At 60.0% G+C, this 57,117-nt stretch carries 53 protein-coding genes and 2 tRNA genes (1 of these 55 cut by a window edge); 17 read left to right on the top strand and 38 right to left on the bottom strand.

Going from position 1 to position 57,117, the window contains the following annotated elements; all coding sequences use genetic code 11:
- The 3 genes in view from ABF757_RS00395 to ABF757_RS00385 are tightly spaced (at most 17 nt apart) and all read right to left on the bottom strand, a layout consistent with a single transcriptional unit that may run on beyond the window.
- Positions 1-1,146, bottom strand: partial view of a D-alanyl-D-alanine carboxypeptidase family protein gene (locus ABF757_RS00395; protein ID WP_415480446.1) — the 5' portion only. It extends 72 nt beyond the left edge of the window; the window shows 1,146 of its 1,218 coding nt (coding positions 1-1,146); it begins with the start codon at positions 1,144-1,146; its stop codon lies off the left edge, out of view.
- A gap of 6 nt (positions 1,147-1,152) precedes the next feature.
- Positions 1,153-1,986, bottom strand: a complete 834-nt coding sequence (locus tag ABF757_RS00390; protein ID WP_415480445.1) for a septal ring lytic transglycosylase RlpA family protein — start codon at positions 1,984-1,986, stop codon at positions 1,153-1,155.
- A gap of 17 nt (positions 1,987-2,003) precedes the next feature.
- Positions 2,004-2,990 carry a lytic murein transglycosylase gene (locus ABF757_RS00385; RefSeq protein WP_415480444.1) on the bottom strand — a complete coding sequence of 329 codons (987 nt, stop codon included), beginning with the start codon at positions 2,988-2,990 and terminating at the stop codon, positions 2,004-2,006.
- 221 nt (positions 2,991-3,211) lie between these two features.
- Here ABF757_RS00385 and ABF757_RS00380 point away from each other — a divergent pair, with 221 nt between their 5' ends.
- Together ABF757_RS00380 and ABF757_RS00375 are read left to right on the top strand one after the other, a co-directional pair.
- Positions 3,212-3,781, top strand: coding sequence for a DedA family protein (locus ABF757_RS00380; RefSeq protein ID WP_415480443.1), 570 nt, complete (start codon positions 3,212-3,214; stop codon positions 3,779-3,781).
- On the top strand, positions 3,778-4,848 hold the full coding sequence (locus tag ABF757_RS00375; RefSeq protein ID WP_415480442.1) for a D-alanine--D-alanine ligase: 1,071 nt from the start codon (positions 3,778-3,780) through the stop codon (positions 4,846-4,848). Before ABF757_RS00380 ends, ABF757_RS00375 begins: the two co-directional genes overlap by 4 nt.
- Positions 4,849-4,861: 13 nt before the next feature.
- Here ABF757_RS00375 and ABF757_RS00370 read toward each other — a convergent pair whose 3' ends face one another.
- Positions 4,862-6,382, bottom strand: a complete 1,521-nt coding sequence (locus ABF757_RS00370) for an amino acid permease (RefSeq protein ID WP_415480441.1) — start codon at positions 6,380-6,382, stop codon at positions 4,862-4,864.
- Positions 6,383-6,393: 11 nt separating this feature from the next.
- Complete coding sequence (locus tag ABF757_RS00365) at positions 6,394-7,242, bottom strand: undecaprenyl-diphosphate phosphatase (protein ID WP_025859627.1); 849 nt, start codon at positions 7,240-7,242, stop codon at positions 6,394-6,396.
- On the opposite strand from ABF757_RS00365, the gene ABF757_RS00360 reads away from it, so the two are divergent.
- Together ABF757_RS00360 and ABF757_RS00355 are read left to right on the top strand one after the other, a co-directional pair.
- A complete protein-coding gene (locus ABF757_RS00360) occupies positions 7,243-7,827 on the top strand; it encodes an MlaD family protein (protein WP_081773416.1) in 585 nt (194 codons plus the stop codon).
- Positions 7,828-7,927: 100 nt separating this feature from the next.
- Positions 7,928-8,002, top strand: a tRNA-Met gene (locus tag ABF757_RS00355).
- A 152-nt stretch (positions 8,003-8,154) separates the two neighbouring features.
- Here the strand turns inward: ABF757_RS00355 and ABF757_RS00350 are convergent.
- Both ABF757_RS00350 and prmC read right to left on the bottom strand, forming a co-directional pair.
- Positions 8,155-8,601 carry a DUF4167 domain-containing protein gene (locus ABF757_RS00350; protein ID WP_415480440.1) on the bottom strand — a complete coding sequence of 149 codons (447 nt, stop codon included), beginning with the start codon at positions 8,599-8,601 and terminating at the stop codon, positions 8,155-8,157.
- Positions 8,602-8,855: 254 nt separating this feature from the next.
- The gene (gene prmC / locus ABF757_RS00345; protein WP_415480439.1) at positions 8,856-9,737 is read right to left on the bottom strand and encodes a peptide chain release factor N(5)-glutamine methyltransferase; all 882 of its coding nucleotides are present in this window, start codon (positions 9,735-9,737) and stop codon (positions 8,856-8,858) included.
- A 38-nt stretch (positions 9,738-9,775) separates the two neighbouring features.
- On the opposite strand from prmC, the gene ABF757_RS00340 reads away from it, so the two are divergent.
- Entirely contained in the window at positions 9,776-10,228 is a 453-nt protein-coding gene (locus ABF757_RS00340) for a hypothetical protein (protein ID WP_415480438.1), read from the top strand.
- 40 nt (positions 10,229-10,268) lie between these two features.
- Here the strand turns inward: ABF757_RS00340 and prfA are convergent, their stop codons facing one another.
- The 6 genes from prfA to ABF757_RS00310 all read right to left on the bottom strand — a co-directional run bounded on the left by prfA (position 10,269) and on the right by ABF757_RS00310 (position 17,572).
- Positions 10,269-11,330, bottom strand: a complete 1,062-nt coding sequence (gene prfA, locus ABF757_RS00335; RefSeq protein WP_035370246.1) for a peptide chain release factor 1 — start codon at positions 11,328-11,330, stop codon at positions 10,269-10,271.
- Positions 11,327-12,574 (bottom strand): histidine--tRNA ligase, encoded by a 1,248-nt coding sequence (gene hisS, locus ABF757_RS00330; protein ID WP_415480437.1) that lies wholly within the window; start codon positions 12,572-12,574, stop codon positions 11,327-11,329. Before hisS ends, prfA begins: the two co-directional genes overlap by 4 nt.
- A 175-nt stretch (positions 12,575-12,749) precedes the next feature.
- A complete protein-coding gene (gene ispG / locus ABF757_RS00325) occupies positions 12,750-13,910 on the bottom strand; it encodes a flavodoxin-dependent (E)-4-hydroxy-3-methylbut-2-enyl-diphosphate synthase (RefSeq protein WP_415480436.1) in 1,161 nt (386 codons plus the stop codon).
- Positions 13,911-14,057: 147 nt separating this feature from the next.
- Positions 14,058-15,248, bottom strand: coding sequence for a helix-turn-helix domain-containing protein (locus ABF757_RS00320; protein ID WP_415480435.1), 1,191 nt, complete (start codon positions 15,246-15,248; stop codon positions 14,058-14,060).
- On the bottom strand, positions 15,241-16,326 hold the full coding sequence (locus ABF757_RS00315; RefSeq protein ID WP_415480434.1) for an NAD(P)H-dependent flavin oxidoreductase: 1,086 nt from the start codon (positions 16,324-16,326) through the stop codon (positions 15,241-15,243). Before ABF757_RS00315 ends, ABF757_RS00320 begins: the two co-directional genes overlap by 8 nt.
- Positions 16,319-17,572, bottom strand: coding sequence for an aspartate kinase (locus ABF757_RS00310; RefSeq protein ID WP_025859620.1), 1,254 nt, complete (start codon positions 17,570-17,572; stop codon positions 16,319-16,321). Before ABF757_RS00310 ends, ABF757_RS00315 begins: the two co-directional genes overlap by 8 nt.
- Positions 17,573-17,785: 213 nt before the next feature.
- Between ABF757_RS00310 and ubiG the strand changes: the two genes are divergently transcribed.
- Positions 17,786-18,559 (top strand): bifunctional 2-polyprenyl-6-hydroxyphenol methylase/3-demethylubiquinol 3-O-methyltransferase UbiG, encoded by a 774-nt coding sequence (ubiG, locus tag ABF757_RS00305; RefSeq protein WP_415480519.1) that lies wholly within the window; start codon positions 17,786-17,788, stop codon positions 18,557-18,559.
- 55 nt (positions 18,560-18,614) lie between these two features.
- On the opposite strand, the gene ABF757_RS00300 is transcribed toward ubiG, so the two are convergent.
- The 4 genes from ABF757_RS00300 to ABF757_RS00285 all read right to left on the bottom strand — a co-directional run bounded on the left by ABF757_RS00300 (position 18,615) and on the right by ABF757_RS00285 (position 20,875).
- Positions 18,615-19,070, bottom strand: coding sequence for a DUF2147 domain-containing protein (locus ABF757_RS00300; RefSeq protein ID WP_415480518.1), 456 nt, complete (start codon positions 19,068-19,070; stop codon positions 18,615-18,617).
- Positions 19,071-19,196: 126 nt separating this feature from the next.
- A complete protein-coding gene (locus tag ABF757_RS00295; protein ID WP_415480433.1) occupies positions 19,197-19,703 on the bottom strand; it encodes a DUF1178 family protein in 507 nt (168 codons plus the stop codon).
- 53 nt (positions 19,704-19,756) lie between these two features.
- Positions 19,757-20,017 carry a glutaredoxin 3 gene (gene grxC, locus ABF757_RS00290; RefSeq protein WP_415480432.1) on the bottom strand — a complete coding sequence of 87 codons (261 nt, stop codon included), beginning with the start codon at positions 20,015-20,017 and terminating at the stop codon, positions 19,757-19,759.
- Positions 20,018-20,098: 81 nt separating this feature from the next.
- Positions 20,099-20,875: a double zinc ribbon domain-containing protein gene (locus ABF757_RS00285; protein ID WP_415480431.1), complete on the bottom strand. Its 777-nt coding sequence runs from the start codon at positions 20,873-20,875 to the stop codon at positions 20,099-20,101.
- 87 nt (positions 20,876-20,962) lie between these two features.
- Between ABF757_RS00285 and ABF757_RS00280 the strand changes: the two genes are divergently transcribed.
- Positions 20,963-21,877 carry a methyltransferase domain-containing protein gene (locus ABF757_RS00280; protein ID WP_415480430.1) on the top strand — a complete coding sequence of 305 codons (915 nt, stop codon included), beginning with the start codon at positions 20,963-20,965 and terminating at the stop codon, positions 21,875-21,877.
- On the opposite strand, the gene moaA is transcribed toward ABF757_RS00280, so the two are convergent.
- From moaA to ABF757_RS00260, 4 genes are all read right to left on the bottom strand, one after another.
- Complete coding sequence (moaA, locus tag ABF757_RS00275; RefSeq protein WP_415480429.1) at positions 21,874-22,890, bottom strand: GTP 3',8-cyclase MoaA; 1,017 nt, start codon at positions 22,888-22,890, stop codon at positions 21,874-21,876. The two genes, ABF757_RS00280 and moaA, sit on opposite strands and share 4 nt — an antisense overlap.
- 160 nt (positions 22,891-23,050) lie before the next feature.
- On the bottom strand, positions 23,051-24,460 hold the full coding sequence (gene pgmG, locus ABF757_RS00270; RefSeq protein WP_415480428.1) for a phosphoglucomutase/phosphomannomutase PgmG: 1,410 nt from the start codon (positions 24,458-24,460) through the stop codon (positions 23,051-23,053).
- Entirely contained in the window at positions 24,460-25,344 is an 885-nt protein-coding gene (gene galU / locus ABF757_RS00265) for a UTP--glucose-1-phosphate uridylyltransferase GalU (protein WP_415480427.1), read from the bottom strand. Before galU ends, pgmG begins: the two co-directional genes overlap by 1 nt.
- A 319-nt stretch (positions 25,345-25,663) precedes the next feature.
- A tRNA-Leu gene (locus ABF757_RS00260) sits at positions 25,664-25,749 on the bottom strand.
- Between the two features lie 72 nt (positions 25,750-25,821).
- Here ABF757_RS00260 and lipB point away from each other — a divergent pair.
- Positions 25,822-26,523 (top strand): lipoyl(octanoyl) transferase LipB, encoded by a 702-nt coding sequence (lipB, locus tag ABF757_RS00255; protein ID WP_415480426.1) that lies wholly within the window; start codon positions 25,822-25,824, stop codon positions 26,521-26,523.
- Here lipB and ABF757_RS00250 read toward each other — a convergent pair.
- A complete protein-coding gene (locus ABF757_RS00250) occupies positions 26,504-27,064 on the bottom strand; it encodes a LolA family protein (RefSeq protein WP_025859615.1) in 561 nt (186 codons plus the stop codon). The two genes, lipB and ABF757_RS00250, sit on opposite strands and share 20 nt — an antisense overlap.
- Entirely contained in the window at positions 27,061-27,402 is a 342-nt protein-coding gene (locus ABF757_RS00245; protein WP_415480425.1) for a BolA family protein, read from the bottom strand. Before ABF757_RS00245 ends, ABF757_RS00250 begins: the two co-directional genes overlap by 4 nt.
- Positions 27,403-27,453: 51 nt before the next feature.
- On the opposite strand from ABF757_RS00245, the gene ABF757_RS00240 reads away from it, so the two are divergent.
- The 3 genes from ABF757_RS00240 (at position 27,454) to ABF757_RS00230 (ending at position 31,092) form a co-directional block, all read left to right on the top strand.
- Complete coding sequence (locus tag ABF757_RS00240; protein WP_025859613.1) at positions 27,454-28,062, top strand: J domain-containing protein; 609 nt, start codon at positions 27,454-27,456, stop codon at positions 28,060-28,062.
- A gap of 70 nt (positions 28,063-28,132) precedes the next feature.
- Positions 28,133-29,140 carry an AAA family ATPase gene (locus tag ABF757_RS00235; RefSeq protein WP_415480424.1) on the top strand — a complete coding sequence of 336 codons (1,008 nt, stop codon included), beginning with the start codon at positions 28,133-28,135 and terminating at the stop codon, positions 29,138-29,140.
- 26 nt (positions 29,141-29,166) lie between these two features.
- The gene (locus tag ABF757_RS00230; RefSeq protein ID WP_415480423.1) at positions 29,167-31,092 is read left to right on the top strand and encodes a cobaltochelatase CobT-related protein; all 1,926 of its coding nucleotides are present in this window, start codon (positions 29,167-29,169) and stop codon (positions 31,090-31,092) included.
- 54 nt (positions 31,093-31,146) lie between these two features.
- Here the strand turns inward: ABF757_RS00230 and ABF757_RS00225 are convergent, their stop codons facing one another.
- The 5 genes from ABF757_RS00225 to ABF757_RS00205 all read right to left on the bottom strand — a co-directional run bounded on the left by ABF757_RS00225 (position 31,147) and on the right by ABF757_RS00205 (position 36,330).
- Positions 31,147-32,400, bottom strand: coding sequence for a hypothetical protein (locus ABF757_RS00225; protein ID WP_415480422.1), 1,254 nt, complete (start codon positions 32,398-32,400; stop codon positions 31,147-31,149).
- 45 nt (positions 32,401-32,445) lie between these two features.
- Positions 32,446-33,606 (bottom strand): FkbM family methyltransferase, encoded by a 1,161-nt coding sequence (locus ABF757_RS00220; RefSeq protein WP_415480421.1) that lies wholly within the window; start codon positions 33,604-33,606, stop codon positions 32,446-32,448.
- Between the two features lie 185 nt (positions 33,607-33,791).
- Positions 33,792-34,898, bottom strand: a complete 1,107-nt coding sequence (gene rfbG / locus ABF757_RS00215; protein WP_415480420.1) for a CDP-glucose 4,6-dehydratase — start codon at positions 34,896-34,898, stop codon at positions 33,792-33,794.
- Positions 34,883-35,647 carry a glucose-1-phosphate cytidylyltransferase gene (gene rfbF, locus ABF757_RS00210; RefSeq protein WP_025859608.1) on the bottom strand — a complete coding sequence of 255 codons (765 nt, stop codon included), beginning with the start codon at positions 35,645-35,647 and terminating at the stop codon, positions 34,883-34,885. The genes rfbG and rfbF overlap by 16 nt, the downstream gene beginning before the upstream one ends.
- Positions 35,648-35,688: 41 nt before the next feature.
- Complete coding sequence (locus ABF757_RS00205) at positions 35,689-36,330, bottom strand: class I SAM-dependent methyltransferase (RefSeq protein ID WP_415480419.1); 642 nt, start codon at positions 36,328-36,330, stop codon at positions 35,689-35,691.
- A 485-nt stretch (positions 36,331-36,815) separates the two neighbouring features.
- Here ABF757_RS00205 and rfbH point away from each other — a divergent pair, with 485 nt between their 5' ends.
- Complete coding sequence (rfbH, locus tag ABF757_RS00200; protein ID WP_415480418.1) at positions 36,816-38,165, top strand: lipopolysaccharide biosynthesis protein RfbH; 1,350 nt, start codon at positions 36,816-36,818, stop codon at positions 38,163-38,165.
- Positions 38,166-38,257: 92 nt separating this feature from the next.
- Here rfbH and ABF757_RS00195 read toward each other — a convergent pair whose 3' ends face one another.
- Positions 38,258-39,352 (bottom strand): N-acetylneuraminate synthase family protein, encoded by a 1,095-nt coding sequence (locus tag ABF757_RS00195; protein ID WP_415480417.1) that lies wholly within the window; start codon positions 39,350-39,352, stop codon positions 38,258-38,260.
- 408 nt (positions 39,353-39,760) lie between these two features.
- Between ABF757_RS00195 and ABF757_RS00190 the strand changes: the two genes are divergently transcribed.
- Both ABF757_RS00190 and ABF757_RS00185 read left to right on the top strand, forming a co-directional pair.
- The gene (locus ABF757_RS00190; protein ID WP_415480416.1) at positions 39,761-41,569 is read left to right on the top strand and encodes a thiamine pyrophosphate-binding protein; all 1,809 of its coding nucleotides are present in this window, start codon (positions 39,761-39,763) and stop codon (positions 41,567-41,569) included.
- Positions 41,570-41,679: 110 nt separating this feature from the next.
- Positions 41,680-42,582, top strand: coding sequence for an NAD-dependent epimerase/dehydratase family protein (locus ABF757_RS00185; protein ID WP_415480415.1), 903 nt, complete (start codon positions 41,680-41,682; stop codon positions 42,580-42,582).
- A gap of 9 nt (positions 42,583-42,591) precedes the next feature.
- Here ABF757_RS00185 and ABF757_RS00180 read toward each other — a convergent pair whose 3' ends face one another.
- Both ABF757_RS00180 and ABF757_RS00175 read right to left on the bottom strand, forming a co-directional pair.
- Positions 42,592-44,043, bottom strand: a complete 1,452-nt coding sequence (locus ABF757_RS00180) for a pyridoxal phosphate-dependent decarboxylase family protein (protein WP_415480414.1) — start codon at positions 44,041-44,043, stop codon at positions 42,592-42,594.
- 33 nt (positions 44,044-44,076) lie between these two features.
- Positions 44,077-45,060, bottom strand: coding sequence for a bile acid:sodium symporter family protein (locus ABF757_RS00175; RefSeq protein ID WP_415480517.1), 984 nt, complete (start codon positions 45,058-45,060; stop codon positions 44,077-44,079).
- Positions 45,061-45,126: 66 nt separating this feature from the next.
- Between ABF757_RS00175 and ABF757_RS00170 the strand changes: the two genes are divergently transcribed.
- Positions 45,127-46,047, top strand: coding sequence for a hypothetical protein (locus tag ABF757_RS00170; RefSeq protein ID WP_415480413.1), 921 nt, complete (start codon positions 45,127-45,129; stop codon positions 46,045-46,047).
- An 89-nt stretch (positions 46,048-46,136) separates the two neighbouring features.
- On the opposite strand, the gene mfd is transcribed toward ABF757_RS00170, so the two are convergent.
- Together mfd and ABF757_RS00160 are read right to left on the bottom strand one after the other, a co-directional pair.
- On the bottom strand, positions 46,137-49,604 hold the full coding sequence (gene mfd / locus ABF757_RS00165; RefSeq protein ID WP_415480412.1) for a transcription-repair coupling factor: 3,468 nt from the start codon (positions 49,602-49,604) through the stop codon (positions 46,137-46,139).
- A gap of 69 nt (positions 49,605-49,673) precedes the next feature.
- Complete coding sequence (locus ABF757_RS00160; protein WP_025859603.1) at positions 49,674-49,982, bottom strand: FAD assembly factor SdhE; 309 nt, start codon at positions 49,980-49,982, stop codon at positions 49,674-49,676.
- A gap of 69 nt (positions 49,983-50,051) precedes the next feature.
- On the opposite strand from ABF757_RS00160, the gene ABF757_RS00155 reads away from it, so the two are divergent.
- Positions 50,052-52,253, top strand: coding sequence for an ATP-dependent DNA helicase RecG (locus ABF757_RS00155; protein ID WP_415480411.1), 2,202 nt, complete (start codon positions 50,052-50,054; stop codon positions 52,251-52,253).
- A gap of 44 nt (positions 52,254-52,297) precedes the next feature.
- On the opposite strand, the gene ABF757_RS00150 is transcribed toward ABF757_RS00155, so the two are convergent.
- From ABF757_RS00150 to ABF757_RS00130, 5 genes are all read right to left on the bottom strand, one after another.
- Entirely contained in the window at positions 52,298-52,903 is a 606-nt protein-coding gene (locus ABF757_RS00150; protein WP_415480410.1) for a thiamine phosphate synthase, read from the bottom strand.
- Complete coding sequence (locus tag ABF757_RS00145; RefSeq protein WP_415480516.1) at positions 52,900-53,676, bottom strand: thiazole synthase; 777 nt, start codon at positions 53,674-53,676, stop codon at positions 52,900-52,902. The genes ABF757_RS00150 and ABF757_RS00145 overlap by 4 nt, the downstream gene beginning before the upstream one ends.
- 60 nt (positions 53,677-53,736) lie before the next feature.
- Positions 53,737-53,934, bottom strand: a complete 198-nt coding sequence (thiS, locus tag ABF757_RS00140; RefSeq protein ID WP_415480409.1) for a sulfur carrier protein ThiS — start codon at positions 53,932-53,934, stop codon at positions 53,737-53,739.
- A gap of 72 nt (positions 53,935-54,006) precedes the next feature.
- Positions 54,007-54,984: a glycine oxidase ThiO gene (gene thiO / locus ABF757_RS00135; protein ID WP_415480408.1), complete on the bottom strand. Its 978-nt coding sequence runs from the start codon at positions 54,982-54,984 to the stop codon at positions 54,007-54,009.
- 128 nt (positions 54,985-55,112) lie between these two features.
- The gene (locus ABF757_RS00130) at positions 55,113-55,589 is read right to left on the bottom strand and encodes a DUF3429 domain-containing protein (protein WP_415480407.1); all 477 of its coding nucleotides are present in this window, start codon (positions 55,587-55,589) and stop codon (positions 55,113-55,115) included.
- A gap of 188 nt (positions 55,590-55,777) precedes the next feature.
- On the opposite strand from ABF757_RS00130, the gene eno reads away from it, so the two are divergent.
- Complete coding sequence (eno, locus tag ABF757_RS00125) at positions 55,778-57,058, top strand: phosphopyruvate hydratase (protein WP_415480406.1); 1,281 nt, start codon at positions 55,778-55,780, stop codon at positions 57,056-57,058.
- Positions 57,059-57,117 lie beyond the last annotated feature (59 nt).

The following is a 57,117-nucleotide window of genomic DNA, read 5'->3' as shown; positions in this document are numbered from 1 at the left end:
CACCTGCGCCTGCTTACCGCCCGGTAGAGAAACGGTAATGCGGCCCACAACCTGCCCCTGCGTAACGGGGGCCACCAGCGGGCTGTTATAGTCCAGCGCAAGCTGGGTGCCATTGCGCCAGCCATGGGGCAGAAGCAGTTTCAGATCCTGTGCCGCGACCAGAGCCACTGTGCGCTCGGCCCCCATCCATACCGGGGCCTGCTCTACGATATCGCCTTTATGGACAACCCAAGCGGTTTCAAAATTGGCGAAAGCCCAGCCCATGAGCCGTTCACCCTCACGGCCACGCTCGCCAGAGGATGTAAGCCCGTTAATGGCCATGATAACCCGCCTGCCCTCACGCTCGGACGAGGCGCAGAGCCCAAAACCACCTGCATCCGTGTGGCCGGTCTTCAGCCCGTCGGCCAGACCTTTCACCACCAGACTGTTGCGGTTTTCCTGACGGATATTGTTGTAGAAAAACTCTTTTTCGGAAAAGAAGTGGTAATATTCTGGGAAATCATGAATCAGGCGCAGCGCGAGATACGCCACGTCCCGCGCGGACATATAATGCCCCTCCGCGGGCCAACCGGTCGCATTCATGAAGTGGGAATTGCTGAGCCCCAGACGCGCGGCGGTCTCGTTCATCAGCGCGACGAACTGCTCCTCCGAACTGGCGATCCCCTCTGCCAGAACAATACACGCATCGTTACCGGACTGAATGACCATGCCCTGAATAAGGTCCTGCACGGACACGCTCTGGCCCAGCGGCAGGAACATTCTAGAGCCCTGCATACGCCATGCGCGCTCACTCACAGGCAGGGTCTGATCGAGTTTCAGGCGCCCCGTACGCAGCATGCCAAACGTGACATAGGCTGTCATCATCTTGGTTAGTGATGAGGGGGGCATACGCTCGTCGGCATTTTTTTCCAGCAGTGGCGCACCACTGCTGTAATCAAGAATGCAGGCCCAGCGCGCGGAGGTCTCGACCGGGCCAACGGGCGTTGTGGCCGGGGCGGGCGGCGGCGCATCGGCCGGGGCCTGTTTTGCGGCAGTTGCCGCACGGCCACGCGTTTTGCCCCAGGCATCCGCCACAAGGCTGCTCGAAACACCGCCACAAAAAAGGGCTGCGCCCCCTGTGAGTAAGAACCGTCGGGTCTGCAACATGTTTTCCTATTCGACGACGATATGAGAGCCAGTCAGTCCGGCGGCCAGTGCCCGTCTCAGCGCTGAATCCGCGTCCTGTATAGTCGTAAACGGTCCAAAGCGCACCGCCCACATCATGCCATGTCCGGCAGTCAGATCAGGGCGTATCACCCCCCCGTATCGGGCTGCCTGAACCATGGCGCTGTAGCGCGATGTCAGGTCCATAACCTCTACCCAGAGCATACCCGGCGCGGCCCAACCCTGCCTAACCTCGGCGGGCAGAGCGGGTAGCGTCAGGCCTGTTTTCGGCGTGGCGGCATCTCCCGCCTGCACCGCCATACCCACGGTAGAACTCCCCTGTCCGGACAGGTCCGTCTGGGTAACACCCTCACGCGGGGCCGCACTGATTTCGAGCTTCGGCGCACCGGGCAGGATTTCCGCCAGCCTGCGGCTTTCCGCTTCGTTCTCGACAACCCGCACGCGGGCCGGGCCCTCTCCCATGCCCAGCAGATCAGCCGCCCGCGCTGAAAGCGACAGCATGCGTCCGGCCTGTGCAGGGCCACGGTCATTCAGACGAACCACCACCTCACGCCCGTTTTCAAGATTGGTTACGCTTACAATGGCCGGTAGTTGCAGGGTCTGGTGCGCGCCGGTCATGGCCATGCTGTCACGCACTTCGCCATCGGCGGTGAGTTCGCCGTCCTGCCCATGGTCACGTACGGCAAGCCCTGTATCCTGCCACGCAAAATCCTCACGCGGGTAGAACCACCGCCCGTCCGCCTGCCATGAAGCTCCGGTTACGTAATGCGGGTCAGGCGTTGCCTGTGGCTCGCGCCGGCAGGCCACCAGCAGCAAACCCATACATAAAACCGCTTTTTTCACGTTATCGCATCACCCAGAATACCAACCGCCAGCGCATAGAAGTCCGAAGCGTTGTAACGGCGTATTACATTGAAATTATGGTAAACGACAAACGCTTCACCACCGGGCCCATCCGGGCGGATAACCGCCCCCATAGCCGCATTATCGGCAAAACGCCCGGCACGGGGCCGCACACCCTGCTGCACCCACCATGATAGCGGCCTGACATGGCTGCGCCCGAGTTGGGCCTGAGCCATGGAATCCGGCACAATCACGGCTTCGCCCCATATTGCCCCATCCTGCCAGCCGCTCCGGGCCAGATAATTGGCAATGGAGGCGAATACATCCGCCTCGTTACGCCAGATATCGGGCCGTCCGCCTTCGGGGTAGCTGACAGCAAAACGCTCATAGGCGCTGGGCATGAACTGGGGTTGCCCCATCGCCCCCGCATAGCTGCCCAGCATGGCGCGCGGCTCCATACCGCCCTGGGCAAGAATATGCAGCGCCTTGAAAAGCTCGCCCCTGAAAAACGCAGCCCTCCGCCCTTCAAAAGCCAGTGTGGCCAGCGCATCGATAACGGAAAACTTGCCCATACGGGTGCCATAGGCAGATTCCAGCCCCCAGATGCCAGCAATCACGCCCCGGCTAACCTTGTACTGCCCGCCAATCTGGCCGATGCGCTCGCCCTGTTCCGTCATGGCTTGGAGGCCATCGGACAGCTTTTTTTCCGTCAGCACCCTGTCCTTGTACTGCGCCCATGTCAGAACCTGCTCCGGCTGGTGCCGATCCGCCTTGATAACGGCTGCATTGGGGGTTTTGCACAGGGCCAATGCCTGATCGATTACCCCCGCCGGAAGGCCCTGCCCCAGCGCCTCGTGCCTGACACCGGCCAGAAAGGCGGCATAGGTAGCAGGCTGCCCCCATGCCCTGCACACAGGCACACTAGAAAGCCCCGTAAAGGCCGTGGCGGCCAAACCGCGAACAAGCAGAGTTCTTCTATCCATTATCCCCTCGTCCCGGCTGCCTTGCGCCGCCTGTGCCATGACTGACGCCTTCCCGTCTAGCACCCTGTTCGCGCGTTCATCCACTCTCTTTTCCCGTATGGGGCCTGCCGTGCTCCAGCTTGACAGGACACCGGCTTGAGCGCCTCCTGCAACGGGTTCATCCTGCCCTGTATCCCAACCGGGCACAGACCCGCACAACAGGAGAGGAGAGCCGGGGTTCCTTGCTTGAGCATGTCCTTCACCTGACAGCCGCAAGCCCTTTCATGCAGGTTGTCATCATCATTCTGGCCACCTTTGTGCTGGAAGACGCCGCAACGCTGATTACCGCCATTCAGGTTCAGCTCCATGTCGTATCCCCTTTCGCGGCGCTGACGGCGCTTTATTCAGGAATCGTTCTGGGCGATGTCGGGCTGTATGGCCTTGGCGCTCTGGCGGCATGCTGGCCACCCGCCCGGCGATGGGTCGACATGCCGGGTATTAGCCAGCAACGCCAGTGGCTGACACGCAACCTGTTCAAGGCTGTCTTTATCAGCCGTTTCATTCCCGGCACGCGCCTGCCGCTTTATACCGCGTGTGGTTTTTTTCGTGCGGGGCTGAAAACCTTCACACTGGCCACCGTGCTGGCCACCATGCTGTGGACAACAGGGCTGTTCCTACTTTCGCTCAAAATCGGCGCTTTCCTGCTGGCGCATCTGGGCGCGTGGCGCTGGGCTGGCATTGCAGGTTTTGCGGCACTCATGATCCTTTCGGGGCGGGTTGCCGCCCGCATCAGGAAAAACCACAACTCATGACCGACGATACTTCAGCCAAGGCGGCCAACCCGCTCTCCCTGTTTGAATTCTGGCCCGGCTGGCTCTTTTATACCCCGGTAGTGCTGTACTGGTTCCTGCTCGGCCTACGCTATCGCAGCCTGACCGTGCCGACCGCCGCCAACCCGCGCATTGTCACCGGCGGGCTGTGTGGAGAAAGCAAAAGCAGTATTCTGGACATGGCAGGCTCATACGCCTCCGGCTGGATTGCCCCCTACACAACCCTGACCACCGGCAAGGACGACGCGGCCCGCGCACGTGCTGCCATCAAGGCCAAAGGCCTTGAGCTGCCTGTAGTGGTCAAACCCGATATTGGCTGCAACGGCACCGGCGTACGCCTTGTGCGCACACAGGCTGATCTGGAAAAAACACTGACGGCTTTTCCGCGCGGGATCGATCTGGTTATCCAGCGCCTCATTTTATTGCCGCATGAGGCGGGGCTGTTCTACATCCGCCACCCCGATGACCCTCAGGGCCATATTTCGTCCCTGACCTACAAGGACATCCCGAGCATAACCGGCAACGGCCGCGACACGGTTCTGGAGCTTATCCGTCAGGACAACCGCGCAGCCCGCCTGCCAGAACTGTATGAAAAACGCCTGAAAGAACGCCTGCACACCGTTCTGCCTGAAGGCGAGCGGATGGAACTGCTCTTTACCGGCAACCACTGCAAGGGCGCGGTCTTCCATAACGGCAAGGAGGACATCACCCCTGCCCTCACCGCGCGCATAGACGCGATCATGCAGGATATTCCCGATTTTCATTTCGGGCGGATCGATGTGAAATTCCGCTCACGCGAGGCCCTGCGTAACGGGGAGGATTTCGAAATTATCGAAATCAACGGTGTCGGCTCCGAAGCCACCCATATCTGGGATTCCCGCACCACACTCAAGGAAGCCTACGCAGCCCAGTTTCACCACTACGGCGAAAGCTTTCGCATTGGTGCAAGCAAGGTCGCGCAAGGGTGGCGGCCTACCAATCTGTGGCGCGGCATTCGCCTCTGGCGGTGGCAGAAAAGGCTTCTGGCTTCCTACCCCCCCAACGACTAGGCGGGTTCTGGCCTCACGGGCCGGATTCCGCCTGCCCCATCCGTGAATGATGGCGCCCGTAAAACCGATAAAACGCCCAGCCCGCCAGCGCGTAACCCACAAGCAGCGCAACTGGCAGCGGATTGCCCTGCCACAACGCCAGCGCCATGTCGACACCAAGCGGCGCGATCATGACAAGGCAGAACAGCACACCCAACAGCGGCACATAACCAATCCAGATACCCCGTATCCAAAACCCGCCCAGAGGCACCCGGAAGACACGCGGCATATCCGGCTCGACATTCCGCAGCCAGATAACCGTCAGGCATACGACCCCAAACGCCATGGCCGTGCCAAGGCTTACCAGATCACCAATCATTTCAACCGGCAGCACCGCCGTTGCCAGAGCAACCCCGACACCCAACACCAGTGTTCCGTGCCATGGGGTGAGAAAGCGTGGGTGCAGCCTGCGAAACAAAGCGGAAAGCAGGCCGTCTTCCGCCATTGTATAGAAAATGCGGCTCTGGGCGTATAACAACCCCAGCAAAACCGAGCACAGGCCGATAACCGCCCCAAGCTTGATACACAAAGCAAGCCATGGCTGACCCATAACCCCAACCGCCACGGCCAGCGGGTCTGCCACACCGAGCCCCCGCCATGGCACCACGCCCACCAGCACAGCAGCCACGGCCATATAAAGCCCCGTACACACGACCAGCGCCCCGACAATACCCAGAGGCACATCGCGACGGGGGTTACGGGCCTCTCCCGCTGCGGTGGAAACCGCCTCAAACCCGACATAAGCGAAAAAAATCAGCGATGCGGCGCGAAAAATACCCGGCACACCGTAATGCAATCCGCCTTCATAAGCCGGGATAAAGGGGGTCCATAACGCAGGCCGGACCCAGCATACCCCTACCCCCACAAACAGAAGCAGCACCCCGACCTTGAGGAGCACAATAGCGGCATTGATACGAAAAGACTCCCGCACCCCCACAAGCAGCACACTGGTTACAAGCAGGATGGAAGCGGCCCCCGGCAAATCAAGCCTCAGCCCGAAATGCACCGTCTGGGTAGAAGCCCCCTGCGCCACCTGCACGGTTGTCGCGCTCAGGGACTGAGGCACCAGCATGCCGAAATCATGCAGCAGGCTGACAAGATAGCCCGACAGCCCCGAGGCCACACCCGCACAGGAAATGCCGTATTCAAGCAGCAGGAGCCAGCCAACAGCCCATGCCCAGCCTTCACCGAGCGAAACATACGCGTAGGTATAGGCCGACCCGGCCACCGGCATAAGAGACGCCAGTTCGGCGTAGGATAGCGCGGTAAAAAGGCAGGCCACCCCCGCCAGCATAAAGGAAAGCAGCACGGCTGGCCCGGCGTAATCCGCCGCCGCCACACCGGTCATGACATAAATACCAGCCCCGACCGTAGACCCGACCCCAAGCAGGACAAGATGCACCGGCCCCAGCGTGCGGCGCAAAGAGCCCGCGGCACTTTCGCGCCCCGCATGTTCAAGCCGCTTGCGACGGTGCACAGACGGCACTGCCGCCATATCCGCCTGCCTCAGCCCATGAAACGCAAGGCGAGAAACGCCACGCCACCCAGCACCATGCAGTACAGGGCAAAGGGGGTCATGGCCCAGCGGTCATGACTGCGGAAATAACGCATGAGAAACGCGGTGCTGGCCAACGCGGTAACCCCGGCGACAACGGCTGCCGCCATGGCAAGGTGGATCTGCCCTGCATCCGGCGGCGCATGCCACAGCTTGAAACCCTCGCGCACGGTCGCGGCAATAATGACAGGCTGCGCCATAAGAAAGGAAAAGCGTGCCGCCGCATCATGGTGCAGGCCGCGCAAAAGCCCACCGCAGATTGTCGCCCCCGAGCGCGACAGGCCGGGAAAAAACGCCAGACACTGGAACAGACCGATCACCACGGCATCACGCGAGGTCAGCCCGGCGATACAGCGCACCTCACGGGTAACCACACTGCTGCGCAGCCGCTCTGTCAGCAGTAGCAAAAGCCCGTTCAGAAACAGGAACACCGCCGCCGATGAGGCCGAGCCAAAAAACGAACGGAGCAGATGCTCGAACAGCCCCCCCACCACAACCGCAGGGATGGTTGCAACAATCAGCAGCCAGAAAATATGCAGGCTTTCAAGCTGGATACGCTGCCCGTCTCGCCCAACAGCCCCCAGAAACAGCGCACGCCAGTCCCTGAAAAAAAACACCAGCAGGGCAACAGAGGTGCCCAGATGCAGCATGACCAGAAAAGGAAGGAACGACACATCGTGCAGGTCGTAATTCCAGTGCAGCAACGCTGGCAGAATAACGGCATGCCCCAGACTACTGACCGGGAAAAGCTCTGTCGCGCCTTGCAGCAACGCCATGATAAATGCCTGCATGTACGACATATGCGCCTGTATCCCCATTACTCTTTTCTTATTGATGTCCTTGCACCATGCCCCCGATGGCTGCAAGGTTTTCGTCCGGCCCTGATAACAGGCCGGGAACAGGTAGCCATAAAAGAAGGTAAAAACATGATGAGGCAGAGCCGCACAGGCGCATGGATTTTCAGTGGCGCTGTTTTGCTGGCTGCGGCGGGTTTTGCCTCCTACGCGCTGGGAACACAAAAAGCCCCCGGCGGCAATGGCTACGAACTGTCCGCCCGGTTTGTTTCAGCAAACGGGCTAACCCGTGGCGCGGATGTAGAACTGGCAGGCGTGCGGGTCGGGCGGGTATCTTCCATTACTCTGGACCCCGCCAGCCAAATGGCACTTGTGCGCTTTCGGCTCGCCTCGTCGCTACGGCTACCACAGGACAGCACGCTCAGCATTGGCAGTGCCACGCTGGCATCGGAAAACGCGCTTATGATCGAACCGGGGCATGACAGCACATACGCCCCTCCCGGTGCCCTGCTGACCCACACACAGGAACCCACGAGCCTTGAGCAGCAGGTCAGTAATTATATCTTCGGTTCAGGCAACCTCGGGCCGTAAGGACCCTGCGGTAAGCACATGATCTACAAAAAGAAACAAAAACCATAAACACGGGTTGACGCCCATGCCGGAACACGGTAGATCAGCGCCAACAAACGATGGCGGCGTAGCTCAGTGGTAGAGCAGGGGAATCATAATCCCTTGGTCGGCGGTTCAAATCCGTCCGCCGCTACCAGTTTTTCTTCATAAAAACTTGGTTTTTTCAAAGACACCACGGCAATAGCCGTGCGTCTTTGCGCGTCATGCGTATAGATTCTGCATGGACATCACCCTTCCCATGCCATCAGCCACAATCAAGCTATGACATGGGAAGAGCGCTGGAACTGCTTAGCCCTCTGACAGTTCGGGCTGCGGTTCCATAGCCAGATCCCTGACTTCGCCCTCTTCTTCCGCATCGGCTTCAGGCGCTTTATCCTCGCCGTCTTCCGCCGCGTTATTCTGGTTACGCTGCTGGCGACCGGCCTGACGCTCGGCTCGCTCGATCTGGCTCTGCTGAGCGGCCTGCGCCATGGCGTTCATGATACGGAAATAATGTTCGGCATGCTGGAAATAGGCTTCAGCCGCCACACGATCCCCAGAGCCTGTGGCATCGCGGCCAAGCTGGAGATATTTTTCAAAAAGCTGCTGGGCGGTGCCGCGCACCCTCACATCCGGGCCATGGCTGTCGAAAACGTGGTTCCGGTTCATGGGAATCTGGCCGCTCGACTGCCTGGAGGACGATCCACTGCTCCCGCCAGAACGATGATGTCTGGTCCGCATCCGCTTTACATTCATGGGCTTACCACAGCGCTTTCCTGTTCATGGCACTTTACATGGGAGCGGGCCATTCCTGACGGGCCAGTTCCTGAATGAAGGTCCAAATTGTTTTTCTGGAGGGGCACTTCTAATAGGCAGCAACATGGTCATTGCCAGATATAAAGGCCCGTACCGCTTGTTTGGCCTAACGAGGTTACAACAACCCACAGATGGCCTTTTTGATCAAGCTCTTTTACATTATCAACCACAGGCCTTAAAGCCAACCGCTTTTTTCATATCGGCTGATGCCGCATGACTACCGCGCGGGATATGCCCTCAAAATCGGGCCGCACCTCAGCCACGTCGAGATGGTTTTCCGCCGCCAGCGCCCTCAGATCCGCTTCCTGCCCGATGCCGATTTCAAAGACCCCAAGCCCATTCGGCGTAAGCCGGGCTGGCAGGTCCGTGCACAGCAGGCGGTACGCATCCAGCCCATCCTGCCCGCCATCCAGTGCGCGCACGGGTTCATGGTTCCGGACTTCGGGCATCAGTTCCGCCAGATCGCGCGTAGGAATATAGGGCGGATTGCTCAGCACGAGATCAAACCGGGTCTCTGGTGCCAGTGCGTCCGTCCAGCTTCCGGCAATAAAAGCCGCACGACCACCCAGCCCGCAACGCGCGGCATTGCCTGCGGCAAGAGCTGCCGCCTGCGGGCTGATATCTACCCCCATGCCCCATGCCTGCTTGTATTCGCTCAGCACGGCCAGCAGAATACAGCCGGTTCCCGTGCCCAGATCCAGCACCGATAGTGGCGCATCCCTGTCGGGAAAATGATCCAGCACGCAGGATACGAGCGTTTCCGTATCGCCACGCGGCACAAGGCTGGCGGAGGAGACTGCCAGATCGAGTGTCCAGAACCCTTTCTGCCCGGTAATATAAGCAAACGGCTCATGCTGCGTACGGCGCGCCACCCAGTCCAGATAGCACGCTTGATCAACCTCGCTACGAGGTGAAAGGGCCAGCATCTGCTCAGCCGTCAAACCCAGTGCGTGCTGCAACAGCAGTCTGGCTTCACGTCTAGGATTTTCCACGCCTGCTTCCGCCAGAGCCTGTGCACCCTGCCGTAAAAGCTGTTCTATTGGCGCCTGTCCCCGGTTATGATCCGCAAATGTCACGTTCTTATACTCCAAGCCCACATAGGCCTGTTTCCGTCATGCCAACACGTACAGCCCGGGCCACGGCCTGTGTGTTCGCTTTTTTTGCCCTGTTCCCCACCATGGCCCATGCGGGGGAGTTTTCCGTGACCGATGAAAAGGCGGATACGGAAATATCCGAAGTTTCGCGCATCTATCTGGACGGCCAGCTTGTCAGCACCATCAAGCTTAATGACATGAACCGGGCCAAGACAGTGCGTGTGCCGACACCAACCGGACGCACCGAACATTCGTATACGTTATGCGGAGAAATCACCATCCGCACCCCTGAAGGCCGGGTAGAAACCCACGAAGTCAGCAGCGATGGCGTGCTGCACAGCCCTGATGGGCATCATTTCTTTGCCCTTGGCTCAAACGGGTTTACGGATTTCTACCTGCTGGACCCGGATTCACCCGAGACAGCCGAACACCGGCCCGGCCAGTCAGACTCCTGCGCAGCCCCCATCAGCTAGGCACTACAGCCCCAAGCCACCTGCCGGTGGCCCAGAGTGCTTACAGGCCTTCAGCCGCTAGCAGGGCGGCCTGTTCGTCCTGTGTCAGCGCATCCACGAACTCATCAATCTCGCCCAGCATAAAGCGGTCAATCTTGTAGGCGGTCAGGTTGATCCGGTGATCCGTAACGCGGCCTTGCGGGAAATTATAAGTTCTGATCCGCTCGGAACGATCGCCCGTTCCCACCTGTGAGCGACGATCCGCCGCGCGGTTGGCATGAGCCTGCTCGCGCTCGCGCTCATACAACCGCGCACGCAGGATTTTCATGGCCTTGGCGCGGTTCTTGTGCTGGCTTTTTTCTTCCTGCATGGAAACAACAATACCGCTGGGCATATGCGTAATCCGCACAGCACTTTCGGTCTTGTTCACATGCTGCCCACCCGCGCCCGATGCCCGGAAAACATCGATGCGCAGATCTGTCTCGTTGATATTGACATCCACCTCTTCCGCTTCGGGCAAAACGGCCACGGTCACGGTGGAGGTATGAATACGGCCCTGACTTTCCGTAGCTGGCACACGCTGCACGCGATGCACCCCGGATTCATATTTGAAACGAGCGAACACGCTGCGGCCATTGATTTCCGCTATACCGCAGCGCAGGCCACCCAGTTCGCTCTCATCGTAATCCATAACCGTAAAGCGCCAGCCTTTCAGCTCGGCATAGCGACGGTAGAGGTCGAACAGTTCGGCAGCGAACAACGCGGCCTCATCCCCCCCGGCAGCGGGGCGAATTTCCAGAATAGCGCTACGCTCATCCGCAACGTCACGCGGCAGCAGCGCCAGCCGCACGGCCTGATGCAACGATGGCAGGCGGCTTTTCAGCTCTTCCAGTTCCACCGTTGCCAGTTCACGCATTTCGGGGTCGGCCAGCAATTGCTCGGCCTGCGTCATTTCCTGTTCCGCATCACGCAGGGCGTTGATCTGGCTGACCACACCTTCAAGCTCGGCATATTCACGCGAGGCCTGGGTAAACGCATCTCCCCCCAGACCACCTGCCAGAAGGGCTTCAAGTTCCAGTGCGCGGCTGACAATCCTGTCCAGCCGTTCATCCAGTGCGTTCACGCAAACACGCTCCCGGCATCCGTCATGAGCGCCTGATGCGTGGCTTCACGCTCCTGCCCGCTTTCCATATCCTTGACCCGGAACAGACCGCCAGCGAGTTCGTCTTCCCCCACAAACAGGACATGGCTGGCATTCTGTTTTGCAGCCCGCTCCATCCGTTTGCGCAAGGCCCCTTTATAGCCAATTTCGGTACGGACACCCTGCACGCGCAACGCCTGCAGAATGCCACACAGGGCCCGCTCATCTGGCGAGCCCACGGGCACGATCACGACGGACCGGGGGGCCTGCGGCGGCGTTTCCAGCAACATAGCCAGACGCTCGACACCCGCTGCCCAGCCGATAGCAGGCACATCCGGCCCGCCCATCTGCTTGACCAGCCCATCATAGCGGCCACCAGCCAGCACCGTGCCCTGTGAGCCAAGGCGCGTTGTCACGAATTCAAACGTGGTGTGGTTATAGTAATCCAGCCCGCGCACGATGCCGGGGCTAACTTTGTAATCAATGCCGAACACATCCAGCTTGGCACGCAGTTCATCCCAGAAGTCCTGCGCCTGCTGGGTCATATACTCTGCCATGCGCGGGGCATCCGCCACCAATGCGCGGTCGCCTTCGTTCTTGCTGTCCAGAATGCGCAGGGGGTTTTTTTCCAGCCGCACCAGACTGTCTTCCGACAGGCGATCCCTGTAATCGGAAAAATAGGCCACCAACGCCGCACGCCAAGCATCTCGGCTTTCGGCATCACCCAGCGTATTGAGTTCCAGCGTTACATGCTCGACCACACCAAGGGCCGACAGTACCGCATGCCCCATGGCGATCACCTCGGCATCGGCCAGCGGCTCGGCGGCCCCCAGCAATTCAGCGCCGATCTGATGAAACTGCCGATAGCGCCCTTTCTGGGGGCGCTCGTGCCGGAACATCGGCCCGGTGTAAAAAACCTTCTGCGGCAAGGACTGTGTTAGCGCGTTGCTGACCAGCGCACGGCAGATGGCGGCCGTGCCTTCTGGGCGAAGGGTCAGGCTTTCACCATCCCGGTCACTAAAGGAATACATTTCCTTGGACACGACATCCGACGTATCGCCCAGCGAGCGCGAAAAAACCCGTGTTTCCTCAAAAATCGGGGTGGACCATTCATCAAAGCCATACAGCCCCGCAATCCGGCGCGCAGCTTCGACAACCTGTGCGTGGCGGCGCTGCTCCTCGCCAATAAGGTCGTGGGTTCCTCTTACGGGTTGAATGCTGCTCACCGGCCTGCCCTGCTCTCGATCCCGCATTCCGCGTCACGCCCCGGAATGCTGCGTGTTGTCTTTGATGGTTCCACAAAACGCCATGCGCCGCGCACGAAACAGTTCCATGCGCGGCGCACTCCGGCGCCAGTTTCCTGATCCGGCCTCGGGCAGACAGCCCGAAGCCGCTAGCCGCTTAGTTGGCCGAAGCCATATCCGGCAGTTGCTCGGCTTCACCAGCCTGCTTTGCCTTAGCTTCTTCCGCCTCGATCTGGGCCACGCGGGCCTCAACCAGATCCACAACATGGTTGATCATGTCGCCTGCGGGCACCGTGTGATCCTGCTTGCCAGCCGAATACACCATGTGACGGCCAGAACCACCGCCCGTAACACCCAGATCGGTCATCAGGGCTTCACCGGGGCCATTCACCACGCAGCCAATGATCGACAGGGTCAGCGGTGTTTTGATATGCGCCAGACGGTCTTCAAGTGTCTGCACCGTCTCGATCACGTTAAAGCCCTGACGCGCACAGGACGGGCAGGAAATGATCTTCACGCCACGGTGGCGCAGGCCGAGGGATTTGAGAATATCCCAGCCGACCAGCACTTCCTCTTCCGGCGCGGCGGACAGTGAAACGCGCATGGTATCACCCACGCCCGCCCACAGCAGGTTGCCCAGCCCGATGGAGGATTTGACTGTGCCAGCGCGCTTGCTACCTGCTTCGGTAATGCCGATATGCAGCGGGTAGTCACATGCATCGGCAAGCTGCTGATAGGCAGCAACGGCCAGAAACACGTCAGACGCCTTCACGCTGATCTTGAATTCACGGAAATCATGATCTTCAAGGATTTTAGCGTGTTCCAGAGCGCTTTCGACCAGCGCTTCAGGGTTGGGCTCACCGTATTTTTCCAGCAAGTGCTTTTCAAGCGACCCGGCATTAACCCCGATACGGATGGAGCAGCCATAATCCTTGGCGGCTTTTACCACTTCGCGCACGCGCTCGGCGCTGCCGATATTGCCGGGGTTGATACGCAGGCAGGCTGCACCCGCCTGAGCGGCTTCGATAGCGCGCTTGTAGTGGAAGTGAATGTCCGCCACGATCGGTACGTTAACTTCGCGCACGATTTCGGCAAGAGCTGCGGTGCTTTCCTCGTCCGGGCATGACACACGCACGATATCCACACCAGCCAGTTCCGCACGACGAATCTGCTCGATTGTCGCCTGCGCATCGCTGGTCAGGGTGTTGGTCATGGTCTGGATGGAAATCGGGGCGTCCCCACCGACAGCCACCTTGCCGACATGGATCTGCCTGGATTTCCGTCGTTCTATATGCTGGTAAGGCCGGTAGCCGCTCATTTTACATCCTTTTGTCGAGACGACAGTTGGCGGACAGAACCGTGCTCGGCACCACGGCTTGCCCGCGAATTCTGGTGCTGTCCTGCCAAAAACAAACGCTTTTGGCTACACACAAAACAGAAACAGCGCCATGACCATGGCAGGGAGTTAGCGTAGGCCCTGCCCTTCGATCTGATCCGCGTTCAGTTTATCCGTATCAGAGGCCGCATGCGGCACAGACGGCGCGACATCTGCCGGGGCACTCCGCGCCACAGGCGGAGCAGCCACACTGGCAACCAGCGAACCATCCCGCACGGCCTGTGCGCTCAGCACCAGATGCCGCCGCACTGCACCGTTACGGCCCAGAGGCGGTGTTGTTACATCCCCTGCATTCACTGTTATACCACCAGCATTGCCCACTGTCAGGTCATAAGGGCCATTGCCTTCGGGCACATTCCAGCTTTCACCTGGTTGCAGAACCTTGTCGTAAACAACCTTGCCTGCACCATCACGCACCTGAATCCAGCTTACCTGCCCAGCCCGGATCACCATGGGCTGACCACCTGCAGAAGGCCCAGAGACTACACTACCGCCAGCAGGAGCTGCCGCAGATTGAGCGACCTCGGCCCCTGAAACAAGTGCACTAGTCCCCGGCTCGGCAGAATGTTCGGGGGCGCCCGCTGCCTGCGGTGCTGCTCCCTCACCTGAAAAAGCAGATTCAGACGAATCCTGTACAGCTTCGGGGGATTGGGTCAGTGGCGGAGGAACTGGCACGTCCTGCACCCTGCCTTGACCTGAAGCTGTATCAGGAATGCCACTTTTCTCTGGCAGAATGGAGGCAACCTGCGGAGAGGGCGCATTATGCGCGGCCTCTCCGGGCATGAGACTCGCCACCGGCGGCACTAGCTCCGGCAGCGGGGTTGCCCGCCCCATGAAGCAGTACCAACCCACATAGCTAAGAACGACCACCCCAAGACCGATGGAAATAGCCACCGCCGGAGGCAGGCGCCGGTCAGGGATAGGAACGGGAAAATCAAGCTCGGGCCTGTGCCCGGCTGCCCGGCTGCCCTTGCGGTAGAACCCGGCCAGACTTTCGGGGTCAAACCCTAGTGCCTGTCCATAAGTCCTTAAAAATCCAAGGGCATAAACTTCTGCAGGCAGGATACCGGCCTGCCCGCTTTCCAGCGCTTCCAGATAGGAACGACGGATACGCAGCCAGCCGGACACATCATCCAGCGACCACCCCAATTGCTCGCGCCGTTGGCGCAATGCCTCACCCACACCGATCATGGCCACATCAGGCAGAGGCGGTGTGGAACTGCCCTGCCCTTGCTCTGGACCGTGTGTGTGTTCAGCCATCGGCATCCATACGTCTTTGTTGCCCGACTAGAGCTAACACGGCCTGCTCTATCAGGTCAGCAATAATTTCCGCGACAGGCTGGACAGACTTGACCATCCCTACCGACTGCCCCGCCATGACGGAGCCGTTTTCCACATCACCATCAATCACGGCACGCCGCAAGGCACCGGCCCAGAAATGCTCGATTTCAAGCTGGGCTTCTTCGCGCGTCAGTTCGCCACCCTGAAAGCGGCGAATGACATCAGCCTGATGCGCCACAAACTTACGCCCGCCCTCATTGGCCAGCGAGCGCACAGGAATGACCGGAAAGCGTTCATCAAGCTGGGGCGATGTCACCGCATCGCGCGCGGCGGCACGCAGGAAGGCTTTTTTGAACTTCTCGTGGGCGATGCTTTCTTCGGCGGCGGCAAAGCGCGTGCCGAACTGCCCACCCGCGGCCCCCATTTCCAGATACCCCAGAAGGGCATCGCCCCGGGCCAGACCACCGGCGACAAACACGGGCACGTCCTGAATGACCGGCAGGATTTCCTGCGCGAGAACCGTCAGGGAAACCGGGCCGACATGGCCACCGGCTTCCGTTCCCTCAATCACCAGTGCATCAACGCCCATCTTGATCAGGCGCTTGGCCAGAACAAGTGCTGGTGCGAAGGCAATGACCTTTGCCCCGCCTTCCTTGATGGCCTTGATGGCCGCACCCGGCGGAATACCACCCGCCAGCACGATATGCGTGACACTCGCGTCCAGACAGACCTTGATCAGGTCATCTAGCCGGGGGTGCATGGTAATCAGGTTCACCCCGAATGGACGATCGGTCATGGCGCGGGTGGCGGCAATTTCCTCCGCCAGTCGATCGGGCTCCATCGCACCGCACGCAATAACGCCAAACCCGCCCGCATTGGAAATGGCCGAAACCAGATGCCGCTCACTCAGCCATGACATGGCACCGCCAAGAATGGCATAGGGCGTTCCCAGAAACGCCGTGCCACGCTGCCACAGCCGGTCAAGCCGCGCGCGGGCGCGCTGGAGTTCGGCCTGCGTGGGAGCCTGTTCCGCCTCTGCGGGCAGCACCTCAGACATTATCCAACCCATAAGCGGTATGCAGGGCGCGCACGGCCAGTTCGGCATATTCTGCCGCGACCAGAACGGACACTTTGATTTCGCTGGTGGAAATCGCCTGAATGTTGATCGAGCGCTCGGACAGGGTGCGGAACATGATGCTGGCTACCCCAGCATGCGAACGCATGCCCGTGCCCACCACGCTAACTTTCACGATATCCGGGTCGGTCTGGAGCTCTTCGTACTGCACGGCTTCACGCACGGAATCCAGCACGTCTATGGCGCGCGGCAGATCGGTCTTGCTGGTGGTGAAGGTCATGTTGGTGGTGCCATCCGCGCCCGTGCTCTGCACGATCATGTCCACATTGACATTCGCCTCACTCAGCGGGCCGAAAATCGCTGCGGCAATGCCGGGCCGGTCTGGAATGCGCCGGACAGACAGCTTGGCTTCATCACGGGAATAGGCAATGCCGGTGACCAGTTTCTTTTCCACGATTTCGTCCTCATCCACCACCAGAGATCCAGGAAGCTGGCCTTCCATAACCGCCGGACCATCTTCAAAACTGGACAGCACCTGCACCCGCACGCCTTGGCGCATAGCCAGCGCAACACTGCGGGTCTGCAGTACCTTGGCCCCTACGGAGGCCAGTTCCAGCATTTCCTCGTAGGTAATCCTGTCGAGCTTACGCGCCTTGGCGACTATACGCGGGTCGGTCGTGTAGATCCCGTCCACATCGGTATAAATATCGCATCGGTCAGCCCGGATGGCCGCCGCCAGTGCAACGGCCGACGTATCGGATCCGCCACGCCCCAGCGTGGACACCCGGCCATCAGGCGCAACCCCCTGAAAGCCCGCCACAACCGGCACAACGCCCTCGGCCATGGCGCCCAGCAGGCGTTCGCCATCAATACGGTCCAGACTGGCCTTGCCATGGGCGGAATCGGTCTCGATCGGCACCTGCCACCCGGCAAAGGAGCGCGAGGGCACCCCCAGAGTCTGCAATGCAATGGCCAGCAGCCCGCTTGTTACCTGCTCGCCCGTGGCTACGATCGAATCGTATTCCTTGGGGTCATGCAGGGGGGACAGGGACTGACAGTAGCCCACCAGCCGGTTGGTCTCTCCCGCCATGGCAGAAACAACCACCAGAACATCGCAGCCGGCGTCTTTCTGCTTTTTGACACGTTCGGCCACGGCCCGGATACGATCGAGATCGCCCACGGACGTGCCGCCGAATTTCATGACAATCCGGGGTGCGGAACCGGACATACGTTTTTCTCCACCAGACACGCCGCGAAATAACGGGCCACGAAAAACCCCCGCCCCAGCTTTCCCTCCCGTGTATGAAGGATATAAAGCTCTCCGGGCGGTTGCGCGGCTTCACAAGGCGCGTCACATAGCCTCCCCGGCCCCCTTTCGTCCAGCGGGGAGACCAGCAGTAAAGGAATTTGTTGCATGCCAGCCACCAGCGCTCCAACGGATATGCCGCAGGGCATGCCCCTGAACGCGGCCCCCGGCCCCGTGACAAACCCCTCTGTCTGCCCCGAGGAAATCGCCCGCTTCAGCGCGCTGGCCCAACAATGGTGGGACCCCACAGGCCCCATGCGCCCCCTGCACGCCATGAACACCGTGCGGACAGAATGGATCAGCCGCCACCTGCCCCTGCGTGGCCGGACATCGCGCCGGGTACGGCTGCTGGATATCGGCTGCGGTGCGGGACTGGCGAGCGAATCGCTCGCCACGGCTGGGCATGATGTGCTGGGGCTTGATGCCTCGGCAGATGGAATCGCCGCTGCCCTCGCCCATCTTGAGGCGCACCCTCTCCCAGCTGGTTCAGGCCCGCTCACCTACCGCAATGGCAGTGCGGAAGATCTGGTGGCTGAAGGGCAACGCTTTGATGCCGTTATCGCGCTGGAAATCATCGAGCATGTGACAGACCCCGAGGCGTTCATGCAGTTGCTCAGTGCACTGGTGGAACCGGGCGGCACGGTTATTGTCTCGACCATGAACCGCACCCTGCGCTCATTTGCCATTGGCAAGGTCGGGGCAGAATACCTGCTGCGCCTTCTGCCCGTAGGCACGCATGACTGGAAAAAATTCATCCGCCCATCAGACCTCGCCCGGCAGGCCCGCGCCGCAGGGCTGGATATGCAGACTATTACCGGCCTGACACCCGGCCCAGCAGGCTGGGCCAATAGCTGGAAAGAAACGCAAGACCTGAGTGTGAACTACATTGCGTCGTTCATAAAACGCTAATTTTTCAGGTTTTATCTGGTGGCACCTGCGGCAGCGCAGGGCACCGGCAGCAGCTTCAGGGCATTTTGCACATCGGGCCCATGGCGGGGCCTGTATAGCGTGTCCATGTCTGGGTCTGCCCGAATAACGGCAGGCCCAGATAACCCCGGAGCTTGAGCACATCCGGCCCGTCCGCCCATATCTGGGCGTCGTATACATGCCCTGTATCGGGGTCGAGAATATGCCCCTGCAACTTGCGGGTATTCTCCTTCATGGGCCGGAAATCCGTCAGCATCATGAGGTTACATTCCACCTTACCATCATGCCCGCGCGGCACGTCCGTGCCTTCATATTGTAGCCCGACAAGGTGCCCACACACGACATCGCCGCATTGCTGAACCAGAAACACGCCATCATGGTCCTGACTCAGCCAGTAACCCATCAGCGTTCCTTCTGAGGCCGCCATGGCCGGCCTCAGGCCGCCGCCAATCAGCAGCGCACAGAGGGCAAAAACGGCCACCCAACCCCGCATATTACCGCTAAACCACCGGCCTGAACGCGCTGCCATGCTCTGTCCACTCATGTGCCCTACTCCTTGCCGCAAGCCATAAATGACAAACCCCGCATTGCGCGGCCACCCCGTTATGCTGGCTCGGCGTCAGCTATCGGTCTTGCTTACCCACGGGATGGCGTGAAACTCCACACCTTCATCGTGCAGCATTTCACGGTCCCGCGCGCTTACATCTCCATAAATACCGCGCTCCGGTGCCTCGCCATGATGTATCCGCAACGCTTCGTGCGCAAAATGCTCACCAACATTTTCGCAGTTTTTTTCAACCATCTCGCGCATCTGCCTCAGCGCACCCAGCATCCTGTCCGCTTCGCTAACGCTCAAGGGTTCAGAGCCGCTCTGCCCAGTGGGCACAGGCTGATTCTGGCCGGATGCACCCGCCACGGTAGGCGTGTCCTGCACCTGTGGCGCGGCTTCCTGCCGCCGCCCACCACTGACGATGGCAGGCGCCATGGGGGCCTGATCCACAGCGGCCATGCCACATTCAGCACAGGACAGCATGCCAGCCTCGCGCAAGCGGCTGAAAGTCGCGCTGTCCTTGTACCATCCTTCAAACTGATGGCCATCAGCACAGCGCAGGCGGTAGCAGATCATCTCTTGCGCCTCTCCCTTACCATCCGCTCACGCGCAGGCACCGGCTGCCATATTCAGGCAATACCAAGGCTTGCATCCAGACGGCCCGAGCGTTCAAGCGCCATCAGGTCATCACACCCACCCAGCGCCGTCTCGCCCACAAAGACCTGCGGCACGGTCGTCCGCCCACCTGAACGACGGATGGAGTCTTCGCGCTCGGCGGTGCCGTGCGGCGCATTGATTTCCTTAAACGGCACGTTCTTGCTTTGCAGCAGGGACACGGCCCGGCGGCAGTATGGGCAGCCCGGCTGGGTATAGATAACAATCTCTGACATAAGCTCTCTCTTGCACTTCCTCTGACACCCGAAGGCTTTCGCCTATCACATGGTGATGCCACGCGGGATCTGACAGAGTTGTTAGTGCATTTCCTGCAAATCTATATCAAGCCCGGGCCGCTCAGGCACCACACCAGCCACCAGCAGGTGTACCTTTTGCGCACCGGCCTCTCGGAGAACCTGCACACAGGCTGTTGCCGTGGCACCTGTTGTCAGCATGTCATCAACCAGCACAATCGTGCGCCCATGCAGCAAAGCACGCCAACGTGCCCGAACCCGCATGACTCCCTGCATTTCCTGCCTTCTTGCCCCGCGCGAAAAACGGGCAAGCCGCACCGTGGCGCGCAGGCGCTCCAGTACATCCGGCCCATGTTCGCAGCCCTGCATTCTGGCGATATGGCGGCTCAATAAAGCCGCCTGATTGTAGCGCCGCGAGAGCAGCCGCCACCGATGCACTGGCACAGGCACCACCAGCGCACCCGGCACCAGCACATCCTGCCCCGCCCGGACCATATGCTTTGCCAGAAATGCTGCATAATCAATCTGGTCCGCATATTTCAGCCGCAGGATCATATCTCGTGCCGCGGCATCGTACACAAAAGCCGCACGCCCCTGATCCCATGCCGGGTGCCGCCGCTCGCAGGCGGCACAAAGGCCGTCTGCCCCCAGCAATGCACTGGAAGCCTGAGGCTGCGCACACGCCTTGCAGTATGGAGGCCCCAGCATGGGCAGGCACACAAAGCACGCCCCACAGACCAGCCCGGCCTGCACCGTATCAGCCCCACACAGTAGGCAGGAAGGCGGGTACAGCCTGTCCAGCACGAACCGGCCTGCCACCCGCAGCATATGCGCACCCATAGCCCAGCCTCCGTTCAACAGCCTGTTTGCGGTCATAACGGCAAAGGCAGACTTGGCAAAACAGGCCTGAGCGCGCACACCAGCGAAATGAACACGCCCGCCATCTTCGACCACCGCGCCATCATGCTCCACAGGGACAGGGCCGCAGGCAGACAGGGCCTGATCAGCCCCATTCTGGACGCCGCAACCGCAATCCTGTCAGACCGGCTGGATGATGTCGCACGTCCCTTTACCGCAGCGCTGGATATAGGCGGCCGTGGGCTGGTCAGCCAGATGCTGGCAGAGCGGCATATCCCCACACTGTCCATGGATATCTCGCCCCGGCAGGCCGCCCTTTGTGCACCTCATACGCTGTGCGCCAGCCCGGAGGCCCTGCCCTTCGCACCGGCAAGCTTTGACCTTGTGGTAGCTTGCCTGTCGCTACACTGGGTGAACGACCTGCCCGGCACGTTCATGCAGATCCGCCAGAGCCTCCGGCCCGATGGGCTGTTTCTGGCCTGCATGCCTATTCTGCCGACCCTGCGCCCCCTCCGCTCGGCCCTTGAGCGGGCTGAACTGGCCTTGAGCGATGGGGTTTCGCCCCGGGTTTCGCCCCTGCCTACCCAGCAGGGCTGTGTGCAGCTTTTACAACGCGCGGGCTTTGCCCTGCCGGTTGTGGATAGCGAGCGGCTGGACCTGCGCTACCGCTCCACCACCGCCCTGCTGGCCGACCTGCGTGCTGCGGGCGAAACCAGCGCCCTTGTGCAGCGGCCACGACGCTTTACCTCACGCATGCTGTTTGCGGCAGCCGCAGCAGAGCTTGAGTCCAACAGTGAAGACTCTCGTATAACGGATTGTAATAAAAACAATACTGATGGTTTTTCTATGCCGCTGCACATGGCCGTTCTGTCTGGCTGGGCACCGGCGCCAACACAGCCGCAGCCTCTGCAACCCGGCCAGTTCCAGCATGATCTGCGCGATGTACTGTCCGGCAGCAAAGCAACGGAGCAGATACCGGATTAACCTCCGGTCACACTCATATGCCGCTCCGGCCCAGCAACCTGCCCCAAGGCAGGGTCCAGCATGAAGTCATGCCGGGCAGGCTTGCGACCAATAGCCTGATTAATCATCCCGGCCAATGCGGCATCATCCGCTCCAGCCCGCATCAGCCCGCGCAAATCGGCACCATCCTCCTGCCCCAGACAGGTGTACAGCCTGCCGGTGCACGATAGCCGCACCCGGTTGCAGGTTGAGCAGAAATTATGGCTCAACGGCGTAATAAACCCAAGGCGCTGCCCTGTTTCGGCCACACGAACATAGCGCGCTGGCCCGCCTGTCCTGTGGGGACTATCCTCCAGCGTCCAGCGCCGTGCCAGATCAGCCCGGACATCGGATAACGGCAGATAACGCGCGATCCGGCTATCGCCTGTCTCACCCATGGGCATGGTTTCAATCAGGCACAGATCAGCCCCAATTTCTCCACACCATGCCAGCAGGTCATCAAACTCGGTGTCGTTTCCGCCTGCCATGGCCACGGTATTGATACGCACGGCAAGGCCCGCCTCACGCGCGGCACGAATCCCATCGAGTGTGGTCGCCAGCCTGCCGCGCCGGGTCAGTTGGGTGAAACGCTCCGGGTCGAGGGTATCGAGGCTGACATTCACCCGCCGCACGCCTGCGCGGACCAACAACTCGGCAAATTCAGCCAGCCTGCTACCATTGGTGGTAAGCGTGATTTCATCGAGCCGTCCGGGCTCATCGGCCTGACCCAGAAGAGGCCGCAGCGCCAGCAGAAAATGCCCGATATCCTTGCGCACCAGCGGTTCACCGCCAGTAATCCGCAGCCGCCTTACGCCCTGATGCACAAACACGCGGGCAAGGCGCAGCAGCTCGTCATAATCGAGAACATCATCTCTGGGCAGGAAGGTCATGTTTTCCGACATGCAGTACAAACACCGCATATCGCACCTGTCTGTTACTGACAGGCGCAAATAGGAAATCCGCCGTCCGGCAGGGTCCATGAAAGGGGACAACATTTGTCCTCTATATCAGTAACTGGGAGCGAACTGAAACATATATTCCCTGCAAGACACATATTCAAACCTGACAGGGCAGGCCTGATTCTGAACCAGCCTCAAACGGAACGGGCGGCCCGGCATACCGCCAGACCGCCCGAACCATAACAGACGAGCAGATTTAGTGCCCGGCGTTGTCACCCGAAAAATCCGGGCTGGACAGGCCGGACTCTTCAAGCTGCACCACCAGAGCCGCTTTGAGCCGTTCCAGACCAGCCTCGTCGCTTCCTTCTGCCCGCGCCACCAGCACGGCCTGCGTGTTGGAGGCACGCAGCAGCCACCAGCCATCAGACGTGTTCACCCGAACGCCATCGATTTCGGAGACATCGGCACCGGCCTTACGCAGGCGCTCGGCCACTTCCTCAATCACCTTGAACTTACGGTGATCATCGCAGTCAAAACGCACTTCCGGGGTAGAAATGGTCTTGGGCAGAGACTCGCGGAAAACCGAAAGAGGCTCATCCATACGCGCCAGAATATCCAGTGCGCGCACCCCACCATAAAGGGCATCGTCAAAGCCGTACCATTTATCGGCAAAGAAGATATGGCCCGACATTTCACCTGCCAGCGGCGAGCCGGTTTCGGCCATCTTGGACTTGATGAGCGAATGGCCGGTACGCCACATCAGCGGCTTGCCGCCCGCGCGCGCAACCTCGTCGAACAGAACCTGACTGGCCTTTACGTCTGCAATGATGGTCGCACCCGGATGGGTCTTGAGCACATCACGCGCCAGCAGGATCAGCGTCTGGTCGCCCCACAGGATTTCGCCCTTGTTGTCCACCAGACCGATCCGGTCGGCATCGCCATCGAAGGCAATACCCACATCGGCACCATTATCACGCACGACGCTGATAAGCTGCTGAAGGTTCTTGGCAACCGTCGGGTCGGGGTGATGAGCAGGGAACGTGCCGTCAATAGCGGCATTGAGCACGATATGCTCGCCCGGCAGGGCCGCCACCAGCTTTTCCAGAATTTCGCCCGCGGAGCTGTTGCCGTTATCCCAGACAATCTTCAGCTTGCGCGAACCACCCACGTAGTCCTTGACCAGACGGGCAACATATTCGTCACGCACATCGGCTTCGCGCACGCTGCCATCCTCACGCGCGACAACATTGCCCTGCGCGGAAAGCTCGCCCAGTTCCTTGATCTGGGCGCCAAAGAAGGGCTTACCCGCCAGCATCATCTTGAAGCCGTTGTAATCCGGCGGATTATGGCTGCCCGTAACCATGATCGCGCCATCGGCCTCAAGCGTGGCCGAGGCGTAATACAGCATGGGAGTCGGGCCGCGGCCCACACGGGTCACTTCAAGCCCGCATTCCACCGCCCCCTGCACCAGGGCTTCCTCCAGCATGGGAGAAGACAGGCGGCCGTCGTATCCGACTACAAGCGTGCGTCCACCATTACGGCGCACCATGCTGCCGAATGTACGCCCGATAGCAAAGGCATCCTCAGCGCTCAAGGTTTTACCGACAATCCCGCGGATATCGTATTCACGCAGGCTGGTGGCGTCGAAATTATGAGAAAACGTCATTATTTCTGCCCCTCATACTTGGGCAGGAAGGCGCGCACGCCCTCAGCCAGTTCCGGGCGCTGCAGGGCAAAGGCAATCTGGGCTTCAAGGAAGCCAAGCTTGTTGCCGCAGTCGTAACGCGTACCTTCGTAGCGCAGTCCGTGGAATGGTACCTCGCCAATGGTTTTGGCCATGGCGTCGGTCAACTGCACTTCACCACCCGCGCCGCGCTCCAGCTTGGCCAGATGCCGCATGACATGCGGGGTCAGCACGTAACGGCCAATAATGGACAGGTTGGAGGGAGCGTCCTCGGGTTTGGGTTTTTCAACCAGCCCGCGCACCTCGACCAGATGCCCGTCATCCTTGCCGACATCAAGAATACCGTAGCGGTTCGTGTGCTCACGCGGCACTTCCGACACCGCCACAACACTGCCGCCCGTTTCATTATACGCTTCGGCCAACTGCTTGAGGCAGCCTTTTTCAGACTGAACCAGATCATCCGGCAGCAGAATGGCAAACGGGTCGTCACCAATGAATGCGCGTGCGCACCAGATGGCGTGGCCCAGACCAAGGGGCTCCTGCTGGCGCACTGCCATGAGCGAACCGGCCTGAATGGAGCTGGGGCCAAGCGCCTCCAGACAATCCAGCTTGTTGCGTTCTTTCAGCGTGGTTTCAAGCTCGTAGGCAATATCGAAATAATCAATCAGGGAATCTTTGCCGCGCCCCGTGATCAGACAGAACTCCTCGATACCCGCAGCACGTGCTTCATCGATCGCGTACTGGATAAGGGGCTTGTCTACAACCGGCAGCATTTCCTTGGGCATGGCCTTGGTGGCCGGCAGAAAGCGCGTTCCCAGCCCTGCAACCGGCAGAACTGCTTTACGTAAAGGCTTGGGTTTGGACACGAATGCACACCTTAGAAAATCACGTTGAGTCTCAACCATTCAGACCAGCCACGCAGCATGTCGCCACCAGCCAGACCGTGCCACCAGACCAGAACACGCCGCCACCCATCCTTGGGCAACACGGCTCCACTCTGCCAGCCAATAGTATCTCTTGTTACATATCTCCGCTCGCGCGGCCATTCCCATAGACAGGAAAAGAACGGCGCGAATATGACAGGCCAGAGGCCAAATTCGGATCAGTGCCGGACCCGAAGACACAAAAACAGCCCCTCCCCTTACCAGGGAGGGATTCTGAATTTGTCATTTTTCTGGAGAAAAATGGTGCGGTCGAGAAGACTCGAACTTCCACGGGGTTTCCCCCACAAGCACCTCAAGCTTGCGCGTCTACCATTCCGCCACGACCGCCCGTGACAACCGGTACCAAAAAGGCGATACCGTGTGGTGAGAGGCATATAACCGAACCATGGACACGCGGCAATGACCAAAGAACATATTTTGTGGGAAATCAGCAAAAAAACAGTTCCTTACCCACAGGCCCTGTCGCGCATGGAGCAGATTGCACGCGACATCCGGGCAACGGGGGCACCAGAGCGCGTCTGGCTGCTCGAACACCCGCCACTTTACACTGCCGGCACCTCCGCCCGGACGGAAGACCTGTTCAACCCCGCCGGTTACCCCACCTACCCCGCCGGACGGGGTGGACAGTGGACCTACCATGGGCCGGGCCAGCGCATTGCCTATGCCATGCTTGACCTGCAACGCTCCCATGGGGATGTTCCCGCCCGCGACCTGCGTGCCTATGTACAGGCACTCGAGCGCTGGATTATCGCGGCTCTCGCGCGTTTCGGCATTAAAGGAGAAGTGCGCGAAGGGCGTGTTGGCGTATGGGTGCAAGACCCGGCCAGCGGCATGGAAGAAAAAATTGCCGCAATCGGGGTGCGCGTTTCACGCTGGGTAAGCTGGCATGGCATTGCCATAAACCTTGCGCCCCGGCTGGAAGATTTTGACGGAATCGTACCCTGCGGCATCAGGGAGTTCGGCGTTACCAGCTTTCGCCGCCTTGGCCTTGATACGGATATGGCCGCACTGGATCAGGCGCTGGTGGAATGCTGGCCCAGCGTTTTTGGCAGCCAGCCCTCCGCCCTGCAACCGGCTGAGCTTAGCCTGACCCCAGCGTAATCACCGTCACACGGCGTCGTTCATCGACAATCCGCACCTCATAGAGTGCCAGACGCGCCGCAGAATCGCGAAAGCGGAGCGTCACCAGCCCCTGCGACGGGTTATCCGTCCGGGCGAGGGAAAGCTGGAGTACGCCGGGGGCATGGCGGATATCGGTCACGGTCACCGCGCCCCCCAGATGCACCGGGTTATCCAGCAGCAGCCCAAGCGGGTTATGGGCCAGCCCTATGCGGGTTTCAGCCCCTGTCGCACTGTCCGTAAAAACAGCATGGCGGCCTTCGGCATGCAGGGTCATGGGGTGGGGAGCGGTAAAGCGCATATCCAGATAGCCGGGGTGGTAGGCCAGTTCCCCGCTCCCCACGGCACCATCAGGCCAGACCTGCGAGAAAGGAGCCGCCTTGAGGTCGACCGTGTGGAAATACGCCTCGACCCGCGCGATATCGCGTTCTGACGATGCGCCCTGCATGCCTTGGCCAGCGCACGCGGCCAGCAGCAGGGGTAACAGCAGGGCACTGCGCCGGATATGTTGCCACAGGCTCATGCCGTATGGCTTTCTTCTTCCTGCGGGGTGCGCAGGGTCAGGGCAAGAGCGTGCAGCCCGCTGTTCAGTTCATCGGCCAGTACATCATGCACCATGCGTGAACGGTTAACGCGGCTGACGCCTTCAAACGCATTGGAGACTATCAGCATACGGAAATGCGTTTCGGTGGCGCCCGCATCCGGGCCACGCACCATGGAAACATGGTGGGCATGGCGGCTGCTTTCGTCGAGCATTTCAAGCCGCTGGGGCTGAAAGGCCGCGAGCAGTTTGTGGTGCATGCGTTCGGCGCGTGCTTTGGAGGGAACAGAACCCGTGGCAGAATCCGAAAGACTGCTCATATCGGCATTAACCCCTTGCGACTGATGCGTTTGCAACGCAAATAACAGGAAATGACCAAGCCAAGGAACACCCGCGCCCGCGCGTTTGACCCGGACCCCGACGCGCCGCAGCGTTGCTGCGACATGCCGAACTGCTCAAACGCGGCAGGCTACCGCGCCCCCCGCTCACGCGAGACGCTGAACCAGTATTACTGGTTCTGCCTCGAGCATGTGCGCGAGTATAACGCGCGCTGGGATTACTACAAAGGCATGAGCCCCGGACAGATCGAGGCCCATCTGCGCGCCGATGCCCGCTGGGACCGCCCGACATGGACCTTTGGGCAGGCAGGCTCGCCCAAAAACCACAACACCACGGAAGAAGACATTCTCGATCCGCTGGACATTCTGGGCCGCAGCCGCCGCAGCCGGGCGGAACAGGCCCGCTCGCGCGCAACCCCCGCAGCCCCCCCGCCCCTGCGTGAAGCGCTGGCGGTGCTCGGCCTGCCATGGCCCGTTTCGATGGAAGACGCCAAAACGCAGTATCGCACGCTGGCCCGCCGCCACCACCCCGATACCAACAACGGAGACCGCGCGGCGGAAGAACGCCTCAAGCAGATCAACGTAGCCTTTACCATGCTTCGCACACATCTGATGTCAGAAGGCCTCGAAAAAACAAACTGATCATGTATCCTGCACCTGCCAGACCCCGCAGGCACGCAGGGCGTTTCACCTTACGACCAGACGGATCATCATGACGGACCTCTCCACCCAGCCCTCCACGGGCGATCTGCCCCCTATCTCGGCCATTTCCGTTCCCGACCTGAACGTGTCTGTCCGTGAGGTCTTCGGCCTTGATACCGACATGACCGTTCCGGCTTTTTCCATCCGCACGGACCATGTACCCCCGATTGATCCGGCTTATCTGTTCGACCACGACACCACGCTGGCCATTCTGGCAGGCTTTGCCTTCAACCGCCGGGTGATGGTGCAGGGCTTCCACGGCACGGGCAAATCCTCCCATGTGGAGCAGATTGCCGCCCGGCTGAACTGGCCGTGCATTCGCATCAACCTCGACAGCCATGTTTCGCGTATCGACCTCGTCGGCAAGGACGCCATCGTGGTGCGTGATGGCCAGCAGATTACCGAGTTTCAGGAAGGCCTGCTGCCGTGGTGCCTGCAACGCCCCTGCGCGCTCGTATTTGATGAATACGATGCCGGGCGGCCCGATGTCATGTTCGTGATCCAGCGCGTGCTGGAAGTCGAAGGCAAGCTGACCCTGCTGGATCAGAACCGCGTCATTACGCCCAACCCGTGGTTCCGCCTGTTCGCTACCGCCAATACGGTGGGGCTGGGTGATACCACGGGCCTGTATCACGGCACGCAGCAGATCAATCAGGGGCAGATGGACCGCTGGAACATCGTCACCTCGCTCAACTATCTGCCCCACAGGCAGGAGGTGGGCATTGTCTGCTCCCGCATGGGAATCGCGGAAAACGACACGCAGGCCCGCACCAAAATCGAGCAGATGGTTGCCCTCGCCGCCCTGACGCGCGCTGGCTTCATGGCAGGTGATCTATCCACCGTCATGTCACCGCGCTCTGTTATCGCATGGGCCGAGAACGATCAGATTTTCAAGGATACGGCCTTTGCCTTCCGCCTGACGTTCCTGAACAAGTGCGACGAGGCCGAGCGCGCCATGGTGGCCGAATATTACCAGCGCTGCTTCAACAGTAGCCCGCTGCCCGCCCGCACGGCGTAATACCTCAGACCGGAGCAGGGCTGGTTATGGCTGACACAACACAAGACCCGCCAAAAAATCCAACGGCGCTTTTGCCCCGCCTCTCGCGCGAGGAGGCGGAAAAACGCGCCGATGCTTTTCGGCAGGCCACAGCGGCCACCCTGCGCGCCATAGGCGGCGGGCAGGAAGCCGATGTGTCATTCCATAGCGGTAACATGCCGCTGGCACCGCTCAGCCTCGGCGGCAAAGTCCGCCTGCAAAATCCGTCGCTCTCGCTGAACGAGGATGAAAAACAGCGCCTGCGCGGCGTGGCGGATGCGCAGGCCCTACGCCTCAAGCACCACGACTTTACCCTGCACGCGGCACGCCAGCCTGCCGAAACCATGGCGCGCGAGGTCTATGACGCGCTGGAGCAAGCCCGTATCGAATCACTGGGTTCGCGCCATATGCGTGGCGTGGCCGCCAATCTGCGCCAGCGTCTTGAACAGGACGTGCAGGCCGCGGGTCTGGAACGCCTGACAGACCCCGCACAGCTTTCACCCGTGGTCGGGCTTGAACTGCTGGCCCGTGAAAAGCTGACCGGCGAGCCCATACCCGAAGCCGCACGCACCATTGTGGAAAAATGGAAGGCCACCCTGCCCCCGCAGGCCCTGAGCGTGCTGGACACCCTCGCCCGCGATCAGGAAAGCCAAACCGCTTATGCCCGCGCCACCCGGCGCCTGCTGGCCGCCTGCGCTCTGGCGGAAGACGACACGGCACAGGAAGATAACGAAAACAGCGAAGACCCCGGCGGCGATACCTCGGACATGCCCGAGGATACCTCCGAGCAGCCCCCGGCGGATCAACCGGAACAAAGCCCCGAGCAGGAACCTGACCTTGAAGATGCTGTCAGTCAGCCTCAACTCATGGCGGGCAGTGGGGACAGCGCGCCCGATACCGGAGAGGACGAGCAGGACTCAGGCATGGCCGAAGGCACGGGCGAGGCCGCAGGCCCCGGTAGCCGGGCCGAAATAGACCCCGGCGATACCGCGCGCGGCTACCATGCCTATACCACCCGGTTTGATGAGGAAGTTCCCGCCGAAGACCTATGCGACCCAGAGGAACTCTCCCGCCTGCGCCACCAGCTTGACCTGCAACTGGCAACCCTGCACGGCGTTGTGTCGCGTCTGGCCAACCGCCTGCAACGCCGCCTGATGGCCCAGCAGACCCGCTCCTGGTCGTTCGATCTGGAAGAAGGCATGCTGGATGCGGGCAGGCTGTCACGCATTGTGGCCAACCCGTCTCTCTCGCTGTCCTATAAACAGGAACGGGAGACGGAATTCCGCGATACGGTTGTCACCCTGCTGCTGGACAATTCCGGCTCCATGCGGGGGCGCCCTATTTCGGTGGCGGCGGCCTGTGGCGATATTCTTGCCCGCACGCTTGAGCGCTGCAACGTAAAGGTGGAAATTCTCGGCTTTACCACCCGCGCATGGAAAGGCGGGCAAAGCCGTGAGCAATGGCTGACAGACCACAAACCCGCCAACCCCGGCAGGCTCAATGACCTGCGGCACATCATCTATAAGGCGGCGGATACACCGTGGCGTCGGGCACGCACCAATCTGGGCCTGATGCTGCGCGAGGGGCTTTTAAAAGAAAACATTGATGGCGAGGCCCTGCTCTGGGCATGGAAACGGCTGAAAAGCCGCCCGGAAGCCCGCAAAATCCTTATGGTTATTTCAGACGGCGCGCCAGTGGATGACAGCACACTGTCCGTAAACCCCGCCTCCTATCTGGAAGACCATCTGCGCGAGGTAATCACGCTGATAGAAAACCGAAGCCCGGTGGAACTGACCGCCATCGGCATCGGCCATGATGTCACCCGCTATTACCAGAAAGCCGTGACAATCACCGATGCGGAAGAACTCGGCGGCACCATGCTACAGGCCCTGTCGAGCCTGTTTGATGAACGCGCCCCCAGACGCACGCGCTAGAGCGGCCTGAGCACGAGAATGCGCCAGCACGGCGCGCGCTCGTGCAATCCGTTTTTACTGCAATGATGCAGGGGGCCATACAAACCCGGCAGGCAGCCCTTCCGGCTGGGCTTTTACCCGGTCAAGCCGGATGGCGGCTGCCAGTTCCAGAACGGTGGATACGAAAATATCCGGCGCGTATTTTTTCTGGAAACAGGTGGAAACTTCAATCCCTGCCTCTACGGTCCTGTCAGGGTGAGCGATAGTTTCCGCTACGCAATGCCTGATGGCATCGGGCTCGAAATCAAACATAAACTCCTCTGCACGAGGCAGGTCATTAAAAAATGGCTGCCTGTTTGTCAGACACAGAGTATACGCGCCATAAGAACGACAGACCCGGTCATGCGCAGCCAATCCGGTATTGGGTGACATATCGATCATTGCAAGAGAATTTTGAATAAGCCCTATTGATTCCTGATAATTACAGGAATCAATATAGGTGCAGCGTTTATTGGACAGATCAACATGCCCCCACCCTGTGCCCTGAATGCGCACCGGAAACTCCGCCAGTATGTTTGCCAGAAATGCTGCTTTTACATAACGCAGATAGTGATCAAGGTTTGAAATAAAGAACAGGCGCAGTTTTATCAGACTCTGCACATCGAAATTATGGTTCGCAAAATATTCTACAACGATATCGTCAATCTGATTGGTTGCGGGGTTACTCATGTTCTCCGTCAGATACGTAGCAATTTCCCGTATGGCCTTGAGCATGCGCGGGGGCAATACTTTCTCCCAGCTATCCCACAGAACCTGCGGATTATGGGTATTTTTCAGGAAAAGAAGCTGCCCGGAGCGCTTGCGTTCGATATCAACATCTTCTCGACGCATCGGGTCCACCATAACCGACCCGATTGTCCCGATTACCCCATTAACCAGCGGCAACCGCCTGCGCAGGGCCGCATGCTCGGGGAAACCATACAGCGTGGCGAAATTGCTGCTCCTGACCACATGACGGTCAAAAAAATGGGCGGGGGAATCTCCATAGAGTGAAACAAACGGAATACCGCACTCTTCCCATACCCTGTGCTGCTGCCCATTCTGTCCGTTCAAGGCGAGGTCTGCGCCAATACCCATGAAGCTGAAGGCAACCTCCACATTCTGGCCGATGATCTTTTCTTTAAGAACTGCCAGAGCCATCTCCCCGGAAGCCAGATCAAGTTCGACAAACTCGTAACCCGCATCGGAAAAACACCGACCCAGCGCACGGCCCAGCCCGTTCAGCATGTCACCTTGCGAACTGGCCGCTACGTACACAACTTTTGTCATTTATAATCTCTTCCACAATGCAGGAAACGGGCAGGCGCGCCCGCGTCAGATCTTACGCGGGCGCGGGATTGCATAGGCCACCACTTCAAACGTGTTTTTTTCGTGCTGGCGCAAAAAGATATCCGCATCGGGCAGAATATCCCTGATCTGGAACGGCAGTGCCCAGATATCCTCGGGGCGATGATAAACGCTGATCGCAAGCCGGGCATTATTCTGGCGTATGGTCTGACTCATACCCCGTAGGGCGGCAGCCTCGGCCCCTTCGATATCCAGCTTGACGTAATCAACCGGAATGCCGTGAAAAACCTTATCCACCGCCACGCACTGAATACTCTCACCACCCGGCTCATGACCGCCGACAATACGCGACCCCTGCTCGTTCCCCGTCGCAAACGAAACCTGATGCATGCTGTCAGACAGGCCACACGGCATAAAGGTAGCTTGAGCACCGCAGCTTTCGCCAAACTGCGCCAGTTTTTCAAAATTCACGGCATCTGGCTCAAAAGCCATCCAGCGATTGATTGAAACCCCGGCCTTTACCAGCCCCCGGAATGTATCTCCATCATAGGCACCACCATCCAAAAAACTGATAGGGGCATCAAACCCCGGCAGGTCGTCAGGCAGGTACATTTTGCGCGACAGAACAGGGGATTGTGGTGCATCGCCCCCAATCACACGAAACCGCAGGATAGACAGTAGAGTTTCGACCGAAACCGCATCACCCAACAGGCTGGCAAGCGCGCGCACCTGCTCGAAGTGATCAATAAAAAACTGGCGTTCATTCAGCCAGAAATCACCAATCGAAGCGCCCAGCGCATCGACAATATCCGCCCCCCAGAAAACATGCTCAAACCCGTGGCTCTGCCCTAGTCGAACCAGTTCCCCCATATCGTTATGGGGGTTCAATATACCGAGCACAAAAACTTTTCCGGCCGCGATTTCTGACGTAATCGCGTCAGGGTGCAGCACCGGCAGCCCCTCGATACTGGCCAGATCAGCCCCAGCCCGACGGTCGATCATACCAAGGCACGGCAGGCCGGCTTGCACCATCTGCCGCGCAATCCGACGGCCAAAATTGCCAGCCCCATAAACATATGCCCCGTTGGCAAGCTGGCTACGCAACCATGCTGGGGAACGATCACGCATGACCGCCAGAATATCGCTTTCAAGCTGGTCCAGAGCTGTGGAAACGCAAGCAGCACTCATGATTTCACTCCGGGTCAGGGCCCTGCCTGCCACCATTCCAGATAATGATGCGGCGCAGCCTCTCAGGCGGGCTCACACCACAACAACACAATATTTTTTCACCACAGCCAAACACAGTGTCACGCCAACATCCGACCTAACCCACCAGAACAAGGCTGCACCAACCGCCTGCGTTCATACACAGGCTAGCAGCCGCTCTTTTCCCTGACTGCCGATTGGTATTGCCGGATTTGCGCAAGGGTGTACGCTCGCATGGACTCTCCACGCGCATGGGCCTGATGCCAGCAGACAATCCTGTCCAGAGCGGCCTCCAGCCCCCAAACCGGTGTCCAGCCCAGTAGGGCCTGTGCTTTTGAGCAATCGAGTTTCAAATGGGTTGCCTCATGCACACCCTGCTCCTGCTCGCATGTCCATGCAGCACCCTCCCCCCATTGCCGGGTCAGGTTTTCAACGATCCACTGAACGGGTTTGACATCTGTATCCGAAGGACCGAAATTCCACCCTCCCGCAAAGGCCGTACCGTTTTCATACAGGCGTTCAGCCAGCATCAGATACCCGCGCAGGGGTTCCAGAACATGCTGCCATGGACGAATGGCCTGCGGGTTGCGCACCTTCACCGGTTCATGCGCGGCCAGTGCCCGCATAATATCGGGAATAAGCCTGTCGCAGGCCCAGTCTCCACCCCCGATCACATTCCCGGCCCGAGCGCTGGCAAGCGCCACGCCATGCTCGGCATAGCGTTCGGGATTGAAAAAAGAGCGCGTATAGGCCGCCGTAACCAGCTCAGCACAGCCCTTGCTGGAAGAATAGGGATCGAAACCACCCATGGGGTCGGTTTCGCGGTAGCCCCAGAGCCACTCGCGGTTTTCGTAGCATTTGTCGGAGGTAACATTCACCGCCGCACGCACGCTGTCGGTCTGGCGCACCGCCTCAAGGAGCGCCACCAGCCCCATCACGTTGGTCGAATAGGTTTCCACCGGGTTGTCGTACGAATACCGCACCAGCGGCTGAGCCGCCATGTGGATGACAATATCCGGTCGCGCCTCAGCCAACGTGGCGGCCAGAAACCCGGCATCGCAGATTTCGCCTATAACGGATGTCATACCCTGTGCCACATCGGCACTTTCAAACAGGTTTACATCCGTTGGGGGCCTGCGTGCGTAGCCTGTTACCTCGGCCCCGAGTTCGCGCAGCCAGAGCGAAAGCCAGCTTCCCTTGAAACCGGTATGCCCGGTCAGGAATACCCGCTTGCCGCTCCAGAAATTCGGCCTGACCATTACCAGATTTTCCAAGGCGCCTGATCCGTAGACCAGAGTTCCTCAAGATAGGTTTTATCGCGCTGCGTATCCATGGGCTGCCAGAAACCATGGTGAAAATACGCCTCAAGCTCCCGGTCTCTGGCAAGGCTTTCGAGTGGCTTGCCTTCCCAGACGGTGGCATCGCCTTCAATGCGTTCAATCACATCAGGCGAGAGGACAAAAAAGCCACCATTGACCCAATGGCCGTCACCATCGGGTTTTTCCAGAAACGATGTAACAGTTGCCTTATCGAACTGAATGGAACCAAAGCGGCCGGGAGGCTGCACGGCGGTCATGGTTGCCTGCCTGCCGTGCTGTTTGTGAAAAGCGACCAACTTGCCGATATCCACAGTGCTGACACCATCCCCATACGTCATGCAGAAATCGCCCTTGAGGTAAGGAGCAACACGCTTGAGGCGGCCACCTGTCATTGTTTCTTGACCGGTATCAATCAGGGTAATGCGCCATGGCTCGGATTTTTGCGTATGCACTTCTACAGTATTGTTTCTTATGTCTATTGTAACGTCAGACATATGCAGAAAATAATTCGCAAAATACTCTTTGATCATATACCCTTTATAGCCACAGCATATAATAAAATCATGGATGCCATAAGCAGAGTAAATCTTCATGATATGCCAGAGTATAGGCCGCCCCCCGATCTCGATCATCGGTTTGGGGCGAATAAAGGATTCCTCGGAAATTCTGGTGCCCAGCCCACCGGCCAGTATTACTGCTTGCATAAACCCGACTGACGCTCCACGCTCGAGATGACCTGCGGCCTTCATTTCAGCTTACACGCAATCTGAAACATATGGAAAGGCGCGCCGCCGGTTATGGCCCGGAAAGGCCTCAGTTCCAAAATATCAAGGCCAACTTTATCAAAAAGGCAGCGAAGGGATTTTTCGGAATAAAAATTGATATGCTCGTGCCAGTGTCTTTTGCCCTGCGGTAGAGCAACCTCTTCCTGCCTCATAATGGCTTCAAATGGCACTTCCACATATAAAACGGACTGCTCACGCATGGTTTGCGCAATATCATTGAGCAGATCGGATGGATACGGCACATGTTCGAGCACATTACTGCACACGATCAGATCATACTGCTTCAGATTCAGGTCTTGTCTTGAAACAATACCAGCCCCTGACACAGGTTGGTTGCCACTGATATCGTAAATATCAAACGCGGCACACCTGTTCCTGAAAGGTGTATTTTTTCCCGTATCTCCACCCCAATCGAGAATATTTATTGGAAAAGTAAGGTATTTTTCGAGAAAATTCTCTATATCGGGGATATAGTCTATCACCGTGTTCAGAACATCATTCCGGGCCGCATAGCCGGGTTCATAATGCTCCCTGAGTTCGGTATAGGCCTTGCCGCGATAATCCGTATAAAGCCTTTGCAGCTCGTCATCGGAAAACCGCATATCCAGAAACAAAAATCCGCAATCACGACAATACAGGGAATTACAGAGCGAGTAGGCATGCCCGCTCCTGATAGCGGAAAGCCCCCAGCTTTCATCGATCGTGGCAGGCTGCCAGTCAAAAACACGATGCGCAATAAACGGCATGAGAACAGCCGGAGAGCGTTCAATATCATGCCCCCCACAGCAGACACAGGCCCGCGCGACCCTCTCCTTTGTGGGGGAAAACTTTTCACGGCTCATCTGCTGTCCAGTCTCGTGCATAACCAATGCCTTTGGGGTCATATGCGCAAACATATATCACTCCTTAAGACAGAGTGAAAAATGTTCTTCCATGACACTTTCCCGCCCTCGGGGAACAAAGGCACCAGCGCCCTCCTTCTTGACAAAATTCCAAACAAAATATTAAAATATAAAAGAAATTACCTAAAATATACTTTTGAAATTCCTCTCCACACCCTCAACCCTGCGCTTTTTCTGGAACAGACATGACAAGCACTGCAAATACTTCTTCTGAAAAGGCACGCACGGCTGAAGACCTTAAAGAACAGATATTTTCTCTCGTTGCCGAATATACCGCAATTGCCCACGCCCCAGCCCCTTTCGTGCCAGGCAAAACCCCTGTTCCGGTTTCCGGCAAGGTCTATGACGCAACGGATGTCACTTCGCTTGTGGAAAGCGCGCTTGATTTCTGGCTGACCACAGGACGCTTTAACAGCGCTTTCGAGCAGCGGCTGCGCCAGTTCATGGGTGTGCGGCATGCACTGACATGTAACTCTGGCTCATCCGCCAACCTGCTGGCTGTCAGCACGTTGGCAAACCCCCTGCTGGGCAAACGCGCCCTGCAACCGGGCGATGAGGTCATTACCTGTGCCGCCGGTTTTCCGACAACCGTAAACCCCATTCTGCAGAACAACCTGCTGCCGGTTTTCGTGGATGTGGACATCCCCACCTATAATATCCGCGCAGACCTGATCGAGGCTGCCATTACGCCGCGCACGCGCGCTATTGCCGTGGCCCATACGCTGGGTAATCCGTTTGACCTCGATACGGTTATGGAACTTGCCAGAAAGCACGATCTTTTTGTGGTGGAAGATACCTGCGACGCTCTGGGCGCCACCTACAGGGACAAGATTGTTGGCTCGTTTGGCGATATCGGCACGCTCAGCTTCTACCCGGCCCACCATATGACCATGGGCGAAGGCGGCGCGGTTTTCACCAACGATTCAAAGCTCAAGCGCGTTCTTGAATCCATGCGCGACTGGGGCCGCGACTGCTGGTGCGATCCGGGTCGGGACAATAGCTGCAAGCGGCGCTTCGAGCAGCAGCTTGGCACCCTGCCCTTTGGCTACGACCACAAATATACCTATTCGAGCATTGGCTATAACCTCAAGATCACCGATATGCAGGCTGCCGTCGGGCTCGCGCAGTTCGATCATCTTGAAAACTTCATCGCGGCCCGTCGGCGCAATTTCGAACAGCTCCTGTCGCTGCTCAAGCCGCTTGAGGAATTCCTTATCCTTCCGCAAGCCACGCCGCATTCAAACCCGTCATGGTTCGGGTTTCCGCTGACAGTCCGCCCCGGAGCCCCCTTCACGCGTGACGCGCTGGTCAAGCACCTGAACGAATGCCTGATCGCGACCCGCTTCCTGTTTGGTGGCAACCTGCTGCGCCAGCCTTATATGCGTGAACGGCCCCACCGCGTTGTCGGCACACTGGACAACGCGGATCAGGTTATGAACGCCACCTTCTGGGTGGGGGTCTTCCCCGGCCTTTCAGACGCACACATTGCCTATATGGCCGAAGAGTTCCACAATTTCTGCAAAAAGCCGCACTAAAGCAGAATACGGCCCGTTTTAAGCAAACGGGCTGACCTGACGGATAAAGTCAGGCCAGCCCGAGCAACAGGCACAAAGTCTGGCTCTGGCCTTTACAGGCCGCGATTGAGCAAAAACGCTTTTTCCTGACCGCCAACCTTTTCCACATGTTCGACCGTCAGAGCCTGATCGGGGTCGAGAGTCTGGGTCAGCACCTCGCCTTCGATCATTTCACGGCTGGATAGCTGCCCCTTGCGCAGAGGAACCGCCAGATAGAAATCCTGCGCAAAGGTATCAGCAGAGAACACATACCCCGCCTCCAGCTTCCGGCGTGCGTAAATGCCGCGCACCAGCGCATCAAGGTAATGGACTTCGCGTTCGGAAATATTCCTGCGCGTTGCCTCTGTTCCCCCGCACATTTCCCGCGCCTTGTGGAAGGCCTGAAACCACTCATCGCACTGCTCAGGCAGCGAGCAGTAGGACGAAACCGGCACGCCCTGATAGTCGATATCGACATGGCGTTCCCACATCCGCGCGCCCTTGGCGTAGGAAATCAGCATGGACGAATGCCAGTCATGGTATTCGTGCGTGGAGAAACCAATGACCAGCTCAGGATAGCGGCTACGCAGATAATCGATCTGGTTAAGTTCCAGTTCGCTATCTTCCGAAGGATAGAGCGAAACACAGTGATTGATGGCCAGCGGCACCTGCCGCTTTTCGAAAAACGCGACCAGATCATCAATCGCGCTTTCCGAACCACCACCGGTGGAGACAATCACCGGGCGGCCGGTGGACGCGACTTTTTCCAGAAGCGACCAGTCATTCATGTCTGAACTGGCGATTTTTATCAGCGGAAAATCAAACGCAACACACAGGTCCACCGAGGCCTCGTCAAAAGGGGTGGCCATAGGAATGCAGCCAGCCGCCTTGATAGCCTCAACCATGACGGAAAAACCCTCACGGTCCAGACGGGTATCTTCTGTCTTTTTTACATACCGAAGGTCTGTATTGCCTTTGAAATTCGGATGAATGAATTCATCCACATCCCGGAACTGGAGCTTTATTGCTGCCTTGACATTGTTTTTACGGGCAATGGCTGCATGGTCATGAATAATTTTCAGTCCGCGCTCAATGCTGCCCCAATGATTATTGGCCATTTCAAGCACAAAGAGGTCTTCAAAATACTGGCGAGATTTCTGCCCTGCCATATGTGGCGCTCCAAACGGGAAAGAGAGATTTGGCCGCGACCGCAAATGCAATCCAGAAATTGCCATGCCATGTCACTAAAACCATGCAAAAAACGACTACAGACTTGAGCCCGGAGAATGCACGTAAATTGCTAAAAACGCAACCGACACACCGGCCTTCTGTGGCGGATATACGCCACTAAATCTCCACGCCCGACATGAACCTCCGCCGGTTTCACCTCCCCCGATACGGCCTGTGCCGCACCCTTCACAGTGTTCTGGCGAAATGTTAACAATCGCGCTGCCAATGGCGGGTACAGACAGGCTGTCATGGTCAGATGTGAGGGCACATAACAGCGGGCAAGACGCCCGATTGCTCGCACTGACAGGCATGACACGGCCCAGAGTGACATTTTGAAGAATTCTTACATGGATAGAACAATGGCCAAGGTAAAACTCTCCGACTGGGTTGCCCAGAAAGTATCCGAAGCCGGCGTACGCCATGTTTTCATGGTTACGGGGGGTGGTGCCATGCACCTCAACCACTCGCTGGGTATGCACCCGGACCTGACCTGCGTGTTCAACCACCATGAACAGGCCTGCACCATGGCCGCGGAATCCTACTTCCGTTATGCCAACGACATTGCGCTGGTTAACGTCACAACCGGGCCGGGTGGCACCAACGCCATTACTGGCGTTTATGGTGCCTATGTCGATTCAGTCGGCATGGTGGTGCTGAGCGGTCAGGTCAAGCGCGAGACAACCGTGCGGCATACCGGCCTGCCGCTGCGGCAGTTTGGCGATCAGGAAATCGATATCGAATACATGATCCGCTCGGTGACCAAATACAGCGCCATGGTTACCGACCCGCAGACAATCCGCTACCATCTGGAAAAAGCCTTCCATCTGGCCCGCTCTGGCCGCCCCGGCCCCACATGGCTCGATATTCCGCTCGATGTGCAGGGGGCTTACATAGACCCCGACACGCTGCACGGTTATGACCCCTCCGAACAGGAGACGCCATGGGAGGAAACAGATATTGCCCAGGCAGTCAGCACCATTGCGGCACAGATCGGGCAGGCCCGGCGGCCTGTTATTCTGGCAGGCACCGGCGTTCGCCTTTCGGGCCAGTATGATGCGTTCCTGAGTTTTGCTGAAAAAGCGGGTATTCCGGTTGTCGGCGGCTGGAACGCGCAGGATATTCTCACCAACGACCACCCGCTCTATTGCGGTCGCCCCTCCACTATCGGGGATCGTGGCGGCAACTTCACCGTCCAGAACGCAGATCTGCTGGTTGTTCTGGGGTGCAGGCTAAATATCCGCCAGATCAGCTATAACTGGGGCTCTTTCGCACCCAACGCCAAGAAAATCTGGGTCGATATCGATGAGATGGAACTGCGCAAGCCCTCCATCAAACCCGACACCCCCATTCTGGCCGACCTGCGCGCTCTGCTGCCTGCCCTCGCGGCATGGCCATGGCCTACCCCCAGCACCGAACATACGGACTGGCTGGAATGGTGCAGGCAGCGTGTGGCGAAATACCCTGTTGTGCTGCCTGAATATTATGAAAACGATAAGGTTAACCCCTATTGTTTTGTAAAAGAGCTGTTTGAATCACTCCCTGAGAACCAGATTGTCATTGCCGCCAATGCCACGGCAGCGGTTGTCGGTTTTCAGGCTGCCATTTTCCGGCAGGGACAGCGCATGTGGTCCAATTCGGGCTGTGCCAGCATGGGATATGACCTGCCTGCCGCCATTGGCGCTTATGAGGCCTCCGGGCGGGAAGTCATCTGTCTGGCGGGCGATGGTTCGATCATGATGAACCTGCAGGAACTCCAGACCATTGCCAGCAACAGAATGCCTATCAAGATATTCCTGCTGAACAATGCTGGTTATGTCTCTATTTTTCAAACCCAGCACAATTTTTTCAATGGAGAGGAAATCGGCGCTGGCCCCAGTTCGGGCGTTGTTCTGCCTGACTTTGAAGCCCTGACAAAAGGCTTCCGCCTGCCTTACCGGCGTATCGAAAGCCATAAGGGCATGAACGCTTCCATCAAGGATTTTCTGGCCATACCCGGCCCTGCGGTGTGCGAGATCATTCTGGATGAGAACCAGCCTTTTGCTCCCAAACTGGCCAGCCGCCAGCTTGAAGACGGCACTATTGTCTCCTCCAGCTTTGAAGACCTCGCCCCCTTCCTGTCGCGTGAGGAACTGGCGTCGAACATGCTCGAACCGTAATGCAGGCTCCCTCCGCACCACACGGCCCTAACCTATACGGCGCAAAGCCGCGGCCCTTCGCTTTTTCGGCCGATATCAAGGCCGCCCTTACAGCAAGGCCGGAGTTGCATGTGCTCGTAACAGGGGGACGCGGGTGGATCGGCCGGGCCTGTCTGGAACTGCTGGATGAAACACTGGCAGAGCAAACAGCCGGGCGTGTGAGTGTCTATGGCTCGGCGGCGGGGGAACTGACCCTTTCATCAGGCCGCACGCTGCCGGTTCTCCCTCTTGATGCCATAGCCCTAGCCCCCGTGGCTCCCACGCTGGTGGCGCATTTTGCTTATCTGACCAAGGAAAAAGCCTCGGCCCTTTCGCCAGAGTCATTCGTGGCAACCAACCGTGCCATATCTCTGCAAGTCGAGCAGACCCTTGAGCGGTTGCGCCCCGAAGGGTTTTTAATGCCCTCGTCTGGCGCCGCCGTGCAGCCCTCCACCGGCGCAAGCTCAGACAGCTACGGCACCATGAAACGGGATGACGAGGCCCATTTTACCGCCCTGTGCGCGGCACTGGACGTACCTTTTACCTGCCCGCGCCTGTTCAATCTGGCGGGGCCTTTCATCAACAAGGTTACAAGCTACGTTCTGGCCTGTGTCATTCTGGACATGCAGGCCGGCCGCCCGATACGGCTTAACGCCCGTAAAAAGGTCTATCGCTCCTATATTCATGTGCGCGACCTGCTGGATATCTGCTTTGGGGATATGCTGCTCTTCCCCCACCTTCAGCCGCCGGTTTTTGAAACTGCGGGCGAACAGGTTGTCGAAGTCGGCGCTCTGGCCAGCCTTGTCGCGCAGATACTGGGAGAGGCTGCCCACCCCATAGAACGGCCCGCACTGGACCCTAGCCAGCCCGATGACCGATATGTGGGCGATGCGACTCTCTGGCGTGCTCGCCTTGCACGCCGTGCTCTTGAGCCAGTTCCCCTTGAACAGCAGATACTGGACACCGCGACTTTTCTTCTTGCCCACGGGGCCTGACAGGCGCGTTCAGTCCGTTTCCACAGCGCCTTCCGGCACCCGCCCTGCCGCCAGTGCCAGCAGGGCATCGAGCATGATATTCGCATCCTGCTCGGTCGTCCGGTGGTTGACGATGGCTGCGCGAATAACCAGCACGCCACCCAGCCGCGTGGTGGAAGGCGCTGCAATTCCACTTTCTTGCAGGTCCTTGACCAGCTCTGCATTCAGGTAATCGAGATCGTCCACCCCCGGCACATCCACACGAAAGCAGACGATATTCAGCGCCACCGGGGCCATCAGGCGTAGAGTGGGCGTGTGCCTGACTCGTTCCGCCAGATGCTGCGCCACATTGCAGCAGCGTGCCACAACCTGCCCTAGCCCCTGCGTGCCAAAGCCTTCAAGCGCGAACCAGACCTTGAGCGCACGAAACCCGCGTGAAAGATCCGGCCCCAGATCACAGAACCACGGGGCCGAGGCTGCCAGCCCCCTGTCCTCGCGCGAGAGGTAATCAAGGGTCTGCGCAAAGGCCGCTGCCTGCAGGCTGGGGTCTCGTACCAGCACACACCCGGCGTCGTAGGGCACCTGCGCCCATTTGTGGAAATCAAACGCCAGACTATCCGCCCGCTCCATCCCCCGCAGGGCAGGCGCATGTACAGGCGAAAGGCAGGCCAGAGCGCCAAACGCGCCATCCACATGAAACCATAGGTCTTCCGCCTGAGCCAGATCGGCCAGCGCGTCCAGCGGGTCTGAACTGCCTGTATCCACCGTACCTGCCGTGCCCACGACTACAAAGGGTTGCAGCCCTTTGGCCCGGTCCGCCGCCAACATGGTGCGCAGGGCGGCTATATCCATCCGGTAATGCTCATCCACCGGTACCCGGCGCAGGGCCTGTGCGCCCAGTCCAGCCATATCGAAAGCACGGGCAACACAGCCATGGGCGGTCTGGGCCGCGTACCCCACAAGCCCCTGCCCTGCCACGCCGTTCTGGCGGATATCTCGCCCCGCCATGGCACGGCTGGCCGTCAGAATAGCGATAAAATTGGCCATGGACGAGCCTGTAACCAGCAGCCCGCTGGCATCAGCCGGGAAACCGAACAGTTCCGCCGCCCAGCGTATGACCATCCGCTCGACATCGACAGGAACATGGTTGCGCCCACCTAAATTGGCATTCAACCCAGCGGCCAGCATCTCTGCCAGCATACCCTGCGCCGTGCCGCCCCCATGCACCCAGCCCATGAAACGGGGGTGCCGGTTGCCAACCGCGTAGGGACGCACGGACTGCGCAAACTCCGCATAAAGCGCTTCCAGCGCTCGCCCTTCACGCGGGAGCGGTGCTTGCGCAAAATGCTGCCGCACATCATCGGGCGGGGGCTGCCACACCGGCCCCTGCGCCACGGAGCTGATGTTATCGAACATCTCATCGAGCATGCGGTGGCCGAGAGCGCGCATTTCATCCCACCGAGCGGGGTCCAGACCTGCCATATTGTTTTTCCTGACCGTATTCAGCCTGCGCGTTCAGGCATCCTGACCAATGGCCCCGGCCTCTTCACGATTTTTCGATTGCGAGAGCCTACGCGCCAGCACGGCACATATAAAAAGCTGGATCTGATGATACAGCATCAGCGGCAGCACGATCAGCCCGACCGATGCTGCGGGAAACAGCACGTTGGCCATAGGCACGCCAGAAGCCAGCGTCTTTTTTGAACCGCAGAAAATAACCGTTATCTCATCCTGCCGCGATAGCCCCAACACCCGGCTCAGCACGGTTGTCAGCAGCAGAACCAATGCGAGCAGCACCGTATCGGCCAGCGCCACCAGCCCCAGATCCGCCAGCGGCAACCGGTGCCAGAGCCCCTGCATGACCGCATCGCTGAAAGCCGCATACACCACCACCAGAATCGAGCCACGGTCTGAAAAGGAAAGCAGTGTCTTGTGCCGGTGCGCCCACTTACCCAGCCAGGGCTGAAGCACCTGCCCGGCAATGAAGGGCAGAAGAAGCTGAAAAACGATATCGAGCGGGTTACCCGAAAGCTGGCCATGCTGGCTCAGCACCAGCCCGACCAGAACAGGCGTGATGAAAATACCAAACACGTTGGAAGCCGTGGCCGCGCAGACAGCCGCAGGCACATTCCCCCCTGCGATAGACGTAAACGCAATGGAAGACTGCACCGTGGAAGGCAGACAGCACAGGAACAGGATACCCAGCCAGAGCTCGGGCAGTAGCAGTCCCGGCACCAGCGCATGCGCCGCCAACCCCAGCAGGGGAAAGATAACAAAGGTGCAGCACATGATCAGCAGATGCAGCCGCCAGGCCACCATGCCATCCACCACTGCTTTACGCGAAAGCCTCGCCCCTTGCAGAAAGAACATGAGCGCGATCAGCCCCACCGACAGCCAGTGAAAGACCGGCACCGCCGCTCCGTGACAAGGCAGCACAGACGCCAGAAAAATGGCGCAGAGCAAGCCGACCAGAAAAGGATCTTTTTTCAAGAAACGCACCACTTCTGCTCCCATTCATTCCCAAGGGTTGCTTGCTGTTTCCACTTACGGCACCCTTGCCATGAAATGAAGCACGCCCCCCTCTTTTCCCGTCTTTTTCTCGGTGTCGTGAGCGTATGCGCCGCCACAACGGGACAAATCGCCCACGCGGCCCCTCCGCATGAATGCGTAACCCTCACGCATGGGGCCACGCACGGCACCCCACAGGGCGTGATCTATGACTCGGTGCAGCTGCACACGCCAGACGGGCAGAGCACCCTGAGCGCGCGGCACCTGACCCTGAACGGCAAACCGACTGACCCCGCCGCCACGGATGATCTGGCGGCTGCGGCCTCGCTGCTCGTGCTGGCCGCCATGACCAACACCCACACACCCGGCTGCTCGGCATGGCTGGCGCAACAGGGGCAGACAGCCGAAGCCACGCTACAGGCAGGCAAGGCGCTCGATCTGACATGGCAGGGCGCCAGCGTTACGCACCGCACCGCCAAAGTCATGCTCAGCGGCCTGCATTTTCAGATACAGGGCGGCACGCCACTGGCCAGCGCCACGCTGGCCCTGTCGGGCATCAGCTACCATAACGTAGCTAATCAGGGGCTTCTGCCCTCGGATGCTCAGGCCCGCTTTACCCTGCCTAGCCGCGAACTGGCCGGGCTTATGGATGCCATAGGGGGCCGCAGTACGGCATCGCCCGCCGTACACACCACGCTTTCGGCCTTTACCGCCACACAGGGTGATATCCGCCTCGAGGGCCATGGCAGCGCCACCCTGACAGGTAACGTCAACACGACCTCGGCTCAGGGGCATCTGGAAATCAGCAATCTGCCAGAACTCATTCAGCATGCGCGCGATGAGCAGCAGTTAAAACTGGCCGCGGGCCTCGCACTCGCCCGGCTTGTCAGCCACCGCGAGGGGGAGCGCAACACATGGGACACAATATGGGAAAGCGGCGTGCTGACCGTCAACGGCTTTCCGCTACCACTTAAATAACCAGCCCGAGCGGCCCTGTAGCCCCGCTCATGCTCAGAGCGGGATCACTTTAAAACCTACGGCTCCCGCACAGGCAGGAGCCGATTTGTTCAGGCAAGGGCCTTTTCGCGTATTTTCGCAAGAGCACCCAGCACCTTACGGGCCAGCCCCACGCGCTGGACGTTGGTGAGTTCACGCACCACAGCCAGCTTGTGGTCGGGGCGCAGGCGCATCACGCCATCTTTCCAGCCTGCCATCCACTGCACCAGCCCCGCCGGATCGCGGAAGCTGTTATTGCGGAACTGAAGCACCATACCTTTTGGCCCTGCATCTACTTTTTCCACACCGGACTGCCTACATAGTCTTTTAAGATCAACAACATCCAGTAGGTTTTTGACTTCCTCCGGCAACGCACCAAAACGGTCGATCAGTTCGGCCTCCATCGCTTCCGTCTCGGCATCGGAAGAAAGACCACTGATACGGCGGTACAATCCAAGCCGCACGGGCAGGTCCGGCACATAGCTGTCGGGAATCAGCACCGGCAGGCCCATGACAATACCGGGCGTCCATTCGCGGTCCTCGGGCTTGCGGCGGCCCTGCTCGGCACGCAGGTCGGCCACGGCATCTTCCAGCATCTGCTGGTATAGCTCTATCCCCACCTCACGCACATGGCCGGACTGCTGATCACCCAGCAGATTACCCGCACCACGCAGGTCCAGATCGTGCGAGGCGAGTGTAAAGCCTGCGCCCAGCGTATCGAGTGTCTGCATGACCTCAAGCCGCTTTTGCGCCGATTCCGCCAGCGCATGGGTCTGCGGCCATGTCAGATAGGCGTAGCCGCGCTGCTTGCCGCGCCCCACACGCCCGCGCAACTGGTAGAGCTGCCCCAGCCCGAACATGTCTGCCCGGTGAATGATCAGCGTGTTGACCGCAGGCATGTCCAGCCCGCTTTCCACAATATTGGTGGAGAGCAGAATGTCGTATTTGCCATCCGAAAACTCGGTCATGACCCGTTCAAGCTCGGTGGGCGTCAGGCGGCCATGGGCCTGCACCAGACGGGCATCGGGCACAATAGTGGCCAACCGTTCAGCCATACGGTCAAGGTCTTCCACACGCGGTGCAACACAGAAAATCTGCCCGCCCCTGAAGCGCTCACGCTGGATGGCCTCGCGGATCACCACACTGTCAAACGGCATGATAAACGTGCGCACCGCCAGCCTGTCGGTGGGCGGGGTGGCGATCAGGCTCATTTCGCGCACGCCGGAAAGGGAAAGCTGGAGCGTGCGCGGCAGCGGTGTGGCAGAGAGGGTCAGCACATGCACGCCTTCGCGCAGGGCCTTGAGCTTTTCCTTGTGCGCCACGCCAAAATGCTGCTCTTCGTCGATAATGAGCAGTTCCAGCGAGGCGAACTGAACTGTTTTGGCCAGCAGCGCATGGGTGCCGATCACGACATTGATGCTGCCATCGGCCAGACCTTTACGCACCTCCGTTGCATCCTTGCCCGTAACCATGCGTGAAAGCTGGGCCACCTTGATGGGAAAGCCTTCAAACCGGGTAGCAAAAGTGCGGTAATGCTGGCGCGCCAGCAGCGTTGTGGGCACGACAACCGCCACCTGCCCGCCCGACATGGCCGCGACAAATGCCGCGCGCAGGGCAACCTCGGTCTTGCCGAACCCGACATCACCACAGACCAGCCGGTCCATAGGCCTGCCCGACCCCATATCGTCCAGCACATCGGCAATGGCGCGGGACTGGTCATCGGTTTCAACAAACGGGAAACGCGCGCAGAATTCGTCCCACATACCTTCGGGCGGGGCAAATTCCGGGGCCACCAGCAGGGCACGCGCAGCGGCAGTGCGAATAAGCTCGCCCGCCATATCGCGGATGCGCCGCTTCATCTGCGCCTTGCGGTTCTGCCACGCGACACCGCCCAGCTTGTCCAGCGCCACCCCGGCCTGATCAGAGCCAAAGCGGCTGAGCAGTTCGATGTTTTCTACCGGCAGGTACAGCTTTTCCCCGCCATCATACAGCAAGCGCAGGCAGTCATGCGGGGCCACGCCAACGCTGACCGTTTCAAGCCCGTCATACCGGCCTATGCCGTAATCCTGATGCACCACCAGATCACCGGCGGAAAGCTCGCTGGCTTCGGCAATCAGTTCATCCGCCCGGCGGCGGCGGCGCGGTGGCCGCCCTATGCGCTCACCCAGCAGGTCCTGCTCGGACACAAACGCCAGATCATCGCCCACAAAGCCACGTTCCAGCTCAAATGCCACAAGCCCCACCGGGCCGGGCTTGGCCTTGCGGGCCTGCTCCCAGCTCTCGAAGGTTTCCGTGGCCAGTCCGTGTTCACGCAGCAGAACGGCAATGCGCTCGCGTGAGCCGCGTGTCCATGCGGCCACAAAAGTGCGCCGCCCCACCTGCGCCCACTCACGCGCGGCCTCTCCCAGCAGGGTAAAGACCTGTTCGCGCTGTGCGCCGGGCACGATCTTGGCGTACATCTTGCCAAAACGTCCGCCCACATCCACCCCCACAGCCCCTTCAGGCTGGGCATAGGGGCTAAACGCCACTACGGGCAGACGCGCAATGGCGGCATCCCACCCCTTGCGGTCGAGATAGAGCAAGTGCGGCAAGAGCGGACGGTATGGGGTTTCGCCCTCGCGGGCCGGTTGCCTGCGGGCCTGATAGTGATCCTCTATCATGTCCAGCCTGGCGCTCAGGCCTTCATCCACCTGCTGTTCGAGCGAGACCGCAACACCCGGCAAGTAGTCGAACAAGGTTTCCAGATGATCGTGAAAAAGGGGCAGCCAGTGCTCAAGCCCCGGATAGCGCCTGCCATCCGAAACATGTTCGTAAATCGGGTCCGCCGCAGCGCCGGGGCCAAAGGCATCACGCCAGCCGGTTCTGAACCGCGAGATTTTTTCCGCATCGAGCGAAAATTCCGATACCGGGCACAGCACCAGCCCTTCACGCCGGTCGGTCGAGCGCTGGGTGCCGGGATCGAAGGCACGGATGTTCTCCACCTCGTCACCAAACAGGTCGAGCCGGAGCGGTTCGGCAGCCCCTGCCGGATACAGGTCAAAAATACCGCCGCGAGTAGAGAACTCGCCCGCTTCCATCACCGTATCCGTACGGGTGTAGCCATTGGCGATCAGCAGATCGATCAGGAATGTCTGATCGAGGCTCTCGCCCTCACGAATACTGAGGGACTGACCCTCAAATGTCTTGCGCGGTGCTACGCGCTGCACAGCGGCATTGACGGTTGTCAGCACCAGACGCGGCCCACGGGCGGGCTCCAGCAGGCGGGAGAGAGTCGCGACACGCTCGGCCACAATCGCAGGGTTGGGAGAAACCCGGTCATAGGGCAGGCAGTCCCATGCGGGGAAACGCAGCACCTCGATATCCGTGGCGACAAAGCCCAGCATGTCGGCCAGCCGCGCCATGCTGGCATCGCTCCGGGCAATATGCAGCACCGGCCCCGCATGCTCACGCGCGCGGCGGGCCAGCAGCAATGCATCATATCCTTCGGGCACCCCCCAGATAGTGGCGATCGTGTGCGGGCTGCCTGTCTGTACCGTCATGCGCTATCCGTATCTGTCTCTCTGCTCTGCTCGCTTCGGGTATAGTCCCGTGGCCGCTCCATGGAAACCTTAATGCCCGCACCGGGCGCGGCAGGCATCCACCATACGGCGCAGCATGGGGGTGGCTTTTTCCTCGGGCAATGGCAGGCGGCCAAACAACCAGTCTGTCAGATCGGGGTCGGGCATTTCCAAAATGGCTTCCATATCCGTCAGCTCGGCAGCATTCAGCGTATCCGCCACGTCCTGCACGAAACCACCGATCAGGATATCGGTTTCAAAGGTGCCGCGATGATTGGCGCGGAACTTCAGCCGCCTACGTCGGGCGTCCAGCTCGGCTGTGCTTCCGGCTTCGACTGTATCTGTCAAATTGTCACTCATGGCTCTACTGTCCTATACCCTTGCTGTTTTTGTCTGTCAGCCTGTCAAACAGAGGCGCATGTACCGCCGGTGTCCAGTCCTTCGCCCATCACATCCTCTCTGGCGAGCGTTCTTGCCCCCCTGCTCGCGCCCCTTGAGACCCTGCCGGGCGTCAATACCGCGCGCGCGCGCCTGCTGGCGCGCATAGCCGGTGGCAACAGGGTGGCGGATCTGCTGTTCCGCCTGCCTGAAAGTGTAACCGATCGCAGGCTGCGCCCACTGCTGGCGCATGTCCAGTCTGATACGATCGTAACCGTTACCGGCACTGTAAGCGATATCCGCCCCCCGGCTCCGCGCAGCCGACAGCCCTGGCGCGTGACCCTGACAGATGAGGGCGGGCTGATTGAACTGTCCTTTTTCTCTCCCTGGCAGGCAAAGCAGATCAAATCCGGCGAACAGGTTGCCGTATCGGGCCGGGCTGAGCGCTTTCACGACAGGATGGTCATCACCTCGCCGGACTACCTGCTGCCTGCCTCGGCACTGGGCCGCATTCCGTTTCTGGACCCGGTCTGGCCGTTAACGGCGGGGCTGTTCGCGGGCCATGTGCGGCAGGCCATGGCCGCTGCCCTTGCTCGCCTACCCACGCCCCCTCTGCCGGAATGGCACGCCCCCACAACGCTCACCCACCATGACTGGCCCGATTTCGCTACGGCCCTGACATGGATGCACCGCCCCGACAGCATAGCCGGCAGCGAAACGGGTGAAGGTTGGCGCAAGGCGCAGGCCCGCGCGCAGGCCCGCCTTGCCTGTGACGAACTGCTGGCCGACCAACTCGCCATCCGCCTTGCCCACGCCGCCGCCCGCGCCCGGCCCGGACGTTCCATGCCCGGCGCCACCCCGAGCGCCATCCACCAGAGCGGCCCCCTGCAACAGCAGGCTCTTGCAACATTCGGCCATGAACTGACCCCCGGCCAGACCCACGTGCTGCGCGAGATCGAAACCGACATGACAGCCCCCACCCGCATGAACCGGCTTGTGCAGGGCGATGTCGGCTCGGGCAAAACGCTGGTGGCGCTGCTGGCCATGCTCCGCGCGGTCGAATCCGGTGCGCAGGCCGCTATCATGGCCCCTACGGAAATTCTGGCCCGCCAGCATGCCGCCACCTTTGCCCGGCTTTCTCCCGTGCCGGTGGCGTTCCTGTGCAGTTCAGTCAAAGGCAAGGCACGCAAGAAAGCATTGGCGGACATGGCGGACGGCACGGCGCGGCTGGCGGTGGGCACCCATGCGCTGGTGCAGGAAAACGTGCATTTTGCCGACCTCGGCCTTGCCGTGATCGACGAGCAGCACCGTTTTGGCGTGGAGCAGCGTCTGGCGCTGGCGGACAAGGGCCATAATGCGGACATGCTAACCATGACCGCCACCCCCATTCCGCGCACGCTGCTGCTCACCCGCTTTGGTGATATGCGAATCAGCCGTCTGGAGGGAAAACCCGCCGGGCGCAAACCAATCCGCACATCGCTGCACAGCCTTGGCGCCATGGATGACTTACTGGCAGGCATAGGACGCGCCCTGCGCGATGGAGCGCAGGTGTTCTGGGTCTGCCCCCTTGTTTCGGAAAGCGAGGCACTGGACATTGCCGCGGCCGAGGCCCGCCACGCCACACTGGTTTCGTATTTTGGTAAAAACCCGCGCGGTGGGGGCAAGGCTCCGGTTATCGGGCTGGCACACGGCCAGCAGGACAGCGCCGTGCGTGAAGAGGCACTGGCCGAATTTGCCGCAGGCCATACGCAGCTTCTGGTTGCCACCACGGTTATTGAAGTGGGGGTGGATGTGCCGGGAGCCAGCATTATGGTGATAGAACATGCCGAACGCTTCGGGTTGGCACAGTTGCACCAGCTACGAGGCCGCGTAGGGCGCGGGAGTGCGGCCTCCTACTGCCTGATGCTGCATGACGACGACCCCGGCCACACTGCCCGCCGCCGACTGGGCTGCCTGCGCGAGACGGAAGACGGTTTTCTGATAGCGGATGAGGATTTTCGCCTGCGGGGCGGGGGCGAGGCTACGGGCCGCCGCCAGTCCGGCCTGCCGGAATACCGCATTGCGTCCGATACGCTGGTGGACAGCCTGCTGGAAACCGCCCGGCGCGAGGCGCTGACCATTCTGCCAGAAGACAGCATAGCCCCACCCGTGGGCCAGCAGCCCATACCTCTGGCACAGCATCTGAGCGAGGCCGCGCGCGCCGTGCTGCACCTGTTCGGCAAGGCAGACGCGGCACGTATTTTCAGGGGCTAGCCGTCAGGGGTTCTGGCCTGCCAGCCTCAATGATATGCGGCGCGTTAGCAGCCTGCCGCCGCCAGCCAAGCCCTGACCTGCCCTTCGGGATCGGCATGACCGGTAAAGGCCGACACGGCAGAAACACAATCCGCCCCGGCATCTAGGCAAGGCCTGACGCGCTCCAGCGTAATGCCGCCAATGGCCACGACTGGCGTCTCACCCACCTGTTTTTTCCAGACTGTCAGCCTGTCCGTACCCTGCGGGCCGAAAGCCATTTTCTTCAGCTTTGTTTCCCAGATTGGCCCTAGCGCCACGTAATCCGGGGCAAAAGACAGGGCGCGGTCGAGTTCCTCCGGGCAATGGGTGCTGACGCCAAGCTTCAGCCCCCCCCGCTGGATAGCCGCGAAATCCGCCGTATCCAGATCTTCCTGCCCCAGATGGATGTAGGAAATGCCCTCATCCAGCGCGATCTGCCAGTAATCATTGAGCACAAGGCATACGCCCAGATCCTCGGCAATGGCGCGAGCGGAGCGGATTTCAGCCAGCAGTTCGGCCTCGGGCCGGTCCTTGACGCGAAGCTGGATAAAGCGCGCGCCTGCCTGCCCCAGCCGCTTGACCCACTGCGCGGAATCGACAACGGGGTAGATTGGTTGCGGTAGAGTTTTCATCCCAGAAATGCCTTTCCCGCGACGGGGGTGGAAGGAGCCGCCATGTCCCGCTCCTCCATAGGGTCTGCCGCGCGGCCAAGCTGGCCAGATTCCACCGCCAGCCTGAACGCGCGTGCCATCTGCGCGGGGTCGCCCGCACGCGCCACGGCGGTGTTGATCAGCACTGCATCATATCCGAGTTCCAGCGCCTGTGCTGCATGGGAGGGAACCCCCAGCCCCGCATCGACCACCAGCGGCACGCCGGGAAAATGCGCCCGCAGCGCACGCAGGCCGAACACATTGTTCAGCCCCCGCCCTGAACCGATAGGAGCCCCCCAAGGCATGAGCACCTCACACCCGCAGGCCAGCAACCGCTCCGCCACTACCAGATCCTCGGTCGTATAAGGAAACACCTTGAAGCCTTCTTCGGACAGGATACGCGCGGCTTCCACCAGCCCGAACACATCCGGCTGGAGCGTGTCCTGCTCGCCAATGACTTCAAGCTTGACCCAATCCGTACCAAAGACCTCACGCGCCATATGGGCGGTTGTTACCGCCTCCTTGACCGTATGGCAGCCCGCCGTATTGGGCAGGACCGGCACGCCCAGTTCCTGAATGAGCGACCAGAACGCCTGCCCCGTCTTTTCGCGTGCAGCCTCGCGCCGGAGCGAAACCGTAACAACGCCCGGCCGCGCCGCCAGCACGGCATCGCGCAGGATGTCGGGCGAAGGATACTGGGCTGTTCCCAGCATCAGGGGGAAAGACAGCGCCTGCCCGTAAAACAGAACATCCATGCGGTTATCCTCGCGGTTGTCTTGTATCCGATCCGTCATGTCAGCCTTTCGCACGCCACCTTATCCGCCCTGCATGGGGGCAACCACTTCAACCCGCATCCCGTCCGCGAGCGGTGTTGCCGCACGCTGCAACGCTGGCACGAAATGCCCGTTCAGCGCCGTGGCAATGCGCGCGCCACGGTAGCCAAGCTCTTCAAGCAGTTCCGCCAGCGTCGTGGCAGCAACATCATGCGTCTCGTCGTTCACCATGATCAGCATCGGATCATTTTCCTTAAAAACATCGATCCACCGCAGCCCGCGCGGGGCAACCTGCGGCCCCGCTCAGGGCTTTCAGGCCGCTGCGTGGCCGAAAATCCTGTCCGCTGCTTCTTCCGCCCGTGCGGGGGACAGCAGAAAGCCATGGCGGTACATACCATTGATAAACAAATATTTTCCATCCTGCGTCACGCGGGGCATATTATCGGGGTACGAAGGTCGGAGCCCGATGCCTGTCTCGAGAATTTCCGCCTCGGCAAAACCGGGATGCAGGGTATAGGCCGCGTTCAGCAGTTCCAGCATGGAACGCACGGTCATGCCACCAGTGTCTTCACTTTCCACCATGGTCGCTCCGACCATGAAGAGATGGTCAGCCCTTGGCACGATATAGACCGGAATACGCGGGTGCAGCATCCGCACAGGCCGGTGCAGGGTTACATCACGGCAGCGTAGCAGCAGCATTTCGCCCCGCACGCCGCGCAGCGTGTCCAGCCTGTCGCGCGCGACCAGCCCGGTGCAGTCCACCACCCAGTCGAAAGCTGCCTCATCCGGCGCTGGCGCACCGGCCAGCAGGGCGTGCCCCCCCAAAGCCAGCAGACGGTCAAACAGGGCATGCAGGGCTACGCGTGGGTCCACATGACCTTCCTGCCCGAAAAACAGTCCTTTTTGGAATCGCCCGTCCAGATCAGGCTCCAGCGCTGCAATATCCGCGCCATTAACCTGCGTATATTCCGAAGTGCGGCGGGCAAAGCGGGCGATTTCTCCCACATCACGCGCGGGAGCGAGCACCAGACTGCCCTGCCGTGTCACCTGCGGCACGTGGCGTGCCCACCAGTCCACCGCCCCGATGGACTGGGCCGTGACTTCTTCCGGGGCCGATTCCGCCTCGCACCATGGAGCCAGCATACCGCCCGCGAACCATGAGGCCCCGGCCCCTACCCGGCCCGCCTGATCGTAGAGCGTAACCTCTCCACCCCGTTCCGCCAGCGCGACACAGGCCGTCATACCGGCGACCCCCGCCCCTTTTACCAGAATGCGCGGTTTACTGTTCATGCCTTGCATGCTCCATCAGTTTCCGCCGTCCGACTATTTTACCACCTGCGATACAGGCCCATGCCACGGCGTGTTCAAAGCCTGTCATAACACCTTGGCTCTCACATGCCACCCTGCCCGCGGGCAGGTCAGAGCCCCCGCATCAGCAGAACCGTGAGCAGGCAGCACTCCGTCACGGCGGTCACAATCCAGCGAACTCCCATATAGCCCGGCGGCAGCCAGCCACGCCGCCATGCCGTGCGCTCGCACAGGGCCACCAGCGCAAACGCCACCGCCAGCAGAACCACCCCACTCAGAGGAGAGGACACAACCGCCGTAAACGCGGCCACCCACCCCGCCAGCACGGGCAGCACACCCAGCAGCAGGCGCAGCCTGTCCACACGCTCGGCATCAACCGTCAGGATCACGCGCTCGGCCTCAAGCGCCCAGCCCCAGTGAACAGCCCCGAAAAACGACAGCGACAACGCGCCGTACAGCACCAGCCCCATCAGCAGCCGAGGCACCGGCACGGCAGAATCGTAAAACACAATCCCGCAGGTACACAGAATAAAAGGCAGCAGGCCCGCAAGCATCAGCACGACCGCCAGATAGGGAAGTTTCCTCATTGATGGGAACCACGTCCTCTTGCTATCAGGTTTTCACAATTCGCAGTGTTGACAGGAAAGCCCAAGACACGGCCTGTAGCAACCGCACGGAGGCGCGCTCCGGCCATGCCCTGAGCCTGTCGGCCCGCAAAAGCCGCAAGGCACAGGGCCGGGTTTGGACGCATACATCATTCAGGAACGGAAAGACCATGAGTGCCATTGTCGACATCGTCGCACGTGAAATACTGGACAGCCGCGGCAACCCCACCGTTGAAGTTGACGTGGAGCTGGCCTCCGGCGCGAAAGGCCGGGCAGCAGTTCCCTCCGGCGCATCAACCGGTGCGCATGAAGCCGTAGAGCTGCGCGATGGCGATGCCCGCCGCTACGGTGGCAAGGGTGTGCTCAAGGCGCTCGAAAACATCGAAACCGAAATCCTGCCGACCCTTCAGGGCGCAGAATCCTCGGACCAGATCGATATCGACAACGCCATGATCGACCTCGATGGCACGCCCAACAAGAGCCGTCTGGGTGCCAACGCCATTCTGGGCGTTTCCCTTGCCATTGCCAAGGCAACGGCCGCCGAGCTTGAAATTCCGCTCTACCGTTATGTTGGTGGCGCGTTCGCCCATATCCTGCCCGTGCCGATGATGAACATCGTCAACGGTGGCCAGCATGCCGATAACCCCATCGACATTCAGGAATTCATGATCCAGCCCGTGGGTGCGCCCACCGTGGCCGATGCCATCCGCTGGGGTTCGGAAATTTTCCTGCAGCTCAAGAAAGCCCTGAGCGCTGCCGGGCACAACACCAATGTGGGTGATGAAGGCGGCTTTGCCCCGGCCCTGAAATCGGCTGATGAAGCGCTTGGTTTCATTACCCGCGCCGTGGAAGCCGCAGGCTACCGCCCCGGTCAGGACGTAACCTTCGCACTCGACTGCGCCAGCACCGAATTTTACAAAAACGGCCAGTATGTGATCTCGGGCGAAGGCAAGAGCCTGGATTCCGCCGGCATGGCCGCTTATCTGGCTGATCTGGTCGGGCGTTACCCCATTGTTTCCATCGAAGACGGCATGGCCGAGGACGACTGGGAAGGCTGGGCGCTGCTGACCCAGACACTGGGCCAAAAGGTGCAACTCGTAGGGGATGATCTGTTCGTAACCAACCCCGAGCGCCTGCAGCGCGGCATCCGCGCTGGCGTGGCCAACTCGCTGCTGGTGAAGGTCAACCAGATTGGCACGCTGACAGAAACCCTGCGTGCGGTCGATATGGCGCATCGGGCCGGTTACACGGCGGTGATGAGCCACCGTTCGGGCGAGACGGAAGATTCCACCATTGCCGATCTGGCCGTGGCCACCAATTGCGGGCAGATCAAAACCGGCTCGCTCTCACGCTCCGACAGAACGGCCAAATACAACCAGCTCATCCGCATTGAGCAGGAACTGGCCACCGCTGCCGAGTATGCAGGCTATTCCATTCTGAAAAACGCCTGAAAAACGGCCCTGGGGGGCCCCCCCCCTGGGGGGGCGCCCCCCCCGGGCCCCCCCCGCGA

The sequence above is a fragment of the Acetobacter papayae genome, assembly GCF_047721125.1.
Taxonomy (GTDB): Bacteria; Pseudomonadota; Alphaproteobacteria; order Acetobacterales; family Acetobacteraceae; genus Acetobacter; species Acetobacter papayae.
Note: the sequence above shows the minus strand (reverse complement) of the source record. Positions and strands in the feature narration are given on the sequence as shown.

Coding starts and splice junctions, on each gene's coding strand:
- ABF757_RS00390 (WP_415480445.1), bottom strand. CDS start 1,986: ATGGGTTTGCTGCTGGTGGCCTGCCGGCGCGAGCCACAGGCAACGCCT.
- ABF757_RS00385 (WP_415480444.1), bottom strand. CDS start 2,990: ATGGATAGAAGAACTCTGCTTGTTCGCGGTTTGGCCGCCACGGCCTTT.
- ABF757_RS00375 (WP_415480442.1), top strand. CDS start 3,778: ATGACCGACGATACTTCAGCCAAGGCGGCCAACCCGCTCTCCCTGTTT.
- ABF757_RS00370 (WP_415480441.1), bottom strand. CDS start 6,382: ATGGCGGCAGTGCCGTCTGTGCACCGTCGCAAGCGGCTTGAACATGCG.
- ABF757_RS00365 (WP_025859627.1), bottom strand. CDS start 7,242: ATGTCGTACATGCAGGCATTTATCATGGCGTTGCTGCAAGGCGCGACA.
- ABF757_RS00360 (WP_081773416.1), top strand. CDS start 7,243: ATGCGCCTGTATCCCCATTACTCTTTTCTTATTGATGTCCTTGCACCA.
- ABF757_RS00350 (WP_415480440.1), bottom strand. CDS start 8,601: ATGAATGTAAAGCGGATGCGGACCAGACATCATCGTTCTGGCGGGAGC.
- ABF757_RS00340 (WP_415480438.1), top strand. CDS start 9,776: ATGCCAACACGTACAGCCCGGGCCACGGCCTGTGTGTTCGCTTTTTTT.
- ispG (WP_415480436.1), bottom strand. CDS start 13,910: ATGAGCGGCTACCGGCCTTACCAGCATATAGAACGACGGAAATCCAGG.
- ABF757_RS00320 (WP_415480435.1), bottom strand. CDS start 15,248: ATGGCTGAACACACACACGGTCCAGAGCAAGGGCAGGGCAGTTCCACA.
- ABF757_RS00315 (WP_415480434.1), bottom strand. CDS start 16,326: ATGTCTGAGGTGCTGCCCGCAGAGGCGGAACAGGCTCCCACGCAGGCC.
- ABF757_RS00310 (WP_025859620.1), bottom strand. CDS start 17,572: ATGTCCGGTTCCGCACCCCGGATTGTCATGAAATTCGGCGGCACGTCC.
- ubiG (WP_415480519.1), top strand. CDS start 17,786: ATGCCGCAGGGCATGCCCCTGAACGCGGCCCCCGGCCCCGTGACAAAC.
- ABF757_RS00300 (WP_415480518.1), bottom strand. CDS start 19,070: ATGCGGGGTTGGGTGGCCGTTTTTGCCCTCTGTGCGCTGCTGATTGGC.
- ABF757_RS00295 (WP_415480433.1), bottom strand. CDS start 19,703: ATGATCTGCTACCGCCTGCGCTGTGCTGATGGCCATCAGTTTGAAGGA.
- grxC (WP_415480432.1), bottom strand. CDS start 20,017: ATGTCAGAGATTGTTATCTATACCCAGCCGGGCTGCCCATACTGCCGC.
- ABF757_RS00285 (WP_415480431.1), bottom strand. CDS start 20,875: ATGGGTGCGCATATGCTGCGGGTGGCAGGCCGGTTCGTGCTGGACAGG.
- ABF757_RS00280 (WP_415480430.1), top strand. CDS start 20,963: ATGAACACGCCCGCCATCTTCGACCACCGCGCCATCATGCTCCACAGG.
- moaA (WP_415480429.1), bottom strand. CDS start 22,890: ATGTTGTCCCCTTTCATGGACCCTGCCGGACGGCGGATTTCCTATTTG.
- pgmG (WP_415480428.1), bottom strand. CDS start 24,460: ATGACGTTTTCTCATAATTTCGACGCCACCAGCCTGCGTGAATACGAT.
- lipB (WP_415480426.1), top strand. CDS start 25,822: ATGACCAAAGAACATATTTTGTGGGAAATCAGCAAAAAAACAGTTCCT.
- ABF757_RS00250 (WP_025859615.1), bottom strand. CDS start 27,064: ATGAGCCTGTGGCAACATATCCGGCGCAGTGCCCTGCTGTTACCCCTG.
- ABF757_RS00245 (WP_415480425.1), bottom strand. CDS start 27,402: ATGAGCAGTCTTTCGGATTCTGCCACGGGTTCTGTTCCCTCCAAAGCA.
- ABF757_RS00240 (WP_025859613.1), top strand. CDS start 27,454: ATGACCAAGCCAAGGAACACCCGCGCCCGCGCGTTTGACCCGGACCCC.
- ABF757_RS00235 (WP_415480424.1), top strand. CDS start 28,133: ATGACGGACCTCTCCACCCAGCCCTCCACGGGCGATCTGCCCCCTATC.
- ABF757_RS00230 (WP_415480423.1), top strand. CDS start 29,167: ATGGCTGACACAACACAAGACCCGCCAAAAAATCCAACGGCGCTTTTG.
- ABF757_RS00225 (WP_415480422.1), bottom strand. CDS start 32,400: ATGACAAAAGTTGTGTACGTAGCGGCCAGTTCGCAAGGTGACATGCTG.
- ABF757_RS00220 (WP_415480421.1), bottom strand. CDS start 33,606: ATGAGTGCTGCTTGCGTTTCCACAGCTCTGGACCAGCTTGAAAGCGAT.
- rfbF (WP_025859608.1), bottom strand. CDS start 35,647: ATGCAAGCAGTAATACTGGCCGGTGGGCTGGGCACCAGAATTTCCGAG.
- ABF757_RS00205 (WP_415480419.1), bottom strand. CDS start 36,330: ATGCGGTTTTCCGATGACGAGCTGCAAAGGCTTTATACGGATTATCGC.
- rfbH (WP_415480418.1), top strand. CDS start 36,816: ATGACAAGCACTGCAAATACTTCTTCTGAAAAGGCACGCACGGCTGAA.
- ABF757_RS00195 (WP_415480417.1), bottom strand. CDS start 39,352: ATGGCAGGGCAGAAATCTCGCCAGTATTTTGAAGACCTCTTTGTGCTT.
- ABF757_RS00190 (WP_415480416.1), top strand. CDS start 39,761: ATGGATAGAACAATGGCCAAGGTAAAACTCTCCGACTGGGTTGCCCAG.
- ABF757_RS00180 (WP_415480414.1), bottom strand. CDS start 44,043: ATGGCAGGTCTGGACCCCGCTCGGTGGGATGAAATGCGCGCTCTCGGC.
- ABF757_RS00170 (WP_415480413.1), top strand. CDS start 45,127: ATGAAGCACGCCCCCCTCTTTTCCCGTCTTTTTCTCGGTGTCGTGAGC.
- mfd (WP_415480412.1), bottom strand. CDS start 49,604: ATGACGGTACAGACAGGCAGCCCGCACACGATCGCCACTATCTGGGGG.
- ABF757_RS00160 (WP_025859603.1), bottom strand. CDS start 49,982: ATGAGTGACAATTTGACAGATACAGTCGAAGCCGGAAGCACAGCCGAG.
- ABF757_RS00150 (WP_415480410.1), bottom strand. CDS start 52,903: ATGAAAACTCTACCGCAACCAATCTACCCCGTTGTCGATTCCGCGCAG.
- ABF757_RS00145 (WP_415480516.1), bottom strand. CDS start 53,676: ATGGATGTTCTGTTTTACGGGCAGGCGCTGTCTTTCCCCCTGATGCTG.
- thiS (WP_415480409.1), bottom strand. CDS start 53,934: ATGCTGATCATGGTGAACGACGAGACGCATGATGTTGCTGCCACGACG.
- thiO (WP_415480408.1), bottom strand. CDS start 54,984: ATGAACAGTAAACCGCGCATTCTGGTAAAAGGGGCGGGGGTCGCCGGT.
- ABF757_RS00130 (WP_415480407.1), bottom strand. CDS start 55,589: ATGAGGAAACTTCCCTATCTGGCGGTCGTGCTGATGCTTGCGGGCCTG.
- eno (WP_415480406.1), top strand. CDS start 55,778: ATGAGTGCCATTGTCGACATCGTCGCACGTGAAATACTGGACAGCCGC.